52 protein-coding genes and 1 tRNA gene (1 of these 53 running past the window's edge) are annotated in these 56,988 nt (G+C 47.1%); 28 read left to right on the top strand and 25 right to left on the bottom strand.

The window, feature by feature from the left end; all coding sequences use genetic code 11:
* Positions 1-203 precede the first annotated feature (203 nt).
* Positions 204-770, bottom strand: coding sequence for a UbiX family flavin prenyltransferase (locus P8P30_06345; GenBank protein ID MDG1287170.1), 567 nt, complete (start codon positions 768-770; stop codon positions 204-206).
* A 172-nt stretch (positions 771-942) separates the two neighbouring features.
* Here P8P30_06345 and P8P30_06340 point away from each other — a divergent pair, with 172 nt between their 5' ends.
* The gene (locus P8P30_06340) at positions 943-1,119 is read left to right on the top strand and encodes a YdcH family protein (protein MDG1287169.1); all 177 of its coding nucleotides are present in this window, start codon (positions 943-945) and stop codon (positions 1,117-1,119) included.
* Positions 1,120-1,179: 60 nt separating this feature from the next.
* Here the strand turns inward: P8P30_06340 and P8P30_06335 are convergent, their stop codons facing one another.
* Positions 1,180-2,265: a sigma factor-like helix-turn-helix DNA-binding protein gene (locus tag P8P30_06335; protein MDG1287168.1), complete on the bottom strand. Its 1,086-nt coding sequence runs from the start codon at positions 2,263-2,265 to the stop codon at positions 1,180-1,182.
* A gap of 34 nt (positions 2,266-2,299) precedes the next feature.
* Positions 2,300-2,575, bottom strand: coding sequence for a DUF2312 domain-containing protein (locus P8P30_06330; GenBank protein MDG1287167.1), 276 nt, complete (start codon positions 2,573-2,575; stop codon positions 2,300-2,302).
* A 186-nt stretch (positions 2,576-2,761) separates the two neighbouring features.
* Between P8P30_06330 and rpsU the strand changes: the two genes are divergently transcribed.
* The 4 genes from rpsU to P8P30_06310 all read left to right on the top strand — a co-directional run bounded on the left by rpsU (position 2,762) and on the right by P8P30_06310 (position 6,047).
* On the top strand, positions 2,762-2,956 hold the full coding sequence (gene rpsU / locus P8P30_06325; GenBank protein ID MDG1287166.1) for a 30S ribosomal protein S21: 195 nt from the start codon (positions 2,762-2,764) through the stop codon (positions 2,954-2,956).
* Positions 2,957-3,093: 137 nt separating this feature from the next.
* Positions 3,094-3,579 carry a 5-(carboxyamino)imidazole ribonucleotide mutase gene (purE, locus tag P8P30_06320; GenBank protein MDG1287165.1) on the top strand — a complete coding sequence of 162 codons (486 nt, stop codon included), beginning with the start codon at positions 3,094-3,096 and terminating at the stop codon, positions 3,577-3,579.
* Positions 3,572-4,651: a 5-(carboxyamino)imidazole ribonucleotide synthase gene (locus P8P30_06315; protein ID MDG1287164.1), complete on the top strand. Its 1,080-nt coding sequence runs from the start codon at positions 3,572-3,574 to the stop codon at positions 4,649-4,651. Before purE ends, P8P30_06315 begins: the two co-directional genes overlap by 8 nt.
* A gap of 148 nt (positions 4,652-4,799) precedes the next feature.
* Positions 4,800-6,047: a hypothetical protein gene (locus tag P8P30_06310; GenBank protein MDG1287163.1), complete on the top strand. Its 1,248-nt coding sequence runs from the start codon at positions 4,800-4,802 to the stop codon at positions 6,045-6,047.
* Between the two features lie 89 nt (positions 6,048-6,136).
* On the opposite strand, the gene P8P30_06305 is transcribed toward P8P30_06310, so the two are convergent.
* From P8P30_06305 to P8P30_06290, 4 genes are all read right to left on the bottom strand, one after another.
* Entirely contained in the window at positions 6,137-7,465 is a 1,329-nt protein-coding gene (locus tag P8P30_06305) for a VWA domain-containing protein (protein ID MDG1287162.1), read from the bottom strand.
* Positions 7,466-8,608, bottom strand: a complete 1,143-nt coding sequence (locus tag P8P30_06300; protein MDG1287161.1) for a TadE/TadG family type IV pilus assembly protein — start codon at positions 8,606-8,608, stop codon at positions 7,466-7,468.
* Complete coding sequence (locus P8P30_06295) at positions 8,605-9,141, bottom strand: pilus assembly protein (protein MDG1287160.1); 537 nt, start codon at positions 9,139-9,141, stop codon at positions 8,605-8,607. The genes P8P30_06300 and P8P30_06295 overlap by 4 nt, the downstream gene beginning before the upstream one ends.
* A gap of 435 nt (positions 9,142-9,576) precedes the next feature.
* Positions 9,577-9,662: transfer RNA gene (locus P8P30_06290), tRNA-Leu, on the bottom strand.
* Between the two features lie 126 nt (positions 9,663-9,788).
* Here P8P30_06290 and P8P30_06285 point away from each other — a divergent pair.
* The gene (locus P8P30_06285) at positions 9,789-10,439 is read left to right on the top strand and encodes an outer membrane beta-barrel protein (GenBank protein ID MDG1287159.1); all 651 of its coding nucleotides are present in this window, start codon (positions 9,789-9,791) and stop codon (positions 10,437-10,439) included.
* 5 nt (positions 10,440-10,444) lie between these two features.
* Here the strand turns inward: P8P30_06285 and P8P30_06280 are convergent, their stop codons facing one another.
* Positions 10,445-11,185 carry a competence/damage-inducible protein A gene (locus P8P30_06280; protein MDG1287158.1) on the bottom strand — a complete coding sequence of 247 codons (741 nt, stop codon included), beginning with the start codon at positions 11,183-11,185 and terminating at the stop codon, positions 10,445-10,447.
* A 79-nt stretch (positions 11,186-11,264) separates the two neighbouring features.
* On the opposite strand from P8P30_06280, the gene map reads away from it, so the two are divergent.
* Genes map through pelG form a run of 10 tightly spaced genes read left to right on the top strand, consistent with a single transcriptional unit; the run spans position 11,265 to position 26,598 of the window.
* On the top strand, positions 11,265-12,062 hold the full coding sequence (gene map, locus P8P30_06275) for a type I methionyl aminopeptidase (protein MDG1287157.1): 798 nt from the start codon (positions 11,265-11,267) through the stop codon (positions 12,060-12,062).
* A complete protein-coding gene (gene radC, locus P8P30_06270; protein ID MDG1287156.1) occupies positions 12,052-12,750 on the top strand; it encodes a DNA repair protein RadC in 699 nt (232 codons plus the stop codon). Before map ends, radC begins: the two co-directional genes overlap by 11 nt.
* Positions 12,750-13,667 (top strand): NAD-dependent epimerase/dehydratase family protein, encoded by a 918-nt coding sequence (locus tag P8P30_06265; protein MDG1287155.1) that lies wholly within the window; start codon positions 12,750-12,752, stop codon positions 13,665-13,667. Before radC ends, P8P30_06265 begins: the two co-directional genes overlap by 1 nt.
* On the top strand, positions 13,652-14,503 hold the full coding sequence (locus tag P8P30_06260) for an endo alpha-1,4 polygalactosaminidase (GenBank protein ID MDG1287154.1): 852 nt from the start codon (positions 13,652-13,654) through the stop codon (positions 14,501-14,503). Before P8P30_06265 ends, P8P30_06260 begins: the two co-directional genes overlap by 16 nt.
* Complete coding sequence (locus P8P30_06255; protein ID MDG1287153.1) at positions 14,503-16,836, top strand: hypothetical protein; 2,334 nt, start codon at positions 14,503-14,505, stop codon at positions 16,834-16,836. Before P8P30_06260 ends, P8P30_06255 begins: the two co-directional genes overlap by 1 nt.
* Complete coding sequence (locus tag P8P30_06250; GenBank protein MDG1287152.1) at positions 16,833-21,182, top strand: hypothetical protein; 4,350 nt, start codon at positions 16,833-16,835, stop codon at positions 21,180-21,182. Before P8P30_06255 ends, P8P30_06250 begins: the two co-directional genes overlap by 4 nt.
* 3 nt (positions 21,183-21,185) lie before the next feature.
* Positions 21,186-22,541 carry a hypothetical protein gene (locus P8P30_06245; protein MDG1287151.1) on the top strand — a complete coding sequence of 452 codons (1,356 nt, stop codon included), beginning with the start codon at positions 21,186-21,188 and terminating at the stop codon, positions 22,539-22,541.
* Between the two features lie 15 nt (positions 22,542-22,556).
* Entirely contained in the window at positions 22,557-23,696 is a 1,140-nt protein-coding gene (locus P8P30_06240; GenBank protein MDG1287150.1) for a hypothetical protein, read from the top strand.
* Positions 23,693-25,192, top strand: a complete 1,500-nt coding sequence (gene pelF, locus P8P30_06235; GenBank protein MDG1287149.1) for a GT4 family glycosyltransferase PelF — start codon at positions 23,693-23,695, stop codon at positions 25,190-25,192. The genes P8P30_06240 and pelF overlap by 4 nt, the downstream gene beginning before the upstream one ends.
* Positions 25,193-25,206: 14 nt before the next feature.
* A complete protein-coding gene (gene pelG, locus P8P30_06230; protein ID MDG1287148.1) occupies positions 25,207-26,598 on the top strand; it encodes an exopolysaccharide Pel transporter PelG in 1,392 nt (463 codons plus the stop codon).
* A gap of 159 nt (positions 26,599-26,757) precedes the next feature.
* Here the strand turns inward: pelG and hemA are convergent, their stop codons facing one another.
* Complete coding sequence (gene hemA / locus P8P30_06225) at positions 26,758-27,990, bottom strand: 5-aminolevulinate synthase (GenBank protein ID MDG1287147.1); 1,233 nt, start codon at positions 27,988-27,990, stop codon at positions 26,758-26,760.
* Positions 27,987-29,018 carry a COX15/CtaA family protein gene (locus P8P30_06220; protein MDG1287146.1) on the bottom strand — a complete coding sequence of 344 codons (1,032 nt, stop codon included), beginning with the start codon at positions 29,016-29,018 and terminating at the stop codon, positions 27,987-27,989. The genes hemA and P8P30_06220 overlap by 4 nt, the downstream gene beginning before the upstream one ends.
* Before the next feature lie 5 nt (positions 29,019-29,023).
* Here P8P30_06220 and P8P30_06215 point away from each other — a divergent pair, with 5 nt between their 5' ends.
* Complete coding sequence (locus P8P30_06215; protein MDG1287145.1) at positions 29,024-30,376, top strand: cbb3-type cytochrome c oxidase subunit I; 1,353 nt, start codon at positions 29,024-29,026, stop codon at positions 30,374-30,376.
* Here P8P30_06215 and cobA read toward each other — a convergent pair.
* The 5 genes from cobA to P8P30_06190 all read right to left on the bottom strand — a co-directional run bounded on the left by cobA (position 30,306) and on the right by P8P30_06190 (position 34,056).
* Complete coding sequence (gene cobA / locus P8P30_06210) at positions 30,306-31,109, bottom strand: uroporphyrinogen-III C-methyltransferase (GenBank protein ID MDG1287144.1); 804 nt, start codon at positions 31,107-31,109, stop codon at positions 30,306-30,308. The genes P8P30_06215 and cobA overlap by 71 nt on opposite strands.
* Positions 31,110-31,179: 70 nt before the next feature.
* Complete coding sequence (locus P8P30_06205) at positions 31,180-31,782, bottom strand: YqgE/AlgH family protein (GenBank protein ID MDG1287143.1); 603 nt, start codon at positions 31,780-31,782, stop codon at positions 31,180-31,182.
* Entirely contained in the window at positions 31,783-32,589 is an 807-nt protein-coding gene (locus P8P30_06200; GenBank protein ID MDG1287142.1) for a hypothetical protein, read from the bottom strand. It abuts the gene before it with no gap.
* A 30-nt stretch (positions 32,590-32,619) separates the two neighbouring features.
* Complete coding sequence (locus P8P30_06195; GenBank protein MDG1287141.1) at positions 32,620-33,660, bottom strand: glycosyltransferase; 1,041 nt, start codon at positions 33,658-33,660, stop codon at positions 32,620-32,622.
* Between the two features lie 132 nt (positions 33,661-33,792).
* On the bottom strand, positions 33,793-34,056 hold the full coding sequence (locus P8P30_06190) for a hypothetical protein (protein ID MDG1287140.1): 264 nt from the start codon (positions 34,054-34,056) through the stop codon (positions 33,793-33,795).
* A gap of 311 nt (positions 34,057-34,367) precedes the next feature.
* Here P8P30_06190 and P8P30_06185 point away from each other — a divergent pair, with 311 nt between their 5' ends.
* The 3 genes from P8P30_06185 to P8P30_06175 are packed head-to-tail and all read left to right on the top strand — an operon-like array spanning position 34,368 to position 35,612.
* Complete coding sequence (locus P8P30_06185) at positions 34,368-35,210, top strand: transglycosylase SLT domain-containing protein (GenBank protein ID MDG1287139.1); 843 nt, start codon at positions 34,368-34,370, stop codon at positions 35,208-35,210.
* A gap of 35 nt (positions 35,211-35,245) precedes the next feature.
* A complete protein-coding gene (locus P8P30_06180) occupies positions 35,246-35,422 on the top strand; it encodes a zinc-finger domain-containing protein (GenBank protein MDG1287138.1) in 177 nt (58 codons plus the stop codon).
* Between the two features lies 1 nt (position 35,423).
* The gene (locus P8P30_06175) at positions 35,424-35,612 is read left to right on the top strand and encodes a twin transmembrane helix small protein (protein ID MDG1287137.1); all 189 of its coding nucleotides are present in this window, start codon (positions 35,424-35,426) and stop codon (positions 35,610-35,612) included.
* Here P8P30_06175 and P8P30_06170 read toward each other — a convergent pair.
* Complete coding sequence (locus P8P30_06170; protein ID MDG1287136.1) at positions 35,593-36,294, bottom strand: RNA methyltransferase; 702 nt, start codon at positions 36,292-36,294, stop codon at positions 35,593-35,595. The genes P8P30_06175 and P8P30_06170 overlap by 20 nt on opposite strands.
* Before the next feature lie 45 nt (positions 36,295-36,339).
* Between P8P30_06170 and P8P30_06165 the strand changes: the two genes are divergently transcribed.
* Entirely contained in the window at positions 36,340-36,711 is a 372-nt protein-coding gene (locus tag P8P30_06165; protein ID MDG1287135.1) for a hypothetical protein, read from the top strand.
* Here the strand turns inward: P8P30_06165 and cimA are convergent.
* The 4 genes from cimA to P8P30_06145 form a co-directional block, all read right to left on the bottom strand.
* The gene (gene cimA, locus P8P30_06160) at positions 36,708-38,306 is read right to left on the bottom strand and encodes a citramalate synthase (protein MDG1287134.1); all 1,599 of its coding nucleotides are present in this window, start codon (positions 38,304-38,306) and stop codon (positions 36,708-36,710) included. The two genes, P8P30_06165 and cimA, sit on opposite strands and share 4 nt — an antisense overlap.
* A gap of 12 nt (positions 38,307-38,318) precedes the next feature.
* A complete protein-coding gene (locus tag P8P30_06155; protein ID MDG1287133.1) occupies positions 38,319-38,786 on the bottom strand; it encodes an RDD family protein in 468 nt (155 codons plus the stop codon).
* A 67-nt stretch (positions 38,787-38,853) separates the two neighbouring features.
* On the bottom strand, positions 38,854-40,182 hold the full coding sequence (cysS, locus tag P8P30_06150; GenBank protein MDG1287132.1) for a cysteine--tRNA ligase: 1,329 nt from the start codon (positions 40,180-40,182) through the stop codon (positions 38,854-38,856).
* A 14-nt stretch (positions 40,183-40,196) separates the two neighbouring features.
* Positions 40,197-41,462 carry an FAD-dependent oxidoreductase gene (locus tag P8P30_06145; protein MDG1287131.1) on the bottom strand — a complete coding sequence of 422 codons (1,266 nt, stop codon included), beginning with the start codon at positions 41,460-41,462 and terminating at the stop codon, positions 40,197-40,199.
* On the opposite strand from P8P30_06145, the gene P8P30_06140 reads away from it, so the two are divergent.
* A complete protein-coding gene (locus P8P30_06140) occupies positions 41,442-42,209 on the top strand; it encodes a squalene/phytoene synthase family protein (protein MDG1287130.1) in 768 nt (255 codons plus the stop codon). The genes P8P30_06145 and P8P30_06140 overlap by 21 nt on opposite strands.
* A 124-nt stretch (positions 42,210-42,333) precedes the next feature.
* Complete coding sequence (locus P8P30_06135; protein ID MDG1287129.1) at positions 42,334-42,465, top strand: hypothetical protein; 132 nt, start codon at positions 42,334-42,336, stop codon at positions 42,463-42,465.
* Between the two features lie 84 nt (positions 42,466-42,549).
* Here the strand turns inward: P8P30_06135 and P8P30_06130 are convergent, their stop codons facing one another.
* From P8P30_06130 to P8P30_06120, 3 genes are read right to left on the bottom strand one after another with little or no spacing between them, the layout of a single operon-like run.
* On the bottom strand, positions 42,550-43,335 hold the full coding sequence (locus P8P30_06130; protein ID MDG1287128.1) for a DsbA family protein: 786 nt from the start codon (positions 43,333-43,335) through the stop codon (positions 42,550-42,552).
* Positions 43,336-43,389: 54 nt separating this feature from the next.
* Positions 43,390-44,730, bottom strand: a complete 1,341-nt coding sequence (locus P8P30_06125) for a M48 family metalloprotease (protein ID MDG1287127.1) — start codon at positions 44,728-44,730, stop codon at positions 43,390-43,392.
* Positions 44,731-44,778: 48 nt separating this feature from the next.
* Positions 44,779-47,316 (bottom strand): Rne/Rng family ribonuclease, encoded by a 2,538-nt coding sequence (locus tag P8P30_06120; protein ID MDG1287126.1) that lies wholly within the window; start codon positions 47,314-47,316, stop codon positions 44,779-44,781.
* Between the two features lie 260 nt (positions 47,317-47,576).
* Between P8P30_06120 and P8P30_06115 the strand changes: the two genes are divergently transcribed.
* The 5 genes from P8P30_06115 to mnmA all read left to right on the top strand — a co-directional run bounded on the left by P8P30_06115 (position 47,577) and on the right by mnmA (position 54,462).
* A complete protein-coding gene (locus P8P30_06115) occupies positions 47,577-48,806 on the top strand; it encodes an N-acetylmuramoyl-L-alanine amidase (protein MDG1287125.1) in 1,230 nt (409 codons plus the stop codon).
* Between the two features lie 40 nt (positions 48,807-48,846).
* Entirely contained in the window at positions 48,847-51,693 is a 2,847-nt protein-coding gene (locus tag P8P30_06110) for a penicillin-binding protein 1A (protein MDG1287124.1), read from the top strand.
* A protein-coding gene (gene prfB / locus P8P30_06105) for a peptide chain release factor 2 (protein MDG1287123.1) occupies positions 51,693-52,815 on the top strand; the annotation gives its coding sequence in 2 pieces (ribosomal slippage) (positions 51,693-51,761 and positions 51,763-52,815; 1,122 coding nt in all). Before P8P30_06110 ends, prfB begins: the two co-directional genes overlap by 1 nt.
* A 52-nt stretch (positions 52,816-52,867) precedes the next feature.
* On the top strand, positions 52,868-53,302 hold the full coding sequence (locus P8P30_06100) for a PAS domain-containing protein (protein ID MDG1287122.1): 435 nt from the start codon (positions 52,868-52,870) through the stop codon (positions 53,300-53,302).
* 44 nt (positions 53,303-53,346) lie between these two features.
* Positions 53,347-54,462: a tRNA 2-thiouridine(34) synthase MnmA gene (gene mnmA / locus P8P30_06095; protein MDG1287121.1), complete on the top strand. Its 1,116-nt coding sequence runs from the start codon at positions 53,347-53,349 to the stop codon at positions 54,460-54,462.
* Between the two features lies 1 nt (position 54,463).
* On the opposite strand, the gene P8P30_06090 is transcribed toward mnmA, so the two are convergent.
* Together P8P30_06090 and P8P30_06085 are read right to left on the bottom strand one after the other, a co-directional pair.
* On the bottom strand, positions 54,464-54,937 hold the full coding sequence (locus tag P8P30_06090; protein ID MDG1287120.1) for a hypothetical protein: 474 nt from the start codon (positions 54,935-54,937) through the stop codon (positions 54,464-54,466).
* Between the two features lie 15 nt (positions 54,938-54,952).
* On the bottom strand, positions 54,953-56,988 hold the 3' portion of the coding sequence (locus P8P30_06085) for a hypothetical protein (protein ID MDG1287119.1). It continues 31 nt past the right edge of the window; the window shows 2,036 of its 2,067 coding nt (coding positions 32-2,067); the start codon falls outside the window, past its right edge; it ends in the stop codon at positions 54,953-54,955.

The raw sequence follows: 56,988 nt of genomic DNA, 5'->3' as shown, positions 1-56,988 counted from the left end.
TCAGCTGCTGTTCTGGCCGTAGAACCCGCAATGAAATATTTTATCAACTCTAACTGCTTATTTCTCGATAACTTACAATGCTTTATATACATCAATAACTCCTAACAATTTAAATGTTAGGTGTCAGCTCCAAAAAATAAGACCCTTAAACTATAACCGAAAGGCGCGCTTAATGCATGTGACAGTTTGATGACAATTGCTGGCTAGTCTTTCCAGCGAACCACTTTACCGGTGTTGATGTCGAACAGCTCGAGCACACGGCTGACAGTTTGATTGACGATATCATCAATGGATTCGGGCTTATGGTAATAGGCCGGCACGGGCGGGTAGATAATCCCGCCGGCTTGGGTCACGCGCTGCATGTTATCAATATGGATGCTGGTCAGCGGCGTCTCGCGTGCCATCAGCACTAGGCGGCGGCGTTCTTTTAAGATCACATCGGCGGCGCGGCTCATGAGGCTGCTGGTGACGCCTGTGGCGATCTCTGCCAAGCTGCGCATCGAGCAGGGGGCGATTAGCATGCCCAGCGTCTGATATGAGCCGCTAGAGATGCAGGCGGCGATATCTTTATAAGGATGCACGGCATCGGCCAGCGCCTTAATATCATCGAGCGAGTAGTCCGTTTCGTGCGAAATCGTAATGCCAGCTGCCGGCGAGATGATGAGGTGTGTCTCCAGTTCGAGCGGTTTGAGGAGTTCTAATGCGCGAATGCCGTAGATGGCTCCGCTTGCGCCGCTAATGCCAATAATGATGCGTTTTTGTAACTCCATGATGTGTTTGGCTATAAAGTGAAAAGCTTCTTGCGAAAAGTTTTATTTTGGTCTTGACCGAAGAAAAATATTGACCATATTGCCAACTTTTGCTTTATTGGAGAAAAGCAGCAAAGCAGGTTGTAAATCAAAGTGTAAAATAGCACTAACATTAACACGGAAGAGGGCAGTTATGAATATCGTAGGACATACAGAAAACTTGGAACGCAAGCATGCCGTGCTTGAAAGTCTAATCAATCTTGAAGTAGGGCGACCGTTACCAGATTTTGTGAAAATTACCCAAATGAAGAAGCAAAAACTTCGTATTAAAGAGCGAATCCGTCAATATCACCCAGACGAAGTCGCTTAGCCTAGAGCGAAAAAGCTATCCTAATGCAAAAAGGGCGGTGAGTGTGAACTCGCCGCCCTTTTAATGCCTGGTGTAGGGGGAGATAATTGTGTCAATTCCTTTATCTTTTGCTATTTCATCTAGTTTTTCAGACCAGCTAGTGTACTTAGGTTGCGCCCCGATGTGGAGTCCTTTTCGAGCGGCCATTTTATCTAATTTTGTTGCTAAGGCGACTTTCTTTGATATGACCCGTCCGGATCTTTCATCTAAAGTAACTTTTGAAACAAGGGATTGAATTTTGCTCTTTATGCGAAAGACATGTACATTGGTTGTGCTTACTTTTGCGTCTAGTTCAGCGGCTATATCTTTGTTTTTCATCCCGTCAATGTACTTCATGGTGAAAATAGATTGTTCTCTTTCTGTAAGGTTGGAGGTGATGTATTGATATAGTGGTGTTTGTGAAACTTCCTGTATGTCGATGGAATTGTCAGAAAGTATGTTTAGCAAAGAGTAGTCTTCTGTTTCAAGGGAGGTAGTGGGTTTTAATTTCTCGCCTCTTGAGCGCAGTTGAATAAATTTATTGAACATCCCTGCTATTTTGGCGTTCCCTGTTGAATCAAGGGTGGCGTTTCGTAAAGAATTTTCAAGCATGTAACGAGCAAGAGTTTCTCGACTGGTTTGTTTCGCTTGCGGGTTGGAGCTGGAATGTCGGGCGGCGTATTGATGGGCTAACTCGTTATAGAGTATTCGTAAGGTTCCTAATTGTGGGGCTGCTTCATATTCCAGTTGATCGTTTGCATCTGTTTTGGAAATGTTGGAGGTAGAGATATTGGATTTCAACTCTTCCTTTTTTATGATGAGTTTGTTGGTGATGAATGTTTGAAGTTTAAAGAATTCTTCGCTTACAAGTGAGCTTTTGTGTTTGAGCTTTAAAGGGGTGAGTAGGACAGAAATGCCTAGACTAAGCCTTTCATCATGCTGCCATTGAGGCGATGAAATTCTCCCTGTTGTGATATCATACAAGTTAAGGAAGGCGTTGTAGCGATCTTTCGGAGCATCTTTGAGTATAATGCTGGCTAAGCTTATCCAGCCTTTTTTGTCGGCTTCATTTGAAATATCAAGAGACTCAATGAGGTCTGTAATTTCGGTTGGGGGCGTGTTGACCATACCCCCAACTTACTACATTTCTATTAAGTTTTGATTAAGCCGCTTCGACTTCGTCATCCAGCTCAGGTAACATGCCCAATGCGCGCATGTAAGTATCAAGAATCATTTCTTGCTCGTGGCGATCGGCCACTTCCATTTTGCGTAAAGAGACGATTTTGCGCAGAGCTTTGACGTCATAGCCATTGCCTTTTGCTTCGGCAAAAATTTCTTTAATATCGTCTGCGATGCCTTTCTTTTCTTCTTCTAGGCGTTCGATACGATCGATGATGCTGCGCAGTTGATCGCCAGCAATTCCTCCAACATTTACCATTTTAGTCTCCTTTTTGTATGGTTTGTCACCTTGAGTGCAGTGAAGGACCTTAGATTCTTCACTAAACGGTCAGAATGACAGTAGGCGAAGATATCTAATAGAAAAAGCTTGATAAGGGAAGCATTATCCCTTACGCACAACGCCTATTTATGTTAATATACCTATCTTGATAAGGGGGTAAGAGTTTTGATCGAAGTAACCGTACGTGACAATAACGTTGAGCAGGCTATGCGTGTGCTCAAGAAAAAGATGCAACGTGAGGGCGTTTTTCGCGAAATGAAAAAGCGTCGCCACTATGAAAAGCCATCTGAAGTCCGCGTTCGCAAGGCAGCTGAATCCATCCGCCGTGCACGCAAGATGTCCCGCAAAGGCAACGATTAAGATTCCCTTCTAGGAATTGTAAAAGAACCACTGGTAAAGCCTTTTAGATTATGTCTATTAGCTTTCCGGTGGTTTCTTTTTTGACATTTTAGTAAAAAAAACTACTATCCTTTTTTAATGTTAGGGGCTTGAGTGGCATGGCTGGAAAAGTAAGTATTGTAATGGGTAGCCAGTCCGATTGGCCAACCATGAAGCATGCCGAAGTGGTTCTTAAAGATTTAGGCGTTGAGGTGGAAACGAAGATTGTTTCTGCGCATCGTACGCCTGACCGAATGATCGAATTTGCAAAATCTGCGAAAGGTAATGGCATCCACGTCATCATCGCAGGGGCAGGCGGCGCGGCACATTTACCGGGCATGATCGCTGCTATGACGCCACTTCCGGTTCTCGGTGTTCCCGTTCAAAGTAAAGCGCTTAAGGGGATGGATAGCCTCCTTTCTATCGCGCAAATGCCAGGTGGAGTGCCCGTCGGTACCCTCGCTATTGGCGATGCAGGTGCGAAAAATTCAGGTATTTTAGCCGCCTCGATCATCGCGTTACATGATGAGGCCGTTGCACAAAAATTGACAGCTTACCGTCAGGCACAAACCGATTCTGTAGCAGAGGCTCCGACTGATGGTTAATGATAAAACAGTCATCACGCCCGGTAGCACTATTGGTATTTTAGGCGGAGGGCAGTTGGGGCGTATGCTCGTCAATGCCGCTTCTGAGTTGGGTTACAAAACACATATCTACTGTCCAGAAGAAGGGTCTCCCGCTTTTGAGGTCGCAACTGAATATACGGTGGCTTCTTATGAAGATACACTCGCCCTGCGTGATTTCTTGCAGAAGGTTGATGTGGTTACTTTCGAATTTGAGAACATCCCGCATGAAAGCTTAAAGCTGTTAGAGGAATCGGTTGCAGTGCGTCCGTCACCGGACTTACTGAAAATTTCGCAGAACCGTTTGCGTGAGAAAAACTTTATCAATGCACATGAAATCCCAACGGCGAATTACCACCGTGTTGCTTCGGCAGAGGAGATGGATCGCGCGATTGAGCGGGTAGGGGTGCCTGCCATCCTCAAAACTACAGAGCTTGGTTATGATGGTAAAGGGCAGGTTCGTATCGAAACTGAGGATGCGGCACAAGCGGCGTGGGATGCGCTTGGACACGTTGAGTGCGTGTTAGAGACCGTCATTGATTTTGAAATGGAAATTTCGGTGATTGTTTCGCGTGGTTTGAATGGCCAGCAGGCAAGTTTCAGCCCGGTGGAAAATATCCATAAAAATCATATTTTGGATAAAACGATTGCTCCGGCAAATTTATCAAAACCACTTTCTAAGAAAGCGCAAAAATACGCGCTCACTCTTGCAAAAGCGGCGGATTTGCGCGGCCTTCTTGCTGTCGAAATGTTCGTCACTAGAAAAGGTGAGGTGCTGATTAACGAGCTGGCTCCACGCCCGCATAATTCAGGGCATTGGACGATGGATGCCTGTGTCACCGGCCAGTTCGAACAACATATTCGCGCAGTTTGTAACTTGCCATTAGGCGGAACCGAGCGTATTTGCGATGCGGTCATGCATAACCTTATCGGCGATCAGGTTAATGATTGGCAGGATCATATCAAAAACCCCCATGCTAAAGTCCACCTTTACGGCAAAAAAGAAGCCCGCGCAGGCCGCAAAATGGGCCATGTGACGATATTGAAGGCTTAATGCGGCGTTGCTTGTCGTATTGAAAAAACTATAACCTTGCTGGTACGACTGACAGTTGCTAAATAATCTTTATTATAGAGTAAGATAGTCCTGTGAAATGCTTTCAGGCTGTCACACGATCTTAATAATACAGTGTTATACTATTGCTATGGTAAATATATATGACATATCACGCGCAGGCAGGAGCTTTCTAGATTATTTTCTGGAGAAAACGGGTGATATTTCTGAGCGAGCCGTCGAAGAAAAAGTGGTTAAAGAAGTTGGCAAAAAGGTGGTTGAGAGAACGGCTGGTGAAGCTATTTTCCGCCATGCTAGCAATAAACTGGCAGCCAACCCGAATGCCTCCAAAGCGCTATCTGCCGTGACAGGGGAATCCACATTATTAGGTGCTCGTACGGCGCATATTGGGCGGGCAACGGGAAGGGTTTCTGCCGTAGTTACGAACAAAATGGGTAGTTTACTAGCCGGTAAACTAGCCGGAGAAGTTGTGGGTAGTAGTCTCAAGGGGATGACTCGGGGGGTGCCCTTAGCGGGCGTCGCAATGACTGCCGGCTTTGCCTATGCCGAGCTTAACAATGGCAAAATAGATCAGAGACTGGATCATGCAGCAGTGGTTAGCCGATTCCTCAAGAAAACCCAAGGTAGGGATGTAGCTGTTAATGCAGTGACAGATGCTGATGTACGTGCTTACGCTGAGGTGAATCCCATTGTTGCTGAAGAAATGAAGCAAAACACAGTTGGAGTGATAGTCGATCTCTATTCAGACCCACTAAATCCAGTGAGTAGGCTGACGATACCTGCGTATGCAGCTTATCAGGCTTATATGGGGCCGCCAGCGCATGAAGTACTTGCACAAATACGCGAAGAATATGCTTCAGGTGCAGAGGTTGGGATTGGGTCTATTATCGGCTTGGTGGCGGCATCGGGTCTGCCAATTGGAGATATGGATCTTGAAAATTTGAACGAAATGCAAGTGGATTCGATTCGTGAAGTGGCGGCGGAATTTGCTGACCGCATCAATCGTACGGGTAACCTAAGCGCGGGTGACTTGCTTGAGGTGGTAGGCGAAGGCCATTTCGCTAAAGGCGTTGAGAAGGTGATGCACCGTCAGTTGCTCGAATATGCACAATCGCAAGAAAACTGCGACGGCGTGTTAGAGCAAAACGGTCAGAAAATGGATGCGATTATTGCTCAAGCGCAAGGAATTGATATGAACTGGAAGCAAGATATCGTGTGTGAAGCGGAGCCTCAGCAATGCGGACCTGTCGATCTAGCGGCGATACAACAGCAAATGCAAGGCTTTAGTGATGGCTGTGATGAAGTTGAGAATGCTCCTGTCATTGCAACAACAGCGCCCAATTCGAACCCGTCTAGCCTGCAAGAGGGGCGCTGCTAACTGTCCTGCTTAATTGATCTGGTTAAGAGAACCACTCTGTACTCGACACTGTTGAACAAGACACAGCAGAGAGTTCATTGTAAAACCAGCTAGCGTAATAATCTTAGGCTAACCGTAGAGTTCACAATCTCAGTCAAAACATCTGAAAGTATAACACCGCTCTGTGCGACACGAGAGTTCTCTGGTGCACTGGCGCAATAATCCATCGTAGCCCCTGTAATGCCTTCTGCATGTGCGGTGCTAATACCCGCCTCGCTGGTGAAATCACCAAAACGAATCGTCCAAAATATTGTATTTTCGTTAAGTGCTTTTATTTGATCGCAGTAATCAATGACTTCTGCATAGGCAGGCATACACTGATCCTGAAGTGCCGTAGGAAAGCTAGCCGGATAGGTTGCCGGGGCAGGGTAAGTTGCAATAGCATAAGTATTGGTATCGCATGCAGTATTGAATTCTCCAGTAGAGCGTGCCACATCATAAATAGGTGAATTGTAACCGGTAGGAGTGGTTTGCCATGCAGCGGTATCGCCATTTTCCACCACTGCTCCACCGCAGAAACCCAGACACTGATTCAGCTCAAGGCGGAGTGGCCAGGTTGGCCCTGATGCTCCTACCGTAGAATTGAAATATCCATCCGTCATAAAGATAACCACCTTAATAGCTTCAGGGCGGCTACTACTCTGGATAAGGCTTTCAACTTCACTTAAACCACAGCTGCCACAGGTGCTTCCCTTTAGAATGAGGAGCTGATCTAACTTAGCGTCGGTAAAATAAGCGAGATTAGTAAAGTTTGTCAGGGTTGCGGCGGTTGATGTGCCATACGCCACTGCATTTAATCTAAAGCGCCCTTCTTCATTGTCATAAGTTGATAGCAGGTCAACCATATTGCGGATTGATTCTTTCGCTGCTTGTTGACGGCTCACAGTAGTGCCACTAACCGGCGAAATGCTGTCTACTCGGGACATGGAATTTGAAACATCAACCACAAGATAATAATCAATGAGAGGAGTCTCGGAAGATGCGACTTGTACTTTCGTGCCGTTTGAAACTTTACCAGAGCTTACGCTCCCACTAAAGCCGATAAAGTAAGGAACCTCAAGGTCATTGGCGAGCACTTCTAGGCTATTATCGCTTGGATCCTGAGTAACACTGATATTATCTGCATACACATAGTTAATTCCATATTTGTCTGGCGGTAAGTTAGCCTCGAAAAATGCCTGAACATCGGTAATGTCACCATCTTCATGACCGGCTGCCAGTGCAGCAGAATCTACCGCTGCGCCAATGGCAGTCTTCGTCAAGTAGGCCCGCCCTAAATCTAGGTTAAGCGCGAGTAGAATCATTAGACCATTAATCATAAGTGCAAAGAGCACTATGACTGTCCCTGATTCATCTTTTAGTAATCTACGTAACATCATCTACTCCATTAACGGGTTGCAATATGCAGGATTGCAATAGCATTGATAACAAGGCGGTGGAGGGGGAGGGCCACAAAGGCTCGGGTCACACCAACATTGAGTGCAAGGCGGTGGAGGTGGTGGGTCATCAGTGCCGGTGCCAGTGCCAGTACCAGTACCACCGCAATTGGATATAGGGTAACACTGATTAGTGGATGAACTGTAATATTCACATGCACCACAGGTTACAGGAGCCTCACATTGACCATTTGTAAATATTTGGCCTGCTGGACAGCATTCACCGTTTGTAAATACTTCGCCTTCTTCACATTCACATTCTGATGCTGACAGACCAAAGCAGGGGCCATTCTTGCGGCACTCTTTTAAGCTCGGTGGATCAATTGAGTAAAAGGTGGTGTCATTGGGGCATGGGCAATTGTTGGGCACTTTATAGCAGAGGTACCCGTATTGAGGGTCACCCTGAGAGCAGATTTCATATTCGGATTCTACGCAAGGGAATTCTACGGCTGAAGGGTCGCCTAAAGGGGTGGTGAGTTCGCCATAACGACTACGATAAAGATGACTGGAAACAACTTGGGTCTCTTCTAAGAAAGGAACGCCGAAAGCGAGCAAATTAGGGCTAAATGGGTTGAAATCAACGGAAACGGTCACATAAATCAGGTTTTCTCCATCTCCCATATTGGTAATAAAACTTGAAGCGATACCGGGGTCTATGGTTGATAAGTCAGATGCAAAACCGGTCTGATTATTATAACGCCACGAGGTGGCGGGCGGTTCATTTTCGTTTTTATCGATATTGGAAATAGTGACATTGATAGCGTTTGGTGAGCTGCCAAATGGGGTCATTAAAGTAAAGGCTAAATTTGCATATTCTTGGATTAAATCAGTCGTTAAGAGTGCGTTATTATAGCCAAAATCAGATGGATCTGCAGAAATATCCATCGGCACTGACATAGATATGGAGTCAGCTAATACGCTGGATGTCTTAATTGCTTTTTGCTGCATGAGAATGTAGCGAGCATAATCAACGACGGGAAACAGAAATATGAGTAACAACGGAAGTAGGATGGCAAATTCAATGGCCGCCGAACCCTTTGTTTCGCGTTGAAAGTTAGCAATAAATCTAGATATTTTTAACATCATGGTTCGTTCCTTAAGGCCGTTGACGAGCTAATAACCGCTTCACCATTGGGAAAGCCCAAGATGCTTGTAATGCCCGGAGTAAAAATTGTCTTTTTGTAGAAAGAAATATAGGTAATCATATCGCCAGGTTGGCCTAATTCCAAATCAGGCGGGCCGGCATCACATTTTTGGTTGTTATTTGTGTCGTCATAGGAGAGGGGTGCACAAGGGCATTGTGTTCCATTAGAGCATTGCTCTGCAGGAGTGTTACTATAGTCAATTGTCGTGTTTATGGCCAGGTCAGTACTGATGATCACTTTATCTACTGGCATAATACCATAAGATTTCTCTCCAATTTTATCACGAATAAGTTGTGAGATGCTTGAACGATCCTCAGCAATTTTTGCCTCGCGGGTTGCTTCGTACATTGCGCCTTCTAAGACAAACGAGTAGAAAAAGATGATCGTGATTTCGTAAAATGTCATCACAATGAAGAGGAAAACAGGCAAAATAAGCGCTGATTCTACAATTACAGATCCTTGTTCTTTGAACAAAAGAGAAGTTATGTTTTTCAATGTTGACCCTTTATCTTGATGTAACGATACGTAATTGCATTTTTTTAAAATCTAAAAAGGCAGTAGCCTGCGCATAATACTAAAAAATGTGATGTTTGTACATTACTAATAACCTTTGTTGTCATGACAATTTTGTGACGGAACGCATCCAAATGTGTGCCTGTTATGCAGATGTCTGCCTACTATAAGCTAGGTGGACTCGTGATTTGGCCCGAGCCAACCAACCATCCTCTTTTGCGTGATCGATATAGTCGGCAGGCCTCTCGCCTAGTGCGAGGGGCCTTCTTTTGCCTATACTATATTTTGCGGGTATGTCGTACGCTTTGCAATTAGGTGTAAATTCGCAATATTGCGCGGATGTTGCGAATAAACTGCGAGTAAATACCACTAACGCGCTGTTTTTTATCAAGGTAGTGGTGCCCGCGGTCAGACTCGAACTGACACGCCCATAAGGACAACAGATTTTAAGTCTGCAGCGTCTACCATTCCGCCACGCGGGCACTGTTGCCTTTTTACAAAGTTATGCGCTCTCTACAAGCAATTAAAATCATATCGTGTAGTTTTGTTTGCTCTGTGTGGCTTTCCTGTTAATTCTTATAAAAAGAAAAACACACAGGGGATCTCTCGTGAAAAAAATTACAGCGACACTTTTATCAGCTTCTTGCCTAGTTCTAATCAGTACGGCGTCTCACGCTGAAAAGCGTTGGCCTAACTGGTATCTCGGTTTGCATGGTGCGCTTACTTTCGTCGGTGAGCAGGATCTTAACAGTAGCTCTATTGGCGGTGCTCTTGAACAGGATAATGGTGCAGGCTACGGTGTGTCACTCGGTTATCGCCCCCGCATTGAAACGGGTGAATGGAGCAATATGCGTCTTGAGGTCGAATGGCATCATCAGCGCGGAGATATTGATACGGTTGGTGGCGCGACAAGTGCTGGTAGCGTACGCGCAAACTCTGGCTTGTTTAATGTATTTTATGACGCTGAGACCAGTATGCCAGAATGGCGTCCTTACGTGGGTTTAGGTCTCGGTTTTGCTGATCTCCAGTTGAAAAACACTCCCGGCGTAGCGGCATCAGGTTCTGAAGATACGGTGTTTGCTTGGAATGCGATGATTGGTTTAGGGTATGTTCCGACATGGATGCCGTTCACGGAGCTAACGGCAGGCTACCGTTATTTCTCAACGTCTGATGGTGAGTTTGCTACGGCAGCGGGCAGTAAATTCGAAATGGAATATGACTCGCATAATATCGAAGCGGGTATGAAATTCTTATTCTAGTCCGTTTAATCTAACGAATATTCAATCTTCATTTCTTCTAGCATGCTGATGGCTTCAGCTTGAGACTGTTTTAGTTTGTCTTCGGCTGTGCTGGTGAAAACGAGCTGTGCGCCAAAGCGTGCTTCTTTTAAGAAAGGGTAACTGCCAATTTCGACTTCAGGGAATCTATCTTGCAGTGCAGAGAGTGGTGTGGCGATATCGCCTTCACGCACATAAGCGGTGATCGTCAGGTTTAGGGCAATGTCGCCCCCTTTAAGGGTCGGACGAATTTGTTGGAACATAGCCTGGAATATTTTAGGTACGCCAGCCATCACAAATACATTCTCCATTTTATAGCCCGGTGCGGTGCTGACGGGGTTCGGCACGAGTGTCGCGCCTAGGGGGACTTCTGACATTTTCATACGGGCGTCGGTTTGTTGGTCTGGTTCGTAATAGTTGCGAAGCAAGCGTTCTGCCTCGGGGTGGCGATGAATTTCTACGCCAAAGGCTGCTGCAACGCTGGCAGAGGTGATATCGTCATGGGTGGGGCCAATGCCGCCAGAGGTAAAGACATAATCGTTCTGAGCACGCAGGCGGTTAATGGCTGCCACAATATCGGCTTCTTCATCGCGCACAATGCTGCATTCATTAAGTTGAATTCCCATGGCTTTGAGCTCGCCGCTTAGCCATAGCATATTCGCCTCTTTGGTGCGTCCTGAGAGGATTTCGTTTCCGATAATAATAATGGCTGCGGTAATCGTTGTCATTAGGTGCCTTTGTTGGTTGCAGTTTCCTGTGCTTTTCCGTAATAAAGGGGGAACGTAAATCTTATGCCGATTGAAAGCAATGTTTGATACTAGACCGATCGTAATTCACCCTCCGCACGCTTATGAATCAATGCGCAAGGCTGGCCGTCTGGCCGCTGAAGTTTTGGATGCCATGACTGATGCGGTAAAGCCTGGCGTTACCACGCTAAAGCTTAATGATATCTGCCACAAAATGATTGTGGATGCGGGGGCTATTCCAGCACCGCTCAATTATAAAGGCTTTCCCAAATCTGTTTGCACTTCGGTCAATCATGTCGTGTGCCATGGTATTCCTGAAAACCGAGCGCTTAAAGAGGGCGACACGGTGAATATTGATGTGACGGTGATTGTGGATGGCTGGCATGGCGATACAAGTCGTATGTATTGGGTGGGCGAGCCCAATCTAAAGGCAAAGCGCCTGACAGAGATTACGCATCAAGCGATGATGTTGGGTATCGGCCAAGTAAAGCCAGGTGCGACGACAGGTGATATTGGGCACGCAATCCAAACCTTTGTTGAAGAGCATGGCTATAGCGTGGTTCGTGATTATTGTGGGCATGGTATTGGGCAAGAGTTCCATACCTCTCCGAACATTATGCATTATGGTAAACCGGGCGAGGGGGTGACCTTGAAAGAAGGCATGTTCTTTACCGTAGAGCCGATGGTGAATGTGGGTAAAGCGGCAACCCGCCTAAATGCAAGGGATGGTTGGACCGTGACGACGCGTGATCGTTCACTCTCTGCTCAGTTCGAACATAGTCTTGGCGTGACGGCGGATGGTTTTGAGCTCTTTACTGAATCATCGACTGGAAAGCACTGCCCTCCCTATGGTGGCTAAGTTAGAGGCGAAGCAAGAAGATTACCGCACCGGGCATCGTGGACGGCTACGGCAGCGCTTTATTGCTGGTGGGGTGGATGCGATTGCTGATTATGAATTGCTCGAGCTGCTCTTATTCGCGGCCCATCCGCGTGGAGATGTAAAGCCCATTGCCCATCGTTTACTGAAGCATTTTGGCGGTGCAGGTCAGGTATTGAGTGCGACTCCCGAGGCATTAGCGGCAGTCGAAGGTATCGGTGAAGCCGCAATTGCCGCGCTTAAGGCGGCTGAAGCTTCAGCTCAAGTTCTCTTGCGGTCACGGGTCGACAAAGGTCCTGTGATCAGTAACTGGACGAGTCTATTAGATTATGGTCGCAGTTTGCTCGCGGGTAAAAAGAAAGAGGAATTCCATATTCTCTTCCTCAATAGCAAAAACGAGCTGTTGGCTGATGAAAAGCAGCAGAGTGGCACGGTTAATCATGCGCCGGTTTATCCGCGTGAAGTGATCTCTAGAGCGTTAGAAATTGGGGCAAGTGCCATTATTTTGATGCATAATCACCCCAGTGGTGATCCAACTCCCTCGCCAGCGGATATTAAAGTGACCCGAGATATCGTGCAGGCTGGACTTGGCGTATCTATTAGCGTGCATGATCATCTCATTATTGGTGCAGATGGTTATTATAGTTTTAAGAGTGAAGGTTTGATCTAATGAAATACCTTGTGACGGGCGGAGCGGGTTTTATCGGTTCGCATTTATGCGACTTGCTACTGAGCGCCGGACATGACGTTGTTGTGCTGGATGATTTTTCGACGGGTAAGCGCGAAAACTTGGAAAGTAACTTGATGGTGATCGAGGGTTGTATCACTCAGCCACTAGATGTTGCGCAAGCCATGTCGGGGGTTGACGGCGTCTTCCATTTGGCAGCAGTCGCTTCTGTCACGCGTTCGGTTGAGCAGTGGGCGCAGACGCATCGTATTAATCAGTCTGGCGCGGTCGAAGTATTTGATCAAGCCGCAACGCTTGGTGTGCCTGTTGTTTATGCATCTTCAGCCGCCGCTTATGGTGATAATACCAATCTTCCACTCAAAGAGAGCGCGGAGACAAAACCGCTAAGCCCTTATGGTTTGGATAAGTTGGCATGTGAATGGCAGGCGCAAGTTGGGGCGCATATTAAAGGACTCAAGTCTGTCGGTTTGCGTTTCTTCAATGTGTACGGCCCGCGTCAGGATCCCAAATCCCCTTATTCAGGGGTGATTTCAATTTTTGCAGATAAGCTAAAAGCAGGGCAGGCGGTTGCGGTCTTTGGCGATGGAGAGCAGACGCGTGATTTTATCTATGTAGCGGATATTGTTGCGACGCTCGAAGCTTCAATGCAGAAACTTCATTCGGGTGAGGTCGACCAGTTGGTCAGCAATGCGTGCACGCAGCAAAGCATTTCTGTAAATCAATTGGCGGAAACCTTGTCAGAAGTCGGTTCCATTATAGCTGAGATTCAGCATAAACCAGCGCGCGAAGGGGATATTAAGCATTCCTGTGGCGATGCCTCTTGCATGAATCAGCAGTTGGGTGTAGTGGCGAAAACTTCGCTCAAAGTGGGCTTGGAGGCATTATGGAAAAGTTTATAATTCTCGCTGTTTCGCTGGTTCTATCGGCGGTATTTTTTGTCTCTGCTAATGCACTAGGAAAAGATAAAGCTGAAAAATGGGTGGTTTATTATGGTGAAGCGTTGCCCTCTGAGCGCTTTATTGATTATGATGTGATTGCGTTTGATAGTCGAGCTCACCCTGCGTTACGTCCCTTGCAAAATCGCGGAAAAACCATTCTTGGTTATTTGAGCGTGGGGGAAGCAGAGAGTTACCGTCATGATTTTCAGGCCATTAAAGATATGGGGGTTTTGTTAGAAGAGAACCCTGAGTGGCCCGATCATTTCGTGACCGATATCCGGAATCGTAAATGGGTGAAATATCTTGTGGAAGTGAAGATTCCGGAAATTTTGCATAGAGGGTTTGACGGGGTGATGCTTGATACGCTCGATAGTGCCTTGTACCTTTGGGAAAAGGATAAGAAAAAATATGCAGGGATGGATCAGGCTGCTGTTGATTTATTGGCGACGATTCGCCGGCATTATCCGAAAATTAAAATTATGCTGAATCGTGGATTCCCGGTGTTGCCGGAAGTTGTGCCTTATATTGATATGGTTTTGGCCGAGAGTATTATGGTTAATTTCAAAACCAATTCAACGCAGGCAAAGTATTTCCCTGAAGCGGTGACGCAAGAGTATGTTGCTGCTATTACGGCGGCGCAAAAGGTGAATCCAGATCTGAAGGTTTACAGCCTAGATTATTGGCCTATTTCGGATGAAAAGGAAGTTCGTGATATTTACAAAAAACAGCGTGAGCGGGGTTATGTGCCTTATGTCACCACGATTGATTTGATGGAAGAGCATGAGGAGCCTAAGTAATGATACGTTATTTACTATGTATTTTTGTTTTGTTGGTTCTGCCGCTTTCTTCGACGGCTAAAGTGGCTGATTTTGCCGTAGGGGAAGAGCTTCCGCGCCATATTATTGCTCTCTATGATAGTGAGTTTGAGGGAGATCCTCGTTATACCAAAATTCATCAGTTTCTTGAAATGCCGCTAAACCATCTTGGTTTTATTGTTAAATATCATGATATTCGCAAGCCACTGCCGAAGCTTGATGATTCAGTGCGTGGAATTGTTACATGGTTTTTGACGGATACCTCGATAGATGAACCGACTCCGATGATGGATTGGATGCATGAGGCGATTGATAGTGGTAAGAAATTGCTTGTCATGGGCGGGATCGGAGTTTCCGAGAAGTTTCGTGAAGATGATGCAAATGTTAAAAAACTCAATAAATTGATGCATCGTATTGGGGTGCATGATCACAATGACTGGGTGAATATTGTGCATAGCGTGAAGATTGTGAAAGCAACGCCCGAGATTACGAATTTTGAGCGTGAATTTCAGGGAGAAATAACGCCTTATTTGGCAACAAGTGTTGTGGGTAGCGATGCTAAAACTCACTTAAGGTTATATGCTCGGCAATATAAAAACCCGAGCGCGGATCTCATTATTACGAACAGTAATGGGGGGTATGTTGCACAAGGTTATGGGGTGTTTCAGTTATATAATGAAGAAAAAGAAGAACTCGTTCTAAGCCAGTGGTTTATAAACCCTTTCTTGTTTGCCAAGCAGGTGTTTGAGGATGCATATTTACCGAAACCTGATGTCACAACGCTTTATGGAAAACGCGTTTTCTATAGTCATCTTGATGGAGATGGTTGGAACAACTTGACGGAAGTTGAAAAATACAAAAACAAGAAAATTCTCTCCTCTGAAGTTCTCTATGAAGAGGTGTTTAAACCGTATGATGATTTTGGCTTTACGGTAGGATTGATTGTTTCGGAAATTCGTCCGGATTGTTATGGGGTTCCCGATAGTTTGCCTGTGGCTAAAAAAATTATGGAACTCTATAATGTTGAGCCAGGTAGCCATACGTACAGTCATCCGCTTTATTGGGGGTTCTATGCTGATGGAGATATTCATAAGGAAGAGGCGTTTAAGGAATTCTTCCCTAACCAGCCAGGTGAGCGCTTCTTTTTATCTGAAATGATCCTTGGTGATGAAGAATTGAAAATACAGATTGATCAGAAATATGAGCCGGTTCTCCAGTCAGGAGAGGAAATACTGCGTGGTATACGTGACCCGAGTAATTCCCCTGAGGTTATATTAAAGAAATATAAGACACCACGTAGTTATGCGTGTGAACCGTTTAACCTTGATAGAGAGGTGCGCGGCTCGATTGATTATATTGAAAAGCTTTTAGGTGGAAAAAAAGTAAAGCTTTATCAATGGTCTGGCAATACAACGCCCTTTGAGGCGGCGATTGCACAAACCCGTAAGTTGGGATTGCGTAATATTAATGGGGGCGACTCGCGCTTTGATACGGAATACCCTTCTTATGCGACGGTAGCTCCTTTGTCAGCCCCCATTGGTCAGCAACGTCAGATTTATTCTTCTAATAGCAATGAGAACACTTATACGAACCTTTGGACGGATCGGTTCTTCGGTTTTAAGTACCTGCAAACGACGGTAAATAATACAGAATCTCCGATTCGAGTGGCACCTTATAATCTCTATTTTCATACTTACTCTGGAGAGAAGGATGCTGCTTTAACTGCCGTGAAGGAGAATTTGGAATTTGCGCGCAAACAAAATGTATTCCCTATTTTGGCGAGTGAGTATGCCGCAATGGCCGATAGTTTCTTCGAGGTGAAGTTCCGTAAGCTAGGCCATGAATATTGGAGTATTGAAAATAGAGCGCAGTTAAGGACGATTCGCATTGATGAAGCGACTCTAAGAACGGTCGATTTTGATAAGTCAGATGGAGTGATTGGGCAGACGTATTATCAAGGCAGTTTATACATTGCTTTGGATGCGGATAAGAAAAAAGTATTACTAAAGCTAAGGCCTGTGGATAAGCTTGAAGACTATGAAAGTGCCAAACAGCCTTATGTCATTGAAAGTAACTGGGAAATTAAAGGCTTGCAATTTAGTAAAAATTCGTTAAGTTTTGCCGCAGCAGGGTTCGGAAAATCTGATATTGTTATTCAGATGCCGAGTTCGTCTGCAGCCAAAATACAACTACATGATGGTGAAAAAATATACGAGGAGCGGATTGCGGAAGTAGATGTTTACAATCGTCTGCGCTTGGTAATAGATAACCCTAAAGCGCCGATCGGTATCTCGATTCTGATGGATAAAAAATGAAAAAATACCTGATACTACTACTACTTATTGTTTTGGGCGCGGCGCTTAGCTTTGTCTTAATTCCTGATGCGCGTGAGATCGCGCTCATGCAGTTCCGTGATAAGGAATTTGAACAGGCGCGTGTGACCTACGAGCAGCGACTCGCAGCCGGCGATCTAACCGTTGAGGTCGTAAGTGCTTTAACGAATCTGCATTTGCAGTCAGGTGATGTTGATAAAGCGATTGATGTGATGCAGCGTTTTGTGGCAGAAAATTCAGATAATGTGAAAGCTCGTCACGAGCTAGGCAAGTTATATCAATTTGCGCAACGTCTGGATGATTACCTGAGAAATCTTGAAGAGATTAACCGTATTGAGAAAAATGCCGATTCACTCGGTACAATGAATGAAATGTACGCGGCTTCTCAAGATTATGAAAAACAGGAGCCAGCACTTGAAGCGTTGGTGGGGGCAGCGGAAACGCGTCAGCCCAATCATTACCGTAATTTAGCACGTTTGAAATCGTCGCAGCAAAAATTAGACGAAGCGATTGTGACATATCAGGAATTATGGCAGGTTCATCCTGACGCGTTTAAGTTCGATGATCTTGAAGTGATGATGACGTATCAGCTTGAGTTGGATCATGTCGAAGATGCTTATGCGTCAGCAGTTAAATATGCCGAAAAGCAACCTAAGATGAAGGAGATAGCGCGTCTTGTTAATGTGCTTCATTATCGTGGTGATGCTGAGATTGCGATGCGCTTTCTGGAACCTTACGAAGGTCAGCTGCCGCAGCATCCAACTTTAGGGGTCGAGAAGGCATATATTTTACTGGCACAAAATAAGCGTACAGAAGGATATGAAGTTCTGCGTTGGTTGGATGGGGTGATGACGCTTCCTACCGGTCTTCAGCGCGAATATATTTATCTGTTGGCGCAAAATGGTGAATATGAAGAGGCGCGTTCTCGCCTGCAAGCGCTAGATTTCTCTATCTTGCAAGAGAGCGAAGGGATTTCATTGATCGAATTAGCCTTAATTAGCCCTGAATCAAAGTTGATGCCTGTGCTTGAGGCTAAGCTTTCAGAGAATGTCGCGGCTAATTATAATGTTTTGCAGGCGGCGATTGCTGCCGCGACAAATAAGCCAAATTGGAAAGCCCTTATGAACGGGGTGGATAAAAATGAGTTAACGAATGCTCAGCGTCTTCAAATGGCCAATGTTTGCTTGCGCAGTGGTAAGCGTTCTTGTGTAGGTGGGTTTTTAGAGGCGTTGAACTTGGATGCTTTGTCTAAGCCGCAAGTTTTGCAAGCGGCTGGAATCTATATGGAAATTGGTAATTACAAGATGGCGCGAACGCTTGTTGAGCCAATTTATCAGCAAGACCCACAAGATGTGGCTGTATCAGCGATGTATGTTCGTTTGGCAGCGGCCAATGGCAAAGCAGATGTGGTTAAAAGCTGGATTGCTTCAAACCCTAACGCTTCAGAAGAATCGCTGCGTGATATCTACTTTACTGCGCAACGTTATCGCCAGTCTAACATTGCTTTGGATACGGTTGATGTCTTAGCGAAAAATTATCAAACCGAAAAAAATCTAGGCTTCCTGATTGATGCTTATGTCGCCAATGGTCGTTATGAGGCGGTATTGCCCTACTTCCGTGAGAAATCGACGCTTAGCGGTAGTGACCGTGAAGATTATCTGTATGTACTAACGAAATTATCTCGTAAAAATAATCGTTACAGTGCTGAGCTTGTTGAATTCGCAGGAAAAGAAATGCGTCGCCCAGGTGTTAGCTTTAAGCAAAAGCAGGCATTGGTTTATGCGTTACTTGATGCAGGTCGTCCAGATGTTGTCTTGCCGTTCATCGAAGAATTCGCTCGTAACCATGGCGGGCAATGGATTGAAGTTTATGCGGGTAACTTGGATAAGTTAGGGCGTCATTCTGAAGCTCGCGATTTCCGTATGCGTTTGGCGATGAATCCTAGTACGTCTGACAAAGCGCGTCGTTCAATTGCTTTCCAACTTTTGGAAAAAGGTTTTAGAGTGGATGCTGAGAGCTTATTTGCTATGATGGCAGATGGTGCTGCTCCAGAAAGCACGGCTGTCCAGCAACTGCTCTATTTGTGGGGCGCGCGTCCAAATATTGATAAAATTGACTGGCTTGGTGCGCGTTATGCGAGTGAAACAAACCCGATGGCGCAAGCTAAATGGGCGAGTTATGTTGCTAACTATTCAACGCGCGATGATTTACTAACGGTTGTGAGCCGTTTTCCCGAGCTTGTGAATGAAAAGCCGGTTCAAGATCGTTACTTTGATGCTCTGAATCAGATTGAACAGTTGGGCGCTTATGGCGATGATTTGTTGAGCCGTGATGATATCAGCCCATCGGCACTGCGTTTATTTGCTCGTGCGGCACGTGGTTACAACCTTAATGGGCATGCACTGCAAGCTTACCATCGTTTGAATGATGCTTTGGGTGGAGATGCAGAGGCGATGCGTGTGATTGGTATCTTGGCATTTAGCCGCGCTGATTACTCTGAAACGCTAGAATATCTGACGCCTTACGTTGAGTATCGCGAAGAGAATCCTGGTTACCACGAAGAAGATTATGAAGCCTATTATTATCTCGCGGAAACATTGAAGCGCGATCGCGATATGGATGCTGCGAACGCTTATTATGCAAAAGCATTGGAAGCAGTTTCAGTGGTGCGTGAAGCGGATATCGATTCTGTATCTAAGACCGCGCAAAGCTTGATTGGCTATGGTGATGAGCAGCAAGGTCGTGAATATTTTCAGTCAGGTCTTCAGCAGTTCCCAGCGAACCGTCTCTTAGTGGCTGATTACATTAGTAGTGTGATTGAGTTGAAAGATTATGACTTAGCAAAAGAGTTGCTGGCTTCTTCACCAGTTGCAACCGTTACTAATGGTTATGTGGGGCAATCGCTTGACTTGCCTCCATCAAGCGCTTCGCGCTATCAGGTGCAAGTGGATGGTAACGAGGCTGTTTTACGCTTCGAAGGCCCGGTACCGGAGAATTTTGCTCTCTTGCATGCAACGAAAATCCAATTTCCATGGTTAAGCTATGTTAGCCAAAGCTATGACGAAGTTTTGATTGTGGCAGAGTCTAACTACAATTTGGAAATTCAACCGCTTTCTGCAGGGTATGTTCTAACAGCAGTGACGGCACCAAACTCGGCGCAAGAGCGTTTTGCCGAAGAGCTGGATGTGCGTTACCAAATGTTGGATGCACGTGTGGATCTGGAAACAGGTGAGCATTATGATGCGACAAACGACCTTCTGGAATTGACGGAATTGCATCCGAATAACGCGACCTTGTTAGGTTATACCGCAAACGCGTTGAACTTTACGGGACGTTGGAAATATGCGCAGCGCCTTCTTGAGCGTGCGAATGAGATCATGCCTGCAAACGAAGATATCCTTGCGTTGCAACGTGATATCAATATCCGTCGTGATGCTGAAAACCATGTGAAAGTGGATTACGAATGGGTTTCTGTTGGTGATAGTGATGAGAAGATCTGGACGCTTTCAGGTTTGGTTTACGTCGATGAAGAACTTGAAATCGGTGCGAAACTACAGACAGTCGATGTTGATGCAGTGAATGTACGTCGTATCGATGGTCGTTTGGGTAACTTCGATGAAGATGCGCAACGTGGCGAGATCTTTATCGCTCACGAAGATCTCGACGGTCAGCGCATTCAAGCTTCACTCTACGGCAATAATGATACATTTGGTTTAGGGATGTCCTATCAGTGGCTGAACTCGGTGGGTGTCTCTCGTGTCTATGCTGAGTATCAGCGCCCCAATTGGGACTTCATTGAAGGTATCTTAGATGATGCGACACGTGATCGTATCGGTTTTGATCATTCTTATGTTCATAATCCCCTATGGTCGTTTAACGGTGGCGTCGCCTTTAACCGTTACAACCTTAAAGGTGAAGATGATGTCGCTAAATCAATGAGCGGTTTGTTCAGTGCAACGCGTACGTTACAAGGGGTAGGGCCTTACTTGGCAGCTAACTACACGCTTGATGCGGAATATCGTATCGGTGAAAAACTCTTTACGGACAATCTAGGCGGGCGTTACTTCCCTCTATTGGATAGCCGCGAAGTACATACTGCATCATTGATTGCGGCGGAACAATTTACGCCACAAACGGATGGTTTAATCCAAGCCGGTTATAGTTATGACCGCTTGGGAGGAAATGGTCCGCTGGTAGCGGGACAGTTAACGCATCAAATGTTCGAAGAACAACTTGAAGCACAAATTCGCGGAAGCTACGGCGCCCGTACAAGTGATAGTGAAGGTGATACGGCTCGTTTGGGCGGTCATCTCAAATGGAGGTTTTAAACAATGTCGACTGCAGAAATTTACGCACCTAAAGAAGAGCACAGCTTTTTCCTAGGGTTACGTGCATCAGCACTACTTGAGATGGCAATTATCTTCTTTTTGCTATTGGTTGCTAATACGGTGTTTGGTGATGGAAATCGCTTCATGAGCTATACCCCGCATCCGTTCTGGGTGGTGGTGATTCTCATGGCAGTACAATATGGTACGGCTGAAGGTGTTTTAGCCGCAATATTAGCCTCTCTCTTCTTGTTGATTGGTAATTTGCCAGAGCAAACGCTTAATCAAGATATGTATGAGTATCTGTACATGCTCTTCCGTCTTCCGATCTTATGGCTTATTACCGCCGTTATTGTGGGTGAATTGCGCCAACGCCATGTGCGTGAGCGTGAGCACCTGCTTACAGAATTGCATGATTCACGTGAGCGTGAACGCATTATTGCGGAATCTTACAGCAGTGTGAAAAGCTTGAAAGAGAAGCTAGAGCTTAAAATTGCAGGTCAGCTACGGGGTGCGGTGAATACGTTCCGTGCAGCGAAAGCGATTGAGAAAAATCATCCGACAGAAGTGCTACAAGGGGTTCAAGAACTTGTTCGTTCGACCATGCAGCCTGAGAAATTCTCGGTTTACGTATTAAACAAAGATGGCTTGGTGCCAACGATTACTTACGGGTGGTCCTCTGAAGATAAATACCGTGAGAAATATGGGGCTCAAGATGAGATCTATAAATCAGTTATCGGTGCTCAACAGACGCTATGTATCGCGAATAATGATCACCAAGGTATCCTTGATGGGCAAGGTGTTTTGGTTGGCCCATTGGTTGATAAAGAGACCGGTGAGATTAGCGGTATGTTGAAAATTGAGGAAATTGGTTTCCTTGATCTAAACTTAAGCACGATCGAAACGTTCCACGCGATTTGCGAATGGGTAGGGGTGGCGCTTGTTAATGCGAATCGCTATCAGGACGCAAAAGAAGGTAGCTTGATAAACCCAGATAACAACCTCATGAGTTATGGCTATTACAAGCAATATACTGACTTTATCAGCGCCCTTGGAAAACGTGTTGGCTTCTCTGTGAACATGATTCTGATTCAATTAACGAATGCAGATAAATTGACAAGTGAGCAGCGTACGAAAACGGCACGTGTAATTTCAGAAGCCGTAGCCGAAGCGCTACGTGCGGTTGATATGGCATTTGATTATCAGAAAAATGGTGAAGAATATTCAATTGTTCTACCTGCGACAAATCGTAGCGGTGCGAAAATTGTACTTAGCAAGTTAGAGGAAAGCATTGCCGGTAAGTTGCCGAAAACTATTCCAGCAGACTTTGCTTTGACGACTCACACGATTCATGAAGCGTAAAACAGATTAGAGACCATGATGCATAATGATTCTACATTAACGGTTGATGATTATCTCGACGGCGCTGACGTCCACGAGGAACATTACCAACCAATTACCGGCGCGCCGCTTGCGATGATCTTCTGTATATTGTTGGCGATTGGGCACGGCTTTAATATTTATCTGCTATTTTGGCAGGGCACTACCCCCCTTATGAATTTGGTTATTCATATTATATTGGTTGCGATTGCTGGGTTCCTCGTTTCGTTGATGGGGCGTGCTGATTTAGATACGCGTTTTGCTCGTCTTGCCTTCGTGTCTACTTCGGTGATGAGCGTACTCGGTGCCGTGGGAACTTTATTGGCGCTGGTTCAAAGTATTTTCTATCTACGTTTTCGCAGTAGTTTTGAAGAATGGTATCAGGCCATTTTTCCGACGCGCAACCTTTCAAATTCAGAGTTTATTGCTGAAGAGATTGAGCTGGGGCGTGATGAACATCCGATTGATTATGCGGTAATGTCTTTTATGGATGTTATTGAAATTGGAAATGAAAAGCAAAAGCGTGATGCGTTAAGTAAAATGACAGCATCTTTCCACCCGACATTCGCAAAATCGTTCAAGCGTGCCTTGATGGATGATAGTAGTGCGATTCGTGTGCAGGCGGCCACCGCCATTGCGCGTATTGAGAACCGTTTTCATGAACGTCTGTTGAAGATTGAAAGCCTGCATCGTGAGCAACCGAAAAATCAGGTTATTTTGAAGGCCTTAGCGGATCACTATGATGATTATGCTTACACGGGCTTATTGGATGAAGGGCGTGAGATGATCAACCGTGAGAAAGCATACGGTTTGTATATGGATTATCTAAATATGCGGCCTGAAGATGGCTCAGTGCGCCCTAAGGTTGGCCGTCTGTTGATTCGTATGAATCGCCATGAAGATGCTGCAAAATGGTTTAAACGTTGCTTGGATGAGGGCTACGGAACCGACTCTATCAAAATGTGGTATATTGAGTCGCTTTACCATATTGGTGATTTTGAAGGTTTGCGCCGTGCTGCAACAAGCTACCAAGTTGATCTAAATCATTATCAAGAAACACAGCCTGAAATTGCCGATAGTATCTACCTATGGTCGCAAGCAGGACTTTCTGAGAAACAAGCGAAGGCCGCAGGATGAGACTAGAAACCGCAGATATTTGCCTAATTCTTGAAGGCACTTACCCTTACGTATCCGGAGGTGTGTCTAGCTGGACGCATGAAATGATTAAGAATCTATCGGATAAAACATTCCATTTGATGTGTATTTTGCCACCCGATGCAGAAGTCGAGCGTAAATACGATATTCCTGACAATGTTGTGGGAATTACGCATGTACGTTTGCAGAACCTTCCGGAAACCAGTAATTTTGTCTCTTTGAAGTCTTTCTTAAAAGGGATTGAAAAGCCTTTGACGGCTGTAACGGGCAATAAGGCTACCGGTGAAGATTATTCTGAGTTGCTGCGCTTGATGCGTGCACAAGGTGGTTTGGGTTATGAAGCCTTGATGGAAGGCGAAGAGGCTTTCGATCTTATTAGCCGTATGTATTTGAATGGTTTTGAAGAAAACTCGTTCCTTGATTATTTCTGGTCATGGCGTGCGCTTATGGGCAGCTTGTTCAGTATTTCATTGGTGGATATCCCGCCTGCGCATATGTATCATACTCTCTCAACGGGCTATGCTGGTATGTTGGCGGCGCGTGCGAAGATTGAAACAGGCAAACCTGTTATCCTAACCGAGCATGGTATCTATACCAATGAGCGTCGCATCGAAGTCGCTTCGGCTGAATGGCTGGAAGAAACCGCTTCTAAAGCGCTGACAATTGACCATGTGCGTAACAACTTGCGTGATTTCTGGTCAGATACATTCTCAAGTTTTTCTCGTATTTGCTACGATGGGTGTGATCATATTTACACCTTATTTGAAGGTAACAAGGTTCTGCAAGTTAATGACGGTGCTGATCCTGATAAAGTCACGGTTATTCCCAACGGTGTTGATGTTGAGCGTTTCTCTAAGATTAAACGTGAATCGCATGATCGTGCGACATTGGCGCTGATTGGCCGTGTGGTTCCGATTAAAGATATTAAAAGTTTCTTGCGTGCGACGGCAATCGTTCAGGAAAATATTCCTGATATACGCGTGCTCTTGATGGGACCGACGGATGAAGATCAGGTTTATTACCAAGAATGTCAGCAGATGACCGAATATATGGGCCTATCTGAAAATGTGACATTCACCGGACAGGTGAATATCGATAAGTATATTGGGCAAATTGATGTGATGGTACTTTCGAGTATTAGTGAAGCGATGCCGCTTACCGTGCTCGAAGTGGGTGCCGCTGCCATCCCTAGCGTAACCACGAATGTGGGTGCATGTAGCGAGATGATTCATGGCGTGAGTGATGAAGATCGTGCGATTGGTGATGGCGGTATGATTGTGCCGCTCTCGAATCCGACGGCATTGGCTGAAGCGATTCTTAAATTGCTAAGTAACGGTGAGCTACGCGAAGAATTAGGCGCGAACATGGCTAAACGCGTGAAGAAATACTATACAAAAACAGATCAAATTTCTGCTTATGAGAATGTGTACTCGCATTATATCGCGTACGGTTCTGGACAGCAAAAGCAAGCAAGTTAAGGACGTAAAAGAACATGGCTGGTATTGGATTTACTCTCAAGAAGCTGACCCAAAAAGATGATCTTTTAGGGGTGGCACATGCTTATGGTGTGGCGATGTTCGCTGCGGCAGGCCCGTGGATTTTTACTATTTTCGCGCTCGCGGGAATTACGAATGTTTACACTAACTTCTTCGGTATGGAAGGGCTTATAAACTTCCGTGTTGTTGTGATTTATAATTTCGCATTCTCACTTGTTTTGTCAGCGCCGGTTTACATGGTCGCGACACGCTATATTGCCGATAATATACATCGAAAAAATGTGACGAATGTTCCGTCTATTATGATCGGTACGATGATCCTGTCCTATGCGATTCAGTTGCCTGTTGGCGCTGTGTTCTATCTTGGATATGTTGATCTACCGCTTAGCATGCAGCTAAGTGCGATGTTGAACCTGTTCATGCTAACGACGGTATGGTTGCTCGGCGTATTCCTGACCGCCTTGAAAGACTATAACGCGGTCGGCTGGGCGTACGGTATCGGTATGGTGATCGCTGTTGTGTTTGCACAAGTGTTGAAAGATATGTTCGATGAAGTGGGAATGTTGAACGGCTTTACCGTTGGTTTGGCCTTTATCGTTTTCTCTCTCGCCGCGAAAGTATTCTCGGAATACGCGTATAAATTTAATGCGCCGTTTGACCTTAATGGCTATTTCAAGAAATATTGGGAACTGGCATTGGGTGGCTTGTTCTACAATGCAGCTATCTGGGTTGATAAATGGATTATGTGGTTCGCGCCGGAATCTTGGGTGCTGCCGAGTAACATGCGTATGTATCCGGATTATGATAGTGCCATGTTCTTGGCCTATCTAACCATCATTCCTGCCATGGCTGTATTTGTATTCGCTGTGGAGACGAACTTCTTTGAACGTTACCAACGTTTCTATGACAATATTCTTGAGCATAAGCCTTTGCGTAAGATTCTCTCAAATCACAAGGCCGTCATTGACAGTATCTCGAACTCAGCGCGTAATTTTATTATTGTACAAGGGACGATCGTTTTCTTGGCTATCGTATTGGCGCCACAATTCTTTGAGCTTATTAACGTAAATAACAAGCAAATCGGTATGTTCCGTATGGGCGTATTAGGTGCATTCTTCCACGTATTGATGCTGTTTGAGATGATTATTCTTTCTTACTTCGATTGCCGTGCGAAAGTCATGTGGCTTGGGCTTCTGTATCTCGTATTGAACGCGGTATTAACGCTCGTCACTCTGCAATGGGGTTTTGCTTACTATGGTTATGGATATTTATTGTCTTCCATGATTGTGTTTGTGATTACGAGCATCATTATGTTTAACTACATTAAGAAGCTTCCGTATCATGCCTTCATTACGAACAATAATTCCATCACGCACGTGAAAGCGTAGCACGAGGAAAACTTATTATAGAAAATTGAAAGAGCAGTCGTAACGAGAAGTTACGGCTGTTTTTTTATGTGGAAAATACAGTGCGATTGAGCATCGCATTTTGATATTGATGTGTATGCAAGTCTGCAGCTAGGTGCAGACGCCCGCTCGTCGATTCGTTTATGCGGCGAGTGCGCTGCGTTGATAATCGCGTGTGATATTGAGGTGTGTGAAGGTCTCGTCCAATGCAGTCACGAGCTCATCGATCATCGCTTCGCTGTGCAGCGGAGTGGGCGTGAAGCGTAAGCGCTCTGTACCCCTTGGAACGGTGGGGAAGTTGATAGGCTGCACGTAGATGCCATATTCTCCCAGCAGCCGATCGCTCGCCTGCTTACAGAGTTCTGCATCGCCGACATAAATAGGGATAATATGGGTTTCACCGTGATTCATGATTGGCAGATGTTTGCCCTCAAACTTTTCGCGTAAGCGTGATACGGCCACGCGTTGGCCTTTGCGTTCTGCATCGCTTTGCATCAAGTGGCTGATGCTTGCATGTGCCGCCGCTGCCTGTGCGGGTGGAATTGCTGTTGTAAATATGAACGCCGGTGCAAAGCTGCGAATCACATCGATCGTTACAGCACTTGCTGCGATATAACCGCCCATTACGCCGTAAGCCTTGCCAAGTGTGCCTTGGATAATATCGATCTTATCCATCAGGCCTTGCTCTTGCGCGAGGCCTGCGCCGGTTTCGCCGTACATGCCAACAGCATGCACTTCATCCAGATAAGTCAGCGCGTTATATTTCTTTGCCAGAGCGATGAACTCGGCAATCAAGCCTGTATCGCCATCCATTGAGTAAATAGACTCGAAGGCGATGATCTTAGGGCGATGCGGTTCGATGTTTTTGAGCAGCTCTTCGAGATGCGCGACATCATTGTGACGGAAGACATGTTTCTCCATCCCACTGCTGCGAATACCGTGGATCATGGAGGCGTGGTTGCACACATCCGAGAACAAAACGCAATCAGGCAAGTGCCTGGCGAGGGTAGAAAGAGCGCCTTCATTGGCGTTATAACCCGATGAGAATACGAGCGCAGATTCTTTTTGATGTAGATCTGCGAGCAGTTTCTCAAGCTCGGTAATATAGTGATGGTTGCCAGAGATATTGCGCGTGCCACCGGCGCCAACACCGGCGCTATCAATTGCGTTTTTCATCGCGGTTAGTACATCTGCATTTTGCCCCATGCCCAGATAGTCGTTGCTACACCAAACGGTGATATCACGGCCGGCGCTGTGGCTGTAGGCTTTAGGGAATTCTCCAACGCGGCGCTGAAGGTCGTTAAATACGCGGTAACTGCCTTCGTTTTTCAACGTAGTAATTGCGCTATTAAACTGAGCTTCGTAATCCATTATGCCAGCCTTATAGCGGTGTTGCGCGTGTAAAGCAAGGCCACAGCGCAGCCTAAAAGCAGCAATGCGACAAATTGATGCAAGGAGGCGAGCAGGATCGGAACATGGTGGATGACCGTCAATGCGCCCAGTGTGATCTGAAAAATCAAAATGATGATGAGACCGTGGCAGCATCTTTGTGCGAAAACGCAGAGCTTTTCTTGTCGCAACTTCGAGATCATCGCGACCAAATAGAGCGTTATAATAACCGCACCGAGGCGGTGAATAAACTGTACCGTGGTTGGGTTTTGATACAGATTATGCCACCAAGGTTCCAGCAGCCACACGCCATTTGGAAGCCACTGATCATTCATGGTCGGGAAGGTATCATAGGCAAGGCCAGCATCTAACCCGGCGATGAGTGCCCCTAAAATGATTTGTGCAAAAATCAGCAATATTAGTCCTAAAGGAAATTTTGAAAAATGAATGATGGGAGTAGGGCGTAACAGCTTCAGCCACTGCCAAAACAGTAAGCTGAAGAGTAAACAGGCCATGCTGAGATGTGCCGCCAACCGCAAAGGACTGACAGAGGGTTCGTTGACTAAACCGCTTTTGACCATATACCAGCCAAGCAATCCTTGGGCGCCACCGAGTAAAAAAATGCCGCTCAATTTAAGGGCAAGAGGACGGCTCACCATTCCTTTGATTAAGAAAAATGCGAAAGGAATAAAGAAGAATAAGCCGGTAAAGCGGCCCAGTAATCGGTGGATATATTCGAGCAAGAATATCCCTTTGAATTCGCTTAGAGTCATTCCGAAATTAATTTTCTGATATTCGGGGGAGGCTTGATAATGCTTAAATTCGGCCTGCCATTCGATCTCACCTAACGGTGGGAATATCCCGTGAATCGGATGCCAATTCACCATTGAAAGCCCGGATTCTGTCAACCGTGTAACGCCGCCCACAACGACCATCAACAGCACCATTACCAGCATGATGCCCAGCCAGATCAAGAGTGGCTTGCGGTTTATCTCTGAAGCGTTAGATTGCACGCGATATGTCTAACAGCGCGCACTCCCTCTTTCCAGCCTTTTCGGAAATTTCTGATGAGCAAAAAGATCAGGCCAAACATTGGCTGAAACTGGCTTTGCTGTCAGTGGCTTTATCGGGCATTGCGCCGCTTGTGTTATTGGCGGGTCGCGCGTCGCTCTATGCCGAAATGGCGAGCGTGAAACAGTGGTTCGTGCCAGTATTGGTTATCCATGTGAATCTGTCGGTTGGCTTGTGGTTTTTGGCGATGACGATGATGCTATGGCGCATTGTACTGCCGGCTAAATTACCCCCACTCTGGCATGGCGCTTCAGCCATTAGCTTTTGTCTGGGAATCGTCATGATGGTGCTCGCACCTTTTGCGGGAGGCGAAGCGTTCACCAGTAATTATATCCCGGTGCAAAATAATCCGATCTTTTTCTTCGGCTTATCGCTGATATTAGCGTCGTTATTGTTGATGCTTGGCGTGTATCTTTGGGCGCTGCTAAGGCAGACGAAACAAAGCTTCGTACAAGGGCTGATTAGTTGTAATGTGCTCGTGCTGCTCACTGTCATTGCCTGTTTCTCATTCTCGGTTATCCAGCATCCGGATGGCTATGGCGGTGAGGGGTATTATGAATCTATCTTTTGGGCCGGCGGCCATATTTTGCAGTTTGTCTATGTGCAAATTGCGATGATCGCGTGGCTTTGGTTAGCGCAGAGGCTTGAACTTGCTTTACCGAAGGAAAACCTCCTCAAAGCTGCATTTGGTTTGCTAACCGTGACGGCATGTTTGAGCCCGCTTGTTTTTCTCTTCGTCGATGTTAATAGCTACTACCATATCAAGTTTTTTAGCTGGCAGATGAATGTAGTCACAGGAACGGTGCCCGGTTTGCTGGCGGCTTACTTGCTGTTCAAATTGGTAAAAGCACCTAAGCGTCCTGCAATTTTTTGGGTACTTTTAATGTCGCTGATATTGTTCTTAAGTGGCGGCTTTGTTGGCTTCTTGATTGAGGGTAGCAGTACGGTGATCCCCGCGCATTATCACGGTTCAACCGTGGGGGTGACATTGGCGTTGATGGGCGTCGCTTATCTATTGCTTCCCGCATTAGGCGGCAAACAAGTCGCACAATGGAAAATGGCAAAACTACAGCCGGTGCTTTACGGGATAGGCCAGCTGCTGCATGTGATCGGATTTGCGATTGCGGGCAGCGAAGGGGCAGGCCGTAAAATGGCAGGCAGTATGGAAGGTGCAACCGAACTTGCACAAGCCGGAATGCAATTGGTGCGGCTTGGTGGAATTCTCGCCGTTATTGGCGGCGGGCTTTTTGTAGTGGTGATGCTTCGTGCATGGCGCGCTGTTCCTGCTCAGACTGATTGATCCAACTGAGCTTCGGCGCGAGCGACACGACCTCACCAATAATGAGGATAGTAGGAGAGGCGAAGCTTTCTTTGACCAGAGCATCCGCAATCGTTTCTAATTTAGAAAGCAGCACACGTTGGTTCGGCATAGTGCCGTTTTGGATCGCAGCGACAGGCGTGTTTGAGTGTCGACCATGACCGATCAATCGTTTGCTAATGAGAGGCGCGTTGGTAAGTCCCATATAAACGACAACGGTCGTCTTATTGCTGGAGAGTGCTTTCCAATCGATACCTGCGGCTTGCTCTTCATTTAAGTGGCCGGTGATGGTTTGGATGCCGTGGCAGTAATCGCGATGGGTTAGCGGGATGCCCGCATAGGCGCTGCAACCGGCGGCGGCCGTTATACCCGGAACGATTTCGAACTTAATACCGGCAGCGGCGAGGGCTTCAGCCTCTTCACCTCCGCGCCCGAAAATGAAAGGGTCGCCGCCCTTTAGGCGCACGACATGTTTGCCTTGCTTGGCTAATTCGACGATGGCGGCATTAGTTTCAGTTTGTGTCATATAGTGAATCTTGCAAGATTTACCGGCGAAAATACGTGGTATGCCGCGCGGAATCAGCGCCAAAATTTCATCGCTAATCAAACGATCATGCAGCACGATATCTGCCTCGTGCAGGCAGCGTTCTGCCTTACGGGTGAGGAGATCAGGATCTCCCGGACCTGCGCCCACTAATGATACAAAACCTGTCATAGCTGTTTTATGCGGCTTAATCACATTAAGCTCAAGTTATTTAATTTATAATTACAAGTTTTGAGTGTAATTAGGCGTGTCCGGCTACGGTGGAGAGCTTGTTGAGATCAATACCATGGGCAAAAGCGGCGCGGTGCCATTTCCTATCGTTGTTTTTATCGAACACAAGATCACTATCTACGGGAACGGAGATCCAGCTATTCTCTTCGATTTCTTCCTCTAACTGTCCCGGCGACCAGCCAGCATACCCAAGCGCAAGGATGCGTTCTTTAGGGCCTTCATTATTGGCAATCTGGCGTAGCAGGTCGATTGAGCCTGAGATGGCCATATCGCCCATTTGCAGCATCGCATCTTGCAGGAATTTATCTTCGTGACGGTAAATAACGAAGCCGCGATTGACCTCCACCGGGCCGCCATAATTAACAGGAGTAGAGCTATTGATTCTGCCTGTAGGTAGGTCAAATTGATCAAACAGCTCGCCGTAATCAACCTTGGGCAGGGTGTGATTGATGATAATACCCATCGCTCCCTCATCGCTATGTGCGCAGATGAGGATAACCGATTGCTTGAAACTGCTGCCCATCACATTGGGAGTGGCAACAAGCAATTGTCCTTCAAGATATCCATTATTACTAGCATTCATGATAAAATCAGTTTGACGTAAACGGCTCATTTACGCAAACCATTCTGGTTGAGTTGTACGATTTAGTTCAATACCGCCGACAGTAACCTTGCCTTCTACAGCGGCCAGTTTATCACGGCGGATGATGGCAAGCCCTTGATGTTGGGCGGAGCTGCGCAATTGTCCGATTTCTCGGTCATCGGCGATAATCGGAGTGCCTGCTTCGGGCAGATGCTCGCCAGAGGCGGCCTCAACATAATGAATGGTTTTATGCACGGTGCCACGATGTTTGGTGCGCGCGACAACTTCTTGCCCGACATAACATCCTTTGGTGAAGCTAACGCCGTTTAAATATTCCAACCCATATTCGGAGACAAACGCGCGATCTTCAATAAAGTCTGAACTATCTGGCACACCACAGGCGATACGATGGGCGTCGTAGGCACTCATTGGCAAGAAAGCTTCGCCGATGAGTGAGGCGCGTGATGCAATGCCGCGATGTTCCATAGCAGGCAGGCGTGGGTCTTGCGGGTAATTCTCATGTGTGCTCAGGCTGGCGACGACGCAAAGGTCTGGGTGTTCGTTAATCGCGACTTTGGCGCGTAGTTTGTAAAGTTTGAGCGCCTTCTTGATATCTTCTAACGATGCTGCCGCAACATCCATGAGCAAATGCCCGTCTTGTTTGAAGAGGAAAAAGTCAAAACGGATCTTGCCTTGCGGGGTTAGCATCGCACTATAGATAGATTGCGCATCTCCCTGTTCGAGGGGCTTAACATCATTTGTCATCAACCCTTGCAGGAAAGAGAAAGCATCTTCGCCTTCAATGGCGAGTATCGCACGGTTTTCAAGTAATATCATGGCTGGGAGATAGGGCTAAAGGATTGGATTTCAAGTATGGATGAAGCGCTTTAGGGCTGTATCAATCTTCTTGCTCACCATCGCAAGAGCGAATTCCTGCTCAACTGCTGCACGTGACTGCTGAGTGAGGAAATCTCGTTGTGCCTGATTGGGCAGCAGGCGTGAGAGTGTGTCGGCCAATGCGCCGATATTTCCGAGGGGTACTAAAAGCCCAGCATCCGGGTGTTCCATGAAAATTTCGCTCGGGCCTTCGCTTTTATAAGCGACGATAGGCGTGCCATGCGCCATTGCTTCGAGCAGCACAATACCGAAAGGTTCGTGCAGAGAAGGCAGGCAAAAGATATCACATTCGGCGAAGAAAGCGGCCTTATCGTCAACCCAGCCGCGTAGTTCGACAATGTCTTGCAGCTTATGTTTTTTGATGAGTTTCTTTAATGCGCCCAGTTCTTCGCCTTCACCACCGATCATGATTTTAAAAGGCAGGCGAGTCATCACTTTGAGTTTGGCGGCTGCTCCGATGAGATGTGCAAAACCCTTCTTCTCAACCATACGCCCCATTGCGCCGATTACGACAGGCTGGGTATTGGGCTTAGCGATTCGAGCAACCGGATAGTGTGGCATACGGACCATATTGGGAATACGGGCGATATGCGTGAGGTTAGAACCTGCATTGACAGCGGTTCGCTGTAAATCTTTGGTAATGGCAAAAATAACATCAAGTTTTTTAAAATGCTTAAGCTTGTAATTATGCGTTACCCCTACATGTAAACCTGCATGTCTCTTGGCTTTATGGGTAAGAGTGAGTGCGCGATTGCCATGAGAGATAGTGGCATCCGGTTTGAACGCCTTGAGCATTCGGCTAAGTCTGAAACCTGCTGTAGGGTCCCAACTGCCTAAATTATTGAGCGTGCTGCAAGTGAGCTCGCCTTCAATATCGGTATTAATTTTGGCTAAAGGGTGGGTAATAGCCAGTACTTCATGGCCAGCCATTAGGAGTGCCTCATTATAATCGAGGAAAGCCTGTTCAATTCCACCAAGCCCTCGGCCAAACATTAGATTCGCAATTCGCATGCGCTTGTGTAGCTGCTTTTATAACTGAACTCAAGGATAGAGCTGACAAAGCCAGCCCGCCGTTAACGGCGAAGCATGGGCAGCGTGTGAGCGCTGCTTCTTTTAAATGAAGCGTATGAGGCATATTAAGGGCTAGTGAATCGTGAGATTTCCTTGCGATATGATTACATTTGATGGTTGGATCAACTCGCTGGCGGCAACCGTCACGGAATGTAGTTTTCCATCTAATTCGCGTTCCCAAAAATCCAAGAATTTCTTGAGCTCAGGGAATTCTGGCAACAAGTCATATTCTTGCCAGACGTAGCTTTGCAGTAAACTGGGGTGATCAGGTAAGTGATAGAGTATTTCGGCGGTGGTTAAGCGATACTCTGTAAGCAGTTTCTCCATTTCAGTCATTTGTGGCACTCCTCTCCTGTTAACCGACAGACTGACCGGAGGGGCTGACAAGGGCAGCCCGCCAGTTTTCTGGCGTAAGCCTATGTGGCGTTTGAACGTCATATGATGAAATCATGTGACTAGGATAACCTTAACAAAGAGTTACTAAAAAATCGTTAAGGCTGAGGAAAAGAGCCCATTTTGTGCAAAATGTTCAAAAAAGATGGTTGCGTTGTTAAGGCTATAGTAACAGTATACGAGTAATAAAGAGAGAGGGGAAAACCCCTCCGATGAAAAGGCACTCTATGCTTAAACGGGGTAAAATTTTGACGATGGCTGCGTTTGCGGTGCTGTTTGTAGCCTTTGCGGCGCAGGCGGATCGCATGTTGGCCGGTGCGCAAGCGTGCACCAAGCATTTCCCCAAAGCTGAGCGTTATCACAATATTCCAACCCATTGGTTGGCGGCGATTGCAGGGCAGGAATCCGGTCGTTATCACAAGCGCTTAGACCTTATGTTACCCTGGCCGTGGACTATCAATGTCAATGGTAAGGGCTATTATTTCGATACCAAGGGCGAGGCGATCAATAAGATTGAGGAATATCGCGCCAAAGGTGTTACGAATATCGATGTTGGCTGCATGCAGGTGAATATGCGTTATCATGGGCATGCATTTGCCAATATCCATCAGGCGCTAGAGCCACGTTACAATGTGGCCTATGCCGCGCGTTTCCTCCGTGAGAATTTTGACGGCTTGCACTCATGGAAAAAAGCCACGGCGGCTTATCATTCCAAGACCCCTTCGCGCGGAGATAAATATTTTAAATTGATCTATAAAAAATGGGATAAACTTATTTCAAAGCTCGGCGCGGCGGCGGATTCGGAAGCTGTATGGTCAGAGCGTCCAAAGATTCGTAAAACGACAGCTAAAAGCAAATATAAAGGCTTTGCGGTGAATGCGAATAAGAAGAAGCAAGCCGCGGTTAAAATGAAAACGATTAAAGTAGCTGATGCTGTCGTTTCTAAGCCGAGGCGTGTCGCCGAAAAGAGCGAATTTGCCAAATCTCGTGAGAATGGCGTGCTAGTGACGCGTCCACCACAGCAGGCTGCATCTTACCGACCGATTGCTGCGAGCCGTAGTTACGAGCCGCAAAAGGCGAACCAATTCGTTTTCTAATTGAGTTTAACGCACGAAACGCGTAAGAATAAAATATGAGTAAAATTGCTATAAAACGCCCTGAAGATATTCTGATTGTTACGACGGATACCGTCACTTGCGATGGTGGAAATCCTGCAATTGGGCATCCTCAAGTTTACTTGCATATTGATCATAAAACCAACGATGTCGTTTGCCCTTACTGCGAAAAACGATTCGTGAAAGAGAGCTAGAATGTCGCCTTTAATCATTCTGATGTTCGTCTTTATGGTGCTGACTGTTTTGGCGCTCGGTCTTGGTTTGTTCGGTATGGCGACAGGCGGCGAATTCAATAAAAAATATGCCAATAAGCTCATGTCACTGCGGGTTTACATGCAAGGCGCCGCGATCGTTTTGCTCGGCCTTATGTTTCTTTTGAAATAGATTTAACCACGCCGTGTAAGCTCTGAATCTCTTGCTGAGTCGGCTCTGCGCGAATGAAGAGATTGCGTAAGTTGCGCCACATCTTGTCTTTCTTCGCCTCTAGTTTCCAAAAGTTCGATGCATCCAGCTTTAGCTCTAACTGGTTGAAGAAATTATGTAGCTCTTGCTGTGAGGCAGGAGGTTCCACATCATGTTCAAGCGATTGATGCTCCGTTTGATACCATTCATAACATAGTACCGCAGCCGATTGCGCAAGATTGATAGACGGACAATCCGGATGCACTGGCACACTCACAATCGCATTGGCGAGCGTCACTTCATCATTACTTAACCCATTATTTTCACGCCCAAAGAGCAGGGCGGTTTTGCCGGTTCGTGGCTGTGCTACCCATTCTTTAGGCGTATAATGCGGCTTCTGCATATCGCGCTGCCGCGCTGTAGCTGCGGCGACCTGCGTGCAATCGGCAATCGCTGCTGCGACGGAATCAAACACTTCTGCCTGTTGAATAATCGGTAATGCGTGGGCTGCCATCGTTTGCGCTGCAGCATTTGGCCAGCCATCACGTGGATTAACAATGCGCAGTTGGGAGGCGCCAAAATTGCCCATCGCACGTGCGACCGCACCAATGTTTTCGCCCATTTGCGGCGCGACAAGGATAAGGGTTAAATCGTTATTGTTCATTAGATTGTAACATTCTGTTGAGTGAAGTTAGTGTATATTGTGATTATGGTAGAGGGACAAACAGATATTCCTAAAAAGAAAAGCATTGCTTGGGCCACTGTGAATGGTGTGTTTATAGGAGCGATGGTTGGCTTAGGTATTAATACTGGAGTTGACCTGGTCTTTGACGACTTAGCAAAAACTTTCCCGGGTAAAGATGATAAAGGTAAAAAATTACCTATCACTCCATCGAAGCGTGACAGCCTTGTTAATCAAATAGTTACCGTGGGTATCGGAGGTTGGATGGCAGTCACTTTTGCTGGAAAATACCGTAGGGAAGCTAAAGAACATAACGCAGAAGTTGATAAAATTTGGGCCGAGCGCGTTCAAGCAGGCGATTTAGCCAAATCTCAAACTACAGAAAACGAACGCTCTTAAAGCGGCTTCACTTTTTCTTTAATCAGGTGGTAGATGATCGAATCATACAGTGCCATGAATGAAGCATCGATCACGTTGGCGGATACGCCAATTGTACTCCAAATATTTCCCTTATTATCACGACTTTCAATCATCACACGCGTCACTGCTTTGGTCGCATCTTGTGGGGTGAGGATACGCACTTTATAGTCTGTTAGCGTAACATCTTTGGCTTTCGGATAATGCTCGCCGAGTGCTTTGCGTAGTGCGCTATCGAGTGCATTGACTGGGCCGTTCCCTTCGGCGGCAGTCATAATATGTTCACTTCTGATACCAAGTTTCATGGTCGCTTCAGACTCATTCACCAATTCGCCTTTTATGTTATGGCGGCGTTCATCGCTGGCGCGAAAACCTTCAACTTGAAAATATTCCGGTACAGTGCCAAGCATACGACGGGCGAGCAAGTTGAATGAAGCATCGGCTGCGTCATACGCATAGCCTTGCATCTCACGGTTTTTAATTTCGACAAGCAGCTTGGCGAGGTCTTTATGTTCTGCTTCTTTTTTGAGCCCCATTTGATTTAGGCGACTCACCACATTGCTGCGTCCGGCTTTGTCCGAAACGAGAATGATGCGTTCATTGCCTACTTCATCCGGCGCAATATGTTCATACGTACGGCTATCACGTGCCATGGCCGAAACATGTAGTCCGCCTTTATGTGCGAAGGCTGCTTCGCCCACATAAGCGGCATGTGGGTTGCTAGGGCGGTTTAAACGTTCATCTAAAAAGCGCGAGAGTCTGGTCAGCTTCTTCAAGTTGGCAGGCTTGACACCCGTGCTATATCCCATCTTCAACATGAGCGACGGGATGATACTGATCAGGTTTGCGTTGCCGCATCGTTCGCCTACGCCATTAAGCGTCCCTTGAATTTGACGAACGCCCGCTTCAACTGCAGCAAGCGAATTTGCGACCGCATTTTCCGTATCATTATGGCAGTGAATGCCGAGTTTTGCATGGGGCAGCGCTCCCTTGATCGCGCGGATAATTGGGCCGATTTCATGGGGCAGGGTGCCACCATTCGTATCGCACAGTACAAGCCAATCGGCTCCTGCCTCATGCGCTGTGGTGAGTGCCTTGATCGCGTAGTCAGGGTTATTTTTATAGCCATCGAAAAAATGTTCCGCATCAAACATCACTTCACGCTTTTGTGATTTTGCGTGAGATAGGCTATCAGCAATCATGCTCAAGTTTTCTTTGAGGGAGACTTGCAGCGCTTTTTCAACTTGAAAATCCCAGCTTTTTCCGACTAAGCAAACACTGCCTTTATGCCCGTTAAGTACAGCAGATAGTCCAGGGTCATTCGATGCAGAGCATCCCTTTTTACGTGTCATACCAAAGGCGGTGAGGGTGGAGTGCTTTAGCTTGGGTGGTTTTTCAAAGAACGTATCATCATTCGGATTTGCACCCGGCCAGCCGCCTTCAATATAGTCGATGCCAAAGCTATCCATTTCACGTGCGATGGCCAGTTTGTCGGAAACAGAGAAATCCACTCCACGTGCTTGCGCGCCATCGCGCAGCGTGGAATCGTATAAATAGACTCGTTCTTTTTTGCTCATATAGGAATGAATTTACTTATAAACTACGATTGTTCCAGCCAGTTTATCATGCCAGCTTTGTTTACGCTTATCAAATCCAGCCCAGATATAGCCGAGACCAAGGGGGATTGCTGACAGAATATAGGCGAAATACCGGCCGATTGCTTGTCCCGTAGAAATACTCTCACCCGTTTTCGCATTCACAATCATGAGTTTTAGTAGGATTTTTCCTGGGGTTCCTGCGCGGTAGAGCCAAAATAATATCGTGGCTGCGATAGGGAAGACATAAGATAAAATCACATCAATGACACCATGCGACATTGTTTCCGCATCAGTGAAATAGGCGCTGCCATATACCATGTAAAGAATTGGCATAATAATAACGAGCATCAATATTCCATCAATGATCTGTGCGAGAAAGCGAATCCAAAAACCTCCGTATTTATAATCTTGCGAAGGTAGAGTTTCAGCGCTTATTGTGTCGGGAGTCATTTTTTCCATGGTATTCTTTTCCAATTAGTGATGTGTTTAATCAATATATGAAGATCATAGGCGATGCTACGTAAAACTAACTACGTCGCCAGTCGGTGGTACCATCGCGCTTATCCTCTAGGATAATGCCACGATTATCTAGTTCTGTGCGGATGCGATCACTTTCGGCAAAATCTTTGGCCTTTTTCGCAGCGATACGGGCGTCGATGAGTGTTTGAATTTCAGCATCACCCTCCGATGCTTCACCTTTAAACCACGTATTGGCATCTTGCTGTAGCACACCAATGATATCGCCCATGGCCTTGAGATGCGAGCCATCGGCCGCTTTATGCATGTGGCTAATGGCGAGCGGTAGGTTCATATCATCGCGCAAAGCATCGACAAATGCTTGTGACGGCACAACGTCGGTTGGCGGAGTGTCCTGCAACTTGCGATACCAGCTATCCAGCGTTTTCTTCGCGTCCGATAGGAGCTTCTCATTCCAATCGAGCGGCTCGTTATATTTGGTCATGAGGAAGGCGAGGCGGATCGTTTCGCCGTGAATTCCTTTTTCTAACAAATCATGCACGGTCGTGAAATTGCCGAGCGATTTGCTCATTTTCTCACCGCTAATGGTGAGAAAACCATTATGCACCCAATATTTAGCGAAGTGGCTGTCAGGGTTCGCGCCGCAGCTTTGTGCGATTTCATTCTCGTGATGCGGGAATTTTAGATCCGCGCCGCCGCCGTGAATATCAAAATCGTCACCCAGCAAATCGGTGCTCATGGCAGAACATTCAATATGCCAGCCTGGGCGGCCTTTGCCCCAAGGGCTATCGAAACTGCTCCCCTCATCTGTCGCAGGTTTCCAAAGAACAAAATCACCCGGATGACGTTTGTAAGAAGCGACTTCAACCCGAGCGCCGGCCACGAGATCTTCTAATTTCCGCCCCGATAGCTTGCCGTAATCTGCCCCCGATTCAACGGAGAATAAGACATGACCTTCTGATACGTAAGCCGCTTCGTTTGCGATGAGTGTCTCGATCATTGTAATCATCTGCGCGATATAGTCGGTCGCGCGTGGCTCATGGGTGGGGGCGATGCAATTCAGTGCGCCAATATCATGATGGAAGGCAGCAGTTACTTCAGTCGTCAGCTCGTTAATGCTAATGCCACGCGCGTTCGCCGCCGTGATGATCTTATCATCAACATCGGTAATGTTGCGTGCATAGACCACATCACTCTCACCATAAATAAGGCGCAGGATGCGGAATAAAATATCATAAACCACAACTGCGCGCGCATTGCCTAAATGCGGGCGGTCATAAACAGTCGGGCCACAAGCATAGAGCGTTACCCGATCTTTATTGAGTGGGGTGAATTTTTCGCGCGTGCGCGTGAGTGTGTTTTGCAAAGTAAGAGTCATGCTCGTGTCCTAACCTATTGTGCCTTTTGCTTCAAGCACCAGCGTGCGGCTCTGTTACCGCTGGTAATCGCATTCTCGATGCAAGCCGGTAGCGGCGAATCGAGCCAATCGCCCGCGAGCGTTAGATTTGCTAATCCGCTCTCAGCTTTTGGCCGCTGTGCGAGGTTCTTCGGTGTGGCAGCAATCGTTGCGCGTTTTTCTGTGACGATGCGGTGTGGCGGCATCGGTTTATCTTTGAGCGCGGAATAACATTTACCCACTTCCTGCCATAAAAGATGTGCGATATTCTCTTTATTATAGAATGCAGAAGTTTCGGCATGGCTAGTCGTGGTAGAGATAATACCGTCTTTAAGGAAAACCCAATGCAGCGGGCTATTGACCGTGCCGAGTAACCGAGGTGCCAGCTTATCCGTATCATAAAGGAAGTGGCCATTAATAATGCTGTTCGTTTCCAGTGGAGGAATATTGAGCGACGGTATCAGAGCCGCCGTCGCTTCGGGCGGTAGTGCCAGCACCACCCGCGCATCCGCCGCGATAGTTTTGCGAAATTCGGTAAATTGCAAAGCGCTGACACGTCCGTTTTCGATTTCGATCATGCGTAGGCGTTGCATCAGCTCCACTTTATCAATCTGTCGCAAAGCCGGTTCAATCAGTGCCCTATTAAAATCGCTGTATATTTGTAAGTAATCGGCATTACCCGGCATCAGCATACGCAGCCACACATTGCGCAATATCTGTGCGGAGGCATATTTAGGATGAGTATTCAGCGCGGCAATACAAAGCGGTTCTACAAACTCGCGGTAAAACTGACTTTGCGTGTTAAAGCATTGCGCGACGGTTTTATCTTTCGAGGCTGCAAGCAAGTGTAGGCCCTGCCATGCGTCATGCACAAAGGGGGGGCGCACATACCATTGCTTACGGTTTGCCGCATCGTGGAAGATATAATCTTGCGTCACCCCGTAAAACTCGTGGAAGGTGCTGAGCTGTTTAATATAGTTCCATGCCGCGCGGTTGCCGCGCAGGATAAGGTGGTTGCCATTATCCAATATGCGTCCCAGTTTCTTATCGTCGTAAGAGCGACACCGCCCGCCAGCTTGGTTGCTCGCCTCGTAAAGCGTGACAGGCACGCCCTTGCTCTGTAATCGCACAGCACAAGCCAAGCCCGATAATCCAGCGCCCACCACATGCACGCGGCGTGGTTTGAATTTGGATGTCGATAAACCTAGCATTTGGCTAAATTCTCGCGCATAACGGCTCTCATGCAAGCCAATATTCAACATTGCCGAAAACTACTGCGCGAAAAAGATTACCCGCGTTATTTGCTGAGTCTTTCCTTGCCGCCGAAGCAGCGCGAGAGGCTGTGGGTATTGGGCGCGTTCAATGTGGAAATTTCCCGCGCCGCAGAAACCACAGAAATAGCCACCGGCGCGATCCGTCTAAAATGGTGGATGGAGGCGTTGGAGCAGCCACGTAAACATCCCGTCGTTGAGGCGATTCATGCAATGGAGTTTGATATCGCACCGTTACTGGCCGCGTTAGAGGCGCGTGAGGCGGATATTGAAACAGGCTATCACTTTGCCGATATGAAGGTGCTGGATGCTTATGCCACTGCGACTGGTGGTTTTTGGTTGCCTTTGGCGGAAACGGATGAGCAAAAGAAATGGCTCACGCAATTAGGCCAAGTCTGGGTATTGCAAGGGCTGCTCTGGGCGACGGGCTATCAGCTGAATGAAAGCTATAGCACCATTCCTGAAGAAGTCTTCGCCGCACATGGTATCGACCCACTCGCCGCTGAGGAAGATATCACGCCGCAGCTTTGTCATATTATCCAAACCCTAGCACGCCGAGTCGAAGAAACGCTCAAACGCATCGATGTGCCAAAAGATGCCCCGCTTGCCCGCGCGATTCCCTTTCTCTATGGGCGTGCCAGTAAGATGCAGCAAACACCCGAATTAGCGCTCGCCATCAATCCCTCCGAATCACGCTTGAAAATGGTGTGGAAAATGATGTTCGCCAAGCAATTGTAACAGAACTGTAACTTAACTTTTGGCTGCATTTGTGGCATCTTAGTGGTTAATTTTGTAATCCGTTTTTTTTTAAATTTATGTGAATGACTCTTCGATCAGAAAATCGAAATAAAAAACTTCTATCATGGCTAAGAAAATCATTAGCAAGAAGAAAGCATTAAACTTATTGGCGAACAAAGATGCAAAACCGACGCCAAAACCAAAGGGAGTGATTGGTAAAGAAGAAGCCCTAGACAAACTGAAGAAGAAGAAATAAGAAGTCGTTTTTATTTCTTATGTTAAGTAACAGCGTCCAAAGCCCTAAGTGGTTTGGACGCTGTTCTTTTTTGTGCCGAAGTCCCTATTTCTTCATCTTCGCTTTCAGCGCTGTGATACGGGCGTCTACATCTGCGAATGGGATCGCGCCAGGAATGAGCTCGCCATCAAGGACAAGCGCCGGAGTGCCTTGAATACCAGTTTTACCTGCAACATCCGCGACGGCTTGAATCTCTTTGGCCACGCGCGCGCCGTTCATTTCTTTTTCAAATGCGGCAATATCAACCTGCACCTGACCGGCATAATCATTCAATGCCGCTTGGTCATACTCGCCATTATGCTTCATAAGCATCATGTGGTAATCCATATAACGTTTAGGCTTTAGGTAGTTAATCGCCAAAGAAGCCATCGCCGCTTTGCGCGAGCCTTCAGATAAAATTGGAAATTCTTTAAACACGACTTTAATGTCCGGATGCTTTTCGAGCAATTGCTGAACGGTGTTAGCCATACGTTTGCAATAACCACAACGATAGTCAAAGAACTCCGCAATCACGATGCCACTTTTGCCTGTTCCAGCTGTAGGCGAGTTATCCGCATTCATGATGGCTGGAAGAAAATCTTTCAACGCGCCGGCAGTTTGGGCTTGTTGTTTAGCGGCGGCTTTCGCTTGCATGCCTTGCAGAGCTGCCACGATTTGTTCTGGGTTATTAGAAATATAATCCGCAACGATGGCTTTCACCCTATCGGAGCTAATCTCTTCACTTACGCCTGTGCTAACGCCAGTGCCGGCGCTAGGGAGGTAATTTCCTGCTACTGCACCAATGGCTAAGCAGGCTAGGCCTGTTACTACTAATTTACTTACGTCGCTCATTATCATCTCCTTAGGGGCTATCTTTGATCGTACTTTAATAACATTTTGCTTTGATTACGAAGCCTTTTCTTTCTTTTCTCTTTGTAAGCGGATGGCTTCTTCGCGAGCGTCTTGTGCGCGCAACATAGCGGGCGATGTTTTGGGGAGCTTATCGAGCGCTTCGGTGGCATATCGGCGCGCCAACTCTCCATCGCTACGCAGGAGTGCTGCTTCAGCGTAGGCGAGGGCGGCTTTGCCGTTATGGCCGATTTCCGCTTCGGCTTGTCCGAGTAATTGCCACGTGAGTGCGTTCGTGTGGTCCTGTTGACTCGCGCGGCTTAGCTCTTTGGCAGCCAGTGTAAAGTCAGCGTTCTTTTGTGACATTAAAACACGCGCATAGTCGGTGCGAAGTAGGCCGCTATCTGGCTTTAGGCTGAGTGCCTTTTGGATGTAAGGCCGCGATTCGCTATGGCGCCCAGTTTCCGATAATATCTGCGCTTTTAGTTCTAGGAAATAAGGATTCTTAGGCTCTTTTACGAGCAATTCGTCGATTCCTTTGAGGGCGTCTTCTGTTTTAGAGAGCCGGTGTGCAGCGACGATGCGGGTCAGCTTGTCAGAGGTCTTCTCATTTGCCGTTGCCTGCAATAATATCTCTGGATCATTGAGGAATCCTTTAAGTTTGCCGAGCACTCTGGCATGACGTTCCATTGTTTCGGCATCTAACTTAGGGGCTTTTTTATTTTGTTTGAGCAAATGCCCGCGTACATGGGCGATACGTTCTTTGGAAAGCGGGTGGGTCAGCGCATAGGGATCTAATTTGGTGCGATAGAGCTGTTCGCGGGAGCGAAGCTTTTCCATCAGTGACAGCATGCCTTCAGGCGAGATGTTGGTCTTATCGAGATACGATAGCGCCGCTTGATCTGCTGCTTGCTCATTCACGCGGGTGAAGGAGAGGATGTTACGTTGCGTGACATGCTGTCCGGCTGAAAGGATGCCTGCCGCTGCTTCACCGCCGCCGGCAAGGCCAGCCGCAGCGCCGAGCACATAGCTTAAGATCGTGCTGAGCTGTGCGTCTTTGAGCGCTTCGGTGCCACGTGCTAAATGCCCGCCAGCGATATGTCCGGTTTCATGTGCGATCACGCCGATTAGCGTTTCGGGTTCTTTGGACGCCATAATCAGTCCCGTATGGATGAACATATTAGCACCGCCTGCGACAAAGGCGTTCAACGTGGGGTCATTGACGATAAAGATATTAACGCTGGAAGGTTCTAACCCTGCGGCTTCAAAAATAGGGTCAGAATAATCGCGAAGGAGTGCTTCTGTTTCCGCATCGCGAATGAGCGATAGGGCATAGGCTGGCTGTGCAATCAGCACGCCGAGCAATAAAAGGGATAGAGAATGAAAAAAGGCTCTCACCTTAATAATATAGGTGAGAGCCTTTGGAATTACTAGTTGTACTCGTCGCTATTCGACAATCTTTTGCCACCAGCCCGAGCGTTTTGGCGCTTTCGGCTTTTCTTCGACTTTTACTTCCACAGCAGGAGGCTCTTGCGGTTTTACCAATTTAGGTTCAGAAGTTTCTTCTGTCGCTTCAACTTTCTTGCGAGGGCGTCCACGGCGTTTCGGCTTCTCTGCTTCTACAGCAACCGCTTCAGGTTTTACTTCAGGTGCAACTGTATCAGAAACTTTAGTCTCAGCTTCAGCTTCAGCTTTCGCTTCAGTTTCGACCTTCTTACGACCACGGCGTCCGCGTTTCGGCTTCTCTTCGGTTTTTGCTTCCGAAGGAGCAGCCTCAGAAGCTTCTGTCACGGTTTCATCCGAGTTCTCTTTAGTATTATCGGTTTCCGTTTTTGTTTCGACGTTTGACTTGTTCTCATCTCTATCTTGGCGATTGCGACCACGGCCACCACGGCGGCGGCTGCGAGCAGGGCGCTCTTCACCATCATCGGAACGAGCCGGGCGGCGATCATTTGACTTTTCGCTGCCTTTGCGACGGAATTTTTCGATACGGAAGTCACCTTCATGCAAGGTGCCATCAATGACGAGTTCTACCGAACAGGTATAACCGTTTTCGATCTTATCCAATTCAGCGCGCATGTTATTGAGGATATAGAGTGCCTCAGATGCGGTGATTGAAACGCGGAAGCGATCAAAATCTCCACTGCTGACTTCTTTTTCCAACGCGCGGATAATTTGAATGCCGAGCGCGGCTTCCGAACGGATTGTGCCTGTGCCTTGGCAATGCGGACAGCTGCGATCGATCGTTTCAGCAATGGACGGGCGCATCCGTTGGCGTGACATTTCCATCAAGCCAAACGTACTAATACGTGCCACTTGAATCTTCGCACGATCAGGGCGTAACGCTTCTTTCATCGCACGTTCAACGGCGCGACGATTCTTGCCTTCATTCATATCGATGAAATCAATCACGATCAGGCCTGCCAAATCACGCAAACGTAATTGACGCGCTACTTCGCGAGCAGCTTCCAAGTTTGTTTTAAGCGCGGTTTCTTCAACATTACGCTCACGCGTTGAACGGCCTGAGTTCACATCGATCGAGATCAGTGCTTCTGTTGGGTTCATCACAATCGAACCACCCGAACGTAAACGTACTTCAGGCTCTGTCATAGATGAAAGCTGGTTATCAATGCCTTCTTCATGGAAGAGTGGCATCTCACCTTTATGCAGTTTCACTTTGGGTGCATGGCTTGGGATTAGCATTTTCATGAAAGCTTTCGTTTCCTTGAAAATAGCTTCGCCATCGACGATAATATCATCAATGTCGCTACTGTAGCTATCACGAATGCAGCGCTGAACGATATTGCTTTCCTCATACACACGGGCAGGGGCGCTGGAGACTAATGTATCCTCGCGTATCTGGTTCCAGAGTTTGACGAGATATTCAAAGTCACGTTTAATTTCAGCACGTGTATGGCCAGCACCAGCAGTACGAATGATAACACTCATGCCTGTAGGTAACGCCATATCCGAGAGAATTTTCTTTAAACGCTTACGATCTTCACCACTGTTGATTTTGCGTGAGACACCACCACCGCGAGGGCTGTTTGGCATCAATACGCAATAACGGCCAGCGAGTGATAGGAATGAAGTCAGAGAAACGCCTTTATTGCCGCGCTCTTCTTTGATCACTTGAACCAAGAGAACTTGGTTGCGTTTGATCACTTCTTGGATTTTGTAGCGACGAGTATAGTCACGTTTGCGGCGAGGACGTTCAATTTCGTCTTCCCCGCTAAGGACTTCAACTTCAGCGCCATCTTCACCGTCGCTTTTATTGTTGCGGCGGTTGTTGTTATTGTTGCGACCACCACGATTGCGGCCACCACGACGGCGACGGCGACGAGTTTTATCATCGCCTTCACCTTCAGCGCCTTCAGCCTTAGCTTCTTCGGCAGAGCCTTCAGCTTTAGCTTCCTTATCAGTCGCTTTGTCTTCAGGTTTAGCTTCGGTAGCGGCTTGCGCTTCAGCTTTCGCTTTTTCGTCGGCTTCGATTTCAGATTTCTTGCGGCGGCCGCGACGGCGAGGTTTTGGTTTCTCTTCCGCATCCGCTTTGACTTCACCGTCTGTGACGACTTCGCTGCTTACACTTGCTTCCGCATCTGCTTTTGCCGCGAGCGTGTTGGTCACTTGATCTTCTTCAAGTTCCTCAGTCTCTGCTAAATCATCTTCATCGTCGGCGATATCTTTTGCCGCTTCATCTTCCTCTTCTTGGATCAGTCTTTCACGATCCGAAGTAGGGATTTGGTAATAGTTAGGATGAATTTCCGAAAAAGGTAGGAAGCCTTGCTTACCACCGCCATATTCGACAAAGGCAGCTTGAAGCGACGGCTCGACGCGCGTCACTTTCGCTAAATATACATTTCCTTTTATTTGCGGCTTAGCCGCGGTGGTAAAATCAAATTCTAAAATAGAGGATTTATTGTCGGTTATAACGACACGGGTTTCCTCCGGGTGGACCGCATCGACCAGCATTTTGCGTGACATTGTTTTGTACTCCGTTGTGCCCGACGCTAAGGTTCTCGCAGCCATAATCCAGCATCAAAGCGCTAGTATGCGCGATGCTTAAGATTCTTCTGTTTGAGGTGTGAGCGTACATTGGGGCTATTTAAATATTTATCTTTAATGTGTTAAATTAAGTTCTGTTCTACGCCTGCAGGAGCTTTCTGTTCCTTTTAGCGGGGAATTATTGAGTTTCACCAAGCTTTGTCCTTGGTTTCATTCGTAACCTCTTTATAAAGAAAACCGTGAGTTTCGCAATCAAGAATTTTAGTCTCCTATTGTTTCTGCTGGTCTGGGTGCCATTTACCAGTGCTGCGCTGGAAGTGCGTGATGTGCATATTAAGCCAACAAATAACGGAGAAATCCTAACGGTTGAGCTTGATGAGCATGTGAATCATAGCGTTTTCGCTCTAAAGAACCCAGATAGGCTTGTGGTAGATTTACCAGCCTTTAAGTGGAAGGTGGATACACAAAAGGTGGCTCGTGTAGGGAGCCAGTTTATTAAACGCATCCGTTATGCGCGCTTTGATGAAAATACGTCACGTGTCGTGCTGGATATGCATGAAGCGGTGAATTTCGATGAAATTCGTTCGAATCAAAACAATAAGAAGCAATTTCGGCTAACCGCCAAGAGTGGTGCCTCACCGAAACGCGCTGAGAAGGCGCGCTCTAAGTCAGCGGCTCTGTGGTCACGAAAGAATAATAAAAGTCGTCCGCCGACGGTCATAGTGCAAGATGACAACAAGAGTAATAAGGGTGAATTGCCAACTTCAAAGCCGCGTAAGCCAAAAGTGACTGATAAACCGCTTATTGTGATTGATGCGGGGCATGGTGGCAAAGACCCCGGCGCACATGGTCGTAAAACCAAAGAGAAGGTGGTGACGCTGCGTTACGCGCGTGCCTTGCGAGATCAATTAAAGGCGACGGGCAAGTATCGTGTCACCTTAACCCGTAACCGCGATAAAATTATCCCGTTGCGCGAGCGTTTCCGTATCGCACGTCGTGAAAAGGCCGCGATATTTCTCTCGCTCCATGCAGATTCAGCGCCGAATAAGGATGCGCGCGGACTTTCGATTTATACCTTATCGGAAAAAGCATCAGATAAAGAAGCGGCGGCTCTTGCGACGCAGGAAAACAAAGTGGATTTGCTAGCCGATGTTGACCTGACGCACGAAGATGAAGAGGTGGCTGACATCCTGATTGACTTGGCACGTCGTGAAACAAAGAATAAATCGGTCAAATTGGCAGAAAAGATCGTCAAAAAGATGAAGGGCAAGATTAAGTTACTAAAAAACCCTCACCGTCATGCTGGCTTTGCGGTATTGAAAGCACCTGATATCCCGTCTGTGTTGGTGGAGATTGGCTTCCTGACTAACCCTGAAGACGAACGGCTTATCAATCAAAAGGAACATCAGAATAAAGTGGTGAAGGGATTGCAACAAGGCATCACAAACTATTTTGCAGCGCAGCGCTGATAGCGTAGACTGACTGGGAAGAATAATAATAAGAAGAAAAATGCAGATTAGATCTCGATTTTTACGTGTTATAACATGGTTGCTATCGCTCGGGTTTACCGGGGTGATATTTGGCTGCTTGGCGGTGATTGGGCTGTTCTATATGTACAGTCATGATCTGCCGGATCCGGGGAAGCTAGCGAAATATGAGCCGCCGATTGTAACACGTCTGTATGCCAATAATGGTAAGTTGCTGGCTGAATATGCGACGGAGCATCGTCTCTATCTGCCGTTGGGCGCGATGCCGAAGCGTTTGATCAATGCATTCCTTGCGTCGGAAGATAAAGATTTTTACCGACATGATGGCGTTGATTTTATGAGTATCGCCCGTGCGATTGTCACCAATATCAATAATTACGGGCAGGGCCGTGCCATGGTAGGGGGCTCAACCATCACGCAGCAAGTGGTGAAGAACTTCCTCCTAACCAATGAACGTTCATTTGAACGTAAGATTAAGGAAGCGATCTTGGCGTTTCGTATGGATCGAATTTACACGAAAGACCGTATCCTTGAGCTTTATCTGAACGAAATTTACCTAGGGCTGCGTTCTTATGGTGTCGCGGCAGCGGCACTTAACTATTTTAACAAATCTCTCGAAGAGTTGACCATTGCCGAAGTGGCCTTCTTAGCCGGGCTTCCTAAAGGGCCAGCCAATTACAATCCGAATCAGAATTATGAGCGCGCGATGAATCGGCGTTCTTATGTATTAAAGCGCATGTATGCGAATGGATTTATCACCGCAGAAGAGATGAAGGTGGCCGATAGTTCTCCGATCACCACGCGAGAACGTGACAAGAGTGAAGTGGCCAGCGCTGACTTCTTTGCGGAGGAAGTGCGCCGTAAACTTGCCGAACAATATGGACAGGAAGTCTTATATGAAGGTGGCTTGTTCGTGAAAACGACGGTGGATCCGAAGACACAAAAACTAGCTGATAATGCGTTGCGTAAAGCGCTTTCTGATTATGATCGCCGTCATGGCTGGCGTGGGCCGATCGCGCATTTCCCCAATTTCTCGGAATGGAAGCTGCGGATCGAAAAGTTAGCGGAAAAAACACCGGTGTTCGATAATCAACGTTTGGCGATGGTCAAAACGGTCGAGGATAAGCAAGCGATATTGGTGATGTCTGAAGGCAAGCAGGGCAAGCTGAGGTTATCGGAAGTGAAATGGGCGCGCAAATATGTGAGCGAGACCATTATGGGGGGCGCGGTGAAGAAGGTGTCAGATGTGTTGCGTGTCGGAGATGTGGTACTGATAGATCCTATTTTCACGACACCCGAAGCCCCGGCGGAAGAGCCGAAAGAAACTGGTGCTTATAAGCTCCTACAGATACCGAAGGTTAATGGTGCTCTGGTTGCGATGGACCCACATTCAGGACAGGTGATGGCCATGTCTGGTGGCTACAGCTATCAGGGGTCAGAGTTTAACCGTGCGACGCAAGCGAAGCGTCAGCCCGGCTCTGCCTTTAAGCCGTTTGTTTATTTGGCTGGGATTGAATCCGGCATGACGCCTGCGACGAAATTGATGGATGGTCCGATCTCCATTCCACAAGGGCCGGATAGACCTGATTGGAAACCGCAAAACTATAGTGGCGACTTTTTGGGCAGTGTGACCATGCGTATGGGCTTAGAACGTTCGCGTAATGCGATGACGGTTTATTTGGCGAGTCTACTCGGCATTGAACGCATTCAGGAGATTGGTAAACGTTTCGGCATTTATGACGACCTGCCGCCACATTATGCCACGGTGTTAGGCTCGCAAGAAACGACTCTGATGAGACTCGTCAATGCTTATGCGATATTGGTCAATGGCGGTAAGAAGGTTGAGCCGCAGTTGATTGAGCGCATTGATGATCGTTATGGGAATATTGTTTTCCGGCGTGATAATCGTGAATGTAAGAATTGTTCCTACCGCGATGATATTCCGCCTGAAATGCAAAAAGCACCGCCGGAGCTTAAAGATGACCGTGAAACGGTGGTGGACGCTGCGTCTGCTTATCAAACTACCTATATGCTACAAGGCGTCGTTGAGCGCGGAACGGCACGACGTGCCAAAGCGCTGGGTATGCCTCTAGGCGGAAAAACTGGTACGACCAATGATAGTCGTGATGCATGGTTTATTGGTTTCTCTTCTGATCTGGTGGTCGGGCTTTACATTGGCTTTGACCAACCGAAGCCGCTAGGGCCCAAAGAAACGGGTAGCTCTGTTGCGTTGCCGGGGTTTGTCAATTTCATGGAAACGGCGTTGGATAAGAATACCGTGCGCCCATTCAGTATGCCTGAAGGGATTCGTCTTTATAAGATCGACCGTTGGACGGGCCGTCCGCCTTATGTGGGGAGTCCGGCGAAGAATATCATCTATGAGGCGTTCAAATATTACGAGAGCCCGAATCATGCGAATCGCTACGGTAATGAGACGCCTTATCAAAGTAAAAGTGAATCGCCGAAAGACACTGCGGGCGAAGGGTACCAGCCGGGTATTGCTGCGACTACACCGCCGACACGACCAGCAGCCTCTGTTAAGCGAGGTGCCGGGTGGGATTATTCTACGCAGCAGCCGAAGTCTAACCGCCAGCGACCACCGTCAGGCTATGTGGTGCCCGGGAATGAAAATCCAGGCGCCCCTGCGCGTGGGCACTATTACGACGAAGCGCCAAATTATGTGGAACGTGCGCAGCAGCTGCAACGTCAACGCGAGGTTCGCGGTTCTTACGATAATGGAGTGACAGGTGGGCGTTATTATGACCGCCAGCCTGTACCCGTCGCACCACGGGCGCCGCAGCAAGGATATGGCTCACGTCAACCAACACGTCCGCCAGCATCGGCTTACGGAACAGGAGGGCTCTACTAATGAAGGCCGAAACAACAGCATTAATCGAACAAATTCAGCAGTCACAGCAACTGCTGAGGAGGTACCTTTGACTGGGACGCTGCCGTTGCCCAATTAGAGGCGCTGAACGAACAAGCCGAAGATCCCGACCTATGGAACGATCAAGCGCGCGCGCAGAAGCTTCTCAAAGAGCGTACCCATCTTGATAATATGGTGAATGGTACGCTCAAGCTTGAGCAGGAGCTTGAAGACCATGTCACAATGATCGAGCTTGGCGAGATGGAGGGCGATGAGGCGACGGTTAAGGAGTCAGAAGTTGCACTGCTAGCGCTTGCCAAGAAGATAAACCGTATGGAGCTAGAGAGCCTGCTTTCGGGCGAGGCAGATGCGAATGATTGCTATATCGAAATTCATCCTGGCGCAGGCGGTACTGAAAGCCAAGATTGGGCGGCAATGCTCTTCCGTATGTATCAGCGGTGGGCCGAACAAAAAGGCTATAAGACCGAGATTGTCGAAGAATCTGCGGGCGATGAGGCGGGGATTAAGTCTGCGACACTCCTCGTGCAGGGACATAATGCTTACGGTTGGTCAAAGGTTGAATCTGGTGTGCATCGTTTAGTGCGGATATCGCCTTTCGATAGCAACGCGCGCCGGCATACTAGTTTTGCCAGTGCGTGGGTTTATCCTGTGATTGACGATACGATTGAAATTGAGATTGAAGATAAAGATCTGCGTATTGATACCTATCGCGCTTCAGGTGCAGGCGGGCAGCATATTAATAAAACCGATAGTGCGATCCGTATTACTCACTTGCCGACCAATATCGTCGTGCAATGTCAGAGTTCGCGTTCTCAGCACCAAAATCGTGCCAGTGCGTTTAAGATGCTGAAAGCTCGCCTGTATGAGGAAGAGCTGCGTAAACGCGAGGAATCGGCCCAAGAAGTAAATGACAGTAAGAGCGATATTGGTTGGGGAAATCAGATCCGTTCGTATGTTTTGCATCCGTATCAAATGGTCAAGGATCTACGCACAAATGTGGAAACGGGCAACACCTCTGCTGTGCTTGATGGCGATTTAGACGAGTTTATGTCTGCCGCACTTGCGCAACGTATCGGAACGGGCGCAAATTCAAAAGCTAAATAGGAGCCTTTTTAGGCTAGCCTAAAGAGACAAAGTAACTTAAGAGGGCGCCTCTATGGCCTCTAATGAACAAAGACACACATTCCGACTGCTCTCCTATTGGAACAGCATTAAGGAAAATAATAAGTTTCCGGATCTTTCCGAAATCAGCCTCGGCGAGATGGAAGACTTGTGGGACTTTTGTTTCGTATTAGATGTGTCTAATCGCGAAAACCCTGAGTTCCAGCATTTCGGTTCCGAGCTTTTGCAAGTGTTTGGCGAGGATTATACAGGTAAGCATCTAGAAGATGCTGCTACGCACTCGGTATTAGCGGATATTTCGAAATTTATTGAAGAAGTATGGTTGATGGAATCTCCCGTGTCGCATTGCGGTGAAGTGACGGTGGAGGGTTCGTTGTTGCGTTACCGAAGCCTGCTCGCACCGCTTTCGGAGCATGAGGATGGGCAGATTCACTACCTTATTGGTACAACGAACTTTCGCTCATACTAATAACACTTGCTGAAAACTCGCAGTTTCCCTATGTTTCGGCTCCTATGAACAGTCTTGGAATTGATAAACCCGTTGAAAAAACCCGCGTCGTTGTTGCGATGTCAGGTGGGGTGGATAGTTCTGTGGCAGCAGCGATGCTCAAGGCAGAAGGCTATGAGGTGATTGGGATTACCTTGCAGCTTTATGATTATGGCGCGGCGGTGGCAAAGCCAGGTAAGACCTGCTGTGCAGGGCAAGATATTCATGACGCACGCCGTGTGGCAGAGGAAATCGATATCCCGCATTATGTTTTGAATTATGAAGATAAATTCAAAGAAGCGGTGATGGAAGACTTCGTTGATTCCTATTTGGCGGGACAAACGCCGATTCCGTGTGTGCGCTGTAATCAATCCGTGAAATTTAAAGACTTGCTGCAAATGGCGCGAGATTTAGGCGCAGATGTGATGGCGACAGGCCATTACGTTCAGCAAGAAATGACCGATAGCGGAAAGTCTTTCATGTTACGCGGGGCGGATGATACCAAAGATCAAAGTTATTTCTTATTTGCGACCACGCAAGAGCAGCTCGACTTTCTACGTTTTCCTTTGGGAGATAAAACAAAGGCTGAGACCCGTGCTCTCGCGGAGCAATACGGCCTGCAAGTGTCAGATAAGCCAGACAGTCAGGATATCTGTTTCGTGCCGACAGGAGGCTATGCCAAGGTTGTTGAGAAGCTTCGTCCAGGCGCGAGTGCACCGGGGGCTATCATTCATATTGAAACGGGTGAAGTTTTGGGTCAGCACAAAGGAATCATCCATTATACAGTGGGGCAGCGTCGTGGTTTGGATATCGGTGGGACACAAGCCCCGCTTTATGTGGTGAAGCTAAATGCGGATGATAAAACTGTATTGGTCGGGCCGCAAGATGCTTTACTGACGCAGGATATCGCCTTGAAAGAGGTGAATTGGCTTGGCGAAGATGTGCCGCAAGAGGGTAAGGAAGTTTTGGTGAAATTGCGTTCGGTAGGTAAGCCCGTATCGGCGAAATTACAGCTTATCGATGATGCCGGTCATGCACAGATCACCCTAACGCCGCCTCAAATGGGAACGGCTCCAGGGCAGGCCTGTGTATTTTACGAAGGTAATCGTGTGCTTGGCGGTGGCTGGATTAAAGCTGCTTAACTTAAAGGTCTGACTTATCGCCAACGCCCCATTCTTCATGTAAACGAACGAGCTTTTTGTGATGTTTCTCGATGCGCTTTGTGTTGAAGACGCGCATGAAGAATTCGGAGGCCATTGGGCAAACTATCATGACTGCATATCCGGCAGCAGCACCACCATAAGCGGATAGCCAGGTAAAAGAGTCAGCCATTTGCTCTTGTAGGGCCCTAACGCTGTTACCATGCGTCATTGTAATATCAATCAGGTAAGGAAAGACTCCTGCGAGGTTGAAGCAAAATACGGTTTTAAACCAAAGTTGCTCATCCGAATCATCAATGAATTTTACCACGAGGGTTGGAAGCATACCAACAAGCAAAAGCATTGTCGTTTGCCTTAATAGCGCGAATGTTCCTACCAGCACGATAAACCAGAGGATTTTGCTTTTAAAGCTGCTTTTCTTTTTTTTCTTTTTCGTTTTTTTTTCGTCGGCCATCATTAGGTGTCCTGAAGGTTAAAGGAAGGGGCGTGAGCTTATATAAACAACGATACCAAGTGCGGTTACGCTCATGAACCATGCAAGTTGTTGCCCCATAATGCGTGATTTAAGGCGTAATTTCCCGTTATCTTGTAGGAAGTTGAACATCTCTCTGTGGAAGCGGAAAAGAGCCTCCGCGCGGCTATGCTCTCGTTGATCGTAAGAAAACATATCTTTGTTGAAAACAAGGAAAGTAATGTGCTCAATGATCCCTTTTTTTGCTAAAAGATTGATTTTGTCGATTAGCTTTTCGCGCTTAGACGTTTGGTGCAGTTGCTCTAGAGCTGGTAATATCATTTCGACGGCCCATTGAGTGAGGCCATGAAGAGGTTTATTCTTAATTTTTTGCTGAGCCATCGTTAGAATTTTGAGCATCAGGAGGCGTTCGTTCGTTGCAAGTTGAGGGAATTTACTCAATTCAACAATTCTGATTTCTCGATTGACTTCAAGCCTGTTCGTTAGGAATGCGGCTATATGACGATCGACAAGTGGTGTTATTTTCGCATGTTTCGCTGCAAGGTTGTTCAAGGTCGTTAATATCTCTTCAACCGTATAAGAATAATGGGGGAGCAGCATTTTTTGCTGACAGCATAAGGAGGGGTTGAGTTGGTAGAGAATGCGTTCAAAGCCGAAGCCAAGTTCTTTTGTTTTTAAAATAGGGCGAAGGTTCTGTAAGCGCCATAGAACGGTTGAGCTAACAGGGTTGTTAATGTCTGCCAATAAACTGTCGGAGTAAGTGAGGAGGTTATTATCAATAACACTGGTAAGTTGTTGTAAGTGCCCGCCATTACCTTTTCTGAATGCCTCCGCGAGTGCCGTTCCAAGCCCGTCTACATTGAGAGAGACTAATCGGAAGCGGATAGGGCCTTGTGGGTCGAGTGCGCTGATGAGCCTGGATAATTCATCGTTTTTTAAGGTACGTACAGGGTTTTCATCATCGCCAATGGGAATGACCCGATCCACCTGACCGCAAACGTCTGTTTTTTTGATGTTTGATTCGAGCCAGCGTAGTAAACGGAAGCCAGAAACCTGAGTGGTCGCCATTTTCCAATCTTTGCACAGATTATGAGCAATTTGTTGGCGAGTATAGAATAGGTTGTTGCGGTACTCAAACGGACGGATAGAATCTTTCGGTTTAGAAGGTGCGACGATGTTATAACGTTTGCCACCAATCCAGCCTTTCATTTGGTTACTGCTCCAACGTTCACCCCGATTTTCATTAATGGTGCCGCGCAAGAGATCTTGTAGGTTCTCAGACATTTCTACTTCGGGGATGAAGCTATTATAAGCTCCGTTTTCGAAGAGTTTTTCGACGCGGTCTGTGCTACTGAGTTCTTGATGTGGGAGATAGCCAAGATGCAGGTGTAATGCGAGTATACCAATGGCATAATAGTCTCCGCTAGTTTCCCCAGCGCCTTTCGCACCTGATAAGCAAAGTACACGCTCAGGCGCTTCATAGCTTGGGTCTTGGAGGTAACCTGAGGGGAGTGCACTACATTCATCGACGGTAATATCATTTTCAAAATATACAGTGTCAGCGTTGATGCACCCATGGTTAATGCCGTACGCTTCAAGTTCGAGCAACATCGCCGCTAACGGGCGAACTACCTGATTGATGATAAAACTTTCTGGAAGTGAGCCGGAATGGCTTAGGATGTCGCTGAGTTTTTTCCCGCGTGGTTTTTGTAGGATGAAAGCGCGATGCGTCTCTCCGCTGTTAGATAGGGTGACAGGGCCTGTCGCGTGGCAGCGAATTAAGTGCGGCACTGTTCCTTTTTGCATCGCTTCCGTTGCGCGATCGCGAAACGGTAAGCTATTGATGCCGACCAAGGCATAAAGTCCTTGATACTCTTCGTTACGGTCAGTTGCCGTAAAGGCTTTGCAGAGCTCATTGCTAAATTCCGGCAAGGGAGACTGAACTTGAATATCAAAGCGTTTGCCAAGCACATCCAAATCACCGCCGCGCGGTGTGTCTACCGTGTGGCGTTTAGCGGTGTTCTGCGGGGTTTCTA

Source organism: Rickettsiales bacterium, from assembly GCA_029252805.1.
Classification (GTDB): Bacteria; Pseudomonadota; Alphaproteobacteria; order Rickettsiales; family JALZUV01; genus JALZUV01.
Note: the sequence above shows the minus strand (reverse complement) of the source record. Positions and strands in the feature narration are given on the sequence as shown.

Excerpts from the sequence above, each read along its gene's own strand:
- P8P30_06345 (MDG1287170.1), bottom strand. The coding sequence starts at position 770 with ATGGAGTTACAAAAACGCATCATTATTGGCATTAGCGGCGCAAGCGGA.
- P8P30_06340 (MDG1287169.1), top strand. The coding sequence starts at position 943 with ATGAATATCGTAGGACATACAGAAAACTTGGAACGCAAGCATGCCGTG.
- P8P30_06335 (MDG1287168.1), bottom strand. The coding sequence starts at position 2,265 with ATGGTCAACACGCCCCCAACCGAAATTACAGACCTCATTGAGTCTCTT.
- P8P30_06330 (MDG1287167.1), bottom strand. The coding sequence starts at position 2,575 with ATGGTAAATGTTGGAGGAATTGCTGGCGATCAACTGCGCAGCATCATC.
- purE (MDG1287165.1), top strand. The coding sequence starts at position 3,094 with ATGGCTGGAAAAGTAAGTATTGTAATGGGTAGCCAGTCCGATTGGCCA.
- P8P30_06315 (MDG1287164.1), top strand. The coding sequence starts at position 3,572 with ATGGTTAATGATAAAACAGTCATCACGCCCGGTAGCACTATTGGTATT.
- P8P30_06310 (MDG1287163.1), top strand. The coding sequence starts at position 4,800 with ATGGTAAATATATATGACATATCACGCGCAGGCAGGAGCTTTCTAGAT.
- P8P30_06305 (MDG1287162.1), bottom strand. The coding sequence starts at position 7,465 with ATGATGTTACGTAGATTACTAAAAGATGAATCAGGGACAGTCATAGTG.
- P8P30_06300 (MDG1287161.1), bottom strand. The coding sequence starts at position 8,608 with ATGATGTTAAAAATATCTAGATTTATTGCTAACTTTCAACGCGAAACA.
- P8P30_06280 (MDG1287158.1), bottom strand. The coding sequence starts at position 11,185 with ATGACAACGATTACCGCAGCCATTATTATTATCGGAAACGAAATCCTC.
- map (MDG1287157.1), top strand. The coding sequence starts at position 11,265 with ATGTTTGATACTAGACCGATCGTAATTCACCCTCCGCACGCTTATGAA.
- radC (MDG1287156.1), top strand. The coding sequence starts at position 12,052 with ATGGTGGCTAAGTTAGAGGCGAAGCAAGAAGATTACCGCACCGGGCAT.
- P8P30_06265 (MDG1287155.1), top strand. The coding sequence starts at position 12,750 with ATGAAATACCTTGTGACGGGCGGAGCGGGTTTTATCGGTTCGCATTTA.
- P8P30_06260 (MDG1287154.1), top strand. The coding sequence starts at position 13,652 with ATGGAAAAGTTTATAATTCTCGCTGTTTCGCTGGTTCTATCGGCGGTA.
- P8P30_06255 (MDG1287153.1), top strand. The coding sequence starts at position 14,503 with ATGATACGTTATTTACTATGTATTTTTGTTTTGTTGGTTCTGCCGCTT.
- P8P30_06250 (MDG1287152.1), top strand. The coding sequence starts at position 16,833 with ATGAAAAAATACCTGATACTACTACTACTTATTGTTTTGGGCGCGGCG.
- P8P30_06245 (MDG1287151.1), top strand. The coding sequence starts at position 21,186 with ATGTCGACTGCAGAAATTTACGCACCTAAAGAAGAGCACAGCTTTTTC.
- P8P30_06240 (MDG1287150.1), top strand. The coding sequence starts at position 22,557 with ATGATGCATAATGATTCTACATTAACGGTTGATGATTATCTCGACGGC.
- pelF (MDG1287149.1), top strand. The coding sequence starts at position 23,693 with ATGAGACTAGAAACCGCAGATATTTGCCTAATTCTTGAAGGCACTTAC.
- pelG (MDG1287148.1), top strand. The coding sequence starts at position 25,207 with ATGGCTGGTATTGGATTTACTCTCAAGAAGCTGACCCAAAAAGATGAT.
- P8P30_06215 (MDG1287145.1), top strand. The coding sequence starts at position 29,024 with ATGTCTAACAGCGCGCACTCCCTCTTTCCAGCCTTTTCGGAAATTTCT.
- cobA (MDG1287144.1), bottom strand. The coding sequence starts at position 31,109 with ATGACAGGTTTTGTATCATTAGTGGGCGCAGGTCCGGGAGATCCTGAT.
- P8P30_06205 (MDG1287143.1), bottom strand. The coding sequence starts at position 31,782 with ATGAGCCGTTTACGTCAAACTGATTTTATCATGAATGCTAGTAATAAT.
- P8P30_06200 (MDG1287142.1), bottom strand. The coding sequence starts at position 32,589 with ATGATATTACTTGAAAACCGTGCGATACTCGCCATTGAAGGCGAAGAT.
- P8P30_06195 (MDG1287141.1), bottom strand. The coding sequence starts at position 33,660 with ATGCGAATTGCGAATCTAATGTTTGGCCGAGGGCTTGGTGGAATTGAA.
- P8P30_06190 (MDG1287140.1), bottom strand. The coding sequence starts at position 34,056 with ATGACTGAAATGGAGAAACTGCTTACAGAGTATCGCTTAACCACCGCC.
- P8P30_06185 (MDG1287139.1), top strand. The coding sequence starts at position 34,368 with ATGGCTGCGTTTGCGGTGCTGTTTGTAGCCTTTGCGGCGCAGGCGGAT.
- P8P30_06180 (MDG1287138.1), top strand. The coding sequence starts at position 35,246 with ATGAGTAAAATTGCTATAAAACGCCCTGAAGATATTCTGATTGTTACG.
- P8P30_06175 (MDG1287137.1), top strand. The coding sequence starts at position 35,424 with ATGTCGCCTTTAATCATTCTGATGTTCGTCTTTATGGTGCTGACTGTT.
- P8P30_06170 (MDG1287136.1), bottom strand. The coding sequence starts at position 36,294 with ATGAACAATAACGATTTAACCCTTATCCTTGTCGCGCCGCAAATGGGC.
- P8P30_06165 (MDG1287135.1), top strand. The coding sequence starts at position 36,340 with ATGGTAGAGGGACAAACAGATATTCCTAAAAAGAAAAGCATTGCTTGG.
- cimA (MDG1287134.1), bottom strand. The coding sequence starts at position 38,306 with ATGAGCAAAAAAGAACGAGTCTATTTATACGATTCCACGCTGCGCGAT.
- P8P30_06155 (MDG1287133.1), bottom strand. The coding sequence starts at position 38,786 with ATGGAAAAAATGACTCCCGACACAATAAGCGCTGAAACTCTACCTTCG.
- cysS (MDG1287132.1), bottom strand. The coding sequence starts at position 40,182 with ATGACTCTTACTTTGCAAAACACACTCACGCGCACGCGCGAAAAATTC.
- P8P30_06140 (MDG1287130.1), top strand. The coding sequence starts at position 41,442 with ATGCAAGCCAATATTCAACATTGCCGAAAACTACTGCGCGAAAAAGAT.
- P8P30_06145 (MDG1287131.1), bottom strand. The coding sequence starts at position 41,462 with ATGTTGAATATTGGCTTGCATGAGAGCCGTTATGCGCGAGAATTTAGC.
- P8P30_06135 (MDG1287129.1), top strand. The coding sequence starts at position 42,334 with ATGGCTAAGAAAATCATTAGCAAGAAGAAAGCATTAAACTTATTGGCG.
- P8P30_06130 (MDG1287128.1), bottom strand. The coding sequence starts at position 43,335 with ATGAGCGACGTAAGTAAATTAGTAGTAACAGGCCTAGCCTGCTTAGCC.
- P8P30_06120 (MDG1287126.1), bottom strand. The coding sequence starts at position 47,316 with ATGTCACGCAAAATGCTGGTCGATGCGGTCCACCCGGAGGAAACCCGT.
- P8P30_06110 (MDG1287124.1), top strand. The coding sequence starts at position 48,847 with ATGCAGATTAGATCTCGATTTTTACGTGTTATAACATGGTTGCTATCG.
- P8P30_06100 (MDG1287122.1), top strand. The coding sequence starts at position 52,868 with ATGGCCTCTAATGAACAAAGACACACATTCCGACTGCTCTCCTATTGG.
- mnmA (MDG1287121.1), top strand. The coding sequence starts at position 53,347 with ATGAACAGTCTTGGAATTGATAAACCCGTTGAAAAAACCCGCGTCGTT.
- P8P30_06090 (MDG1287120.1), bottom strand. The coding sequence starts at position 54,937 with ATGATGGCCGACGAAAAAAAAACGAAAAAGAAAAAAAAGAAAAGCAGC.